The 57671-nt window shown below is 38.2% G+C and carries 55 protein-coding genes, 1 other RNA gene and 1 riboswitch (2 of these 57 only partly in view); of the genes, 25 read left to right on the top strand and 31 right to left on the bottom strand.

What is annotated here, in order from left to right:
* The 3 genes from QUD79_RS02725 to QUD79_RS02715 form a co-directional block, all read right to left on the bottom strand.
* Window positions 1-756: the 5' portion of a TonB-dependent receptor gene (locus tag QUD79_RS02725; protein WP_184424392.1), read on the bottom strand. It extends 1377 nt beyond the left edge of the window; 756 of the gene's 2133 nt are visible here — the first part of the coding sequence; it begins with the start codon at window positions 754-756; its stop codon lies off the left edge, out of view.
* Between the two features lie 686 nt (window positions 757-1442).
* The gene (locus tag QUD79_RS02720; protein WP_246454952.1) at window positions 1443-6284 is read right to left on the bottom strand and encodes a LamG-like jellyroll fold domain-containing protein; all 4842 of its coding nucleotides are present in this window, start codon (window positions 6282-6284) and stop codon (window positions 1443-1445) included.
* 605 nt (window positions 6285-6889) lie between these two features.
* Window positions 6890-7753: a PA4780 family RIO1-like protein kinase gene (locus tag QUD79_RS02715; protein WP_184424393.1), complete on the bottom strand. Its 864-nt coding sequence runs from the start codon at window positions 7751-7753 to the stop codon at window positions 6890-6892.
* 789 nt (window positions 7754-8542) lie between these two features.
* Here QUD79_RS02715 and QUD79_RS02710 point away from each other — a divergent pair.
* The gene (locus tag QUD79_RS02710) at window positions 8543-8944 is read left to right on the top strand and encodes a hypothetical protein (RefSeq protein WP_184424394.1); all 402 of its coding nucleotides are present in this window, start codon (window positions 8543-8545) and stop codon (window positions 8942-8944) included.
* Between the two features lie 350 nt (window positions 8945-9294).
* On the opposite strand, the gene tnpC is transcribed toward QUD79_RS02710, so the two are convergent.
* The 4 genes from tnpC to rnpB all read right to left on the bottom strand — a co-directional run bounded on the left by tnpC (window position 9295) and on the right by rnpB (window position 12068).
* Window positions 9295-10776: an IS66 family transposase gene (gene tnpC / locus QUD79_RS02705; RefSeq protein WP_184426944.1), complete on the bottom strand. Its 1482-nt coding sequence runs from the start codon at window positions 10774-10776 to the stop codon at window positions 9295-9297.
* A gap of 86 nt (window positions 10777-10862) precedes the next feature.
* The gene (gene tnpB, locus QUD79_RS02700) at window positions 10863-11213 is read right to left on the bottom strand and encodes an IS66 family insertion sequence element accessory protein TnpB (protein WP_286287996.1); all 351 of its coding nucleotides are present in this window, start codon (window positions 11211-11213) and stop codon (window positions 10863-10865) included.
* Entirely contained in the window at window positions 11210-11512 is a 303-nt protein-coding gene (gene tnpA / locus QUD79_RS02695) for an IS66 family insertion sequence element accessory protein TnpA (RefSeq protein WP_184423956.1), read from the bottom strand. The genes tnpB and tnpA overlap by 4 nt, the downstream gene beginning before the upstream one ends.
* Window positions 11513-11669: 157 nt before the next feature.
* Window positions 11670-12068, bottom strand: an RNA gene (gene rnpB, locus QUD79_RS02690) — RNase P RNA component class A.
* A 105-nt stretch (window positions 12069-12173) separates the two neighbouring features.
* Here rnpB and QUD79_RS02685 point away from each other — a divergent pair.
* Window positions 12174-12827: a glutathione S-transferase family protein gene (locus tag QUD79_RS02685; RefSeq protein ID WP_184424528.1), complete on the top strand. Its 654-nt coding sequence runs from the start codon at window positions 12174-12176 to the stop codon at window positions 12825-12827.
* A 4-nt stretch (window positions 12828-12831) separates the two neighbouring features.
* On the opposite strand, the gene rsmI is transcribed toward QUD79_RS02685, so the two are convergent.
* Window positions 12832-13683, bottom strand: coding sequence for a 16S rRNA (cytidine(1402)-2'-O)-methyltransferase (rsmI, locus tag QUD79_RS02680; protein ID WP_184424527.1), 852 nt, complete (start codon window positions 13681-13683; stop codon window positions 12832-12834).
* A gap of 91 nt (window positions 13684-13774) precedes the next feature.
* On the opposite strand from rsmI, the gene QUD79_RS02675 reads away from it, so the two are divergent.
* Genes QUD79_RS02675 through QUD79_RS02660 form a run of 4 tightly spaced genes read left to right on the top strand, consistent with a single transcriptional unit; the run spans window position 13775 to window position 17189 of the window.
* Window positions 13775-15634 carry a penicillin-binding protein activator gene (locus QUD79_RS02675; RefSeq protein ID WP_184424526.1) on the top strand — a complete coding sequence of 620 codons (1860 nt, stop codon included), beginning with the start codon at window positions 13775-13777 and terminating at the stop codon, window positions 15632-15634.
* Window positions 15597-16010: a YraN family protein gene (locus QUD79_RS02670; protein ID WP_184424525.1), complete on the top strand. Its 414-nt coding sequence runs from the start codon at window positions 15597-15599 to the stop codon at window positions 16008-16010. Before QUD79_RS02675 ends, QUD79_RS02670 begins: the two co-directional genes overlap by 38 nt.
* 11 nt (window positions 16011-16021) lie before the next feature.
* Window positions 16022-16612 carry a phosphoheptose isomerase gene (locus tag QUD79_RS02665; protein ID WP_184424524.1) on the top strand — a complete coding sequence of 197 codons (591 nt, stop codon included), beginning with the start codon at window positions 16022-16024 and terminating at the stop codon, window positions 16610-16612.
* 1 nt (window position 16613) lies between these two features.
* Window positions 16614-17189 (top strand): BON domain-containing protein, encoded by a 576-nt coding sequence (locus QUD79_RS02660; protein ID WP_184424523.1) that lies wholly within the window; start codon window positions 16614-16616, stop codon window positions 17187-17189.
* 366 nt (window positions 17190-17555) lie between these two features.
* Here the strand turns inward: QUD79_RS02660 and QUD79_RS02655 are convergent, their stop codons facing one another.
* From QUD79_RS02655 to QUD79_RS02615, 9 genes are all read right to left on the bottom strand, one after another.
* Window positions 17556-18017 (bottom strand): ClpXP protease specificity-enhancing factor, encoded by a 462-nt coding sequence (locus tag QUD79_RS02655; RefSeq protein ID WP_184424522.1) that lies wholly within the window; start codon window positions 18015-18017, stop codon window positions 17556-17558.
* Complete coding sequence (gene sspA / locus QUD79_RS02650) at window positions 18017-18658, bottom strand: stringent starvation protein SspA (protein ID WP_184424521.1); 642 nt, start codon at window positions 18656-18658, stop codon at window positions 18017-18019. The genes QUD79_RS02655 and sspA overlap by 1 nt, the downstream gene beginning before the upstream one ends.
* Window positions 18659-18762: 104 nt before the next feature.
* On the bottom strand, window positions 18763-19461 hold the full coding sequence (locus tag QUD79_RS02645) for a cytochrome c1 (RefSeq protein ID WP_184424520.1): 699 nt from the start codon (window positions 19459-19461) through the stop codon (window positions 18763-18765).
* Entirely contained in the window at window positions 19461-20723 is a 1263-nt protein-coding gene (locus tag QUD79_RS02640) for a cytochrome b (protein ID WP_184424519.1), read from the bottom strand. Before QUD79_RS02640 ends, QUD79_RS02645 begins: the two co-directional genes overlap by 1 nt.
* Window positions 20723-21313: a ubiquinol-cytochrome c reductase iron-sulfur subunit gene (petA, locus tag QUD79_RS02635; protein WP_184424518.1), complete on the bottom strand. Its 591-nt coding sequence runs from the start codon at window positions 21311-21313 to the stop codon at window positions 20723-20725. The genes QUD79_RS02640 and petA overlap by 1 nt, the downstream gene beginning before the upstream one ends.
* Before the next feature lie 792 nt (window positions 21314-22105).
* Window positions 22106-22498, bottom strand: a complete 393-nt coding sequence (rpsI, locus tag QUD79_RS02630; RefSeq protein ID WP_184424517.1) for a 30S ribosomal protein S9 — start codon at window positions 22496-22498, stop codon at window positions 22106-22108.
* Between the two features lie 3 nt (window positions 22499-22501).
* Entirely contained in the window at window positions 22502-22930 is a 429-nt protein-coding gene (gene rplM, locus QUD79_RS02625) for a 50S ribosomal protein L13 (protein ID WP_184424516.1), read from the bottom strand.
* A 285-nt stretch (window positions 22931-23215) separates the two neighbouring features.
* Window positions 23216-23902, bottom strand: a complete 687-nt coding sequence (locus QUD79_RS02620; protein WP_184424515.1) for a TSCPD domain-containing protein — start codon at window positions 23900-23902, stop codon at window positions 23216-23218.
* Between the two features lie 34 nt (window positions 23903-23936).
* Complete coding sequence (locus QUD79_RS02615; RefSeq protein ID WP_184424514.1) at window positions 23937-26102, bottom strand: adenosylcobalamin-dependent ribonucleoside-diphosphate reductase; 2166 nt, start codon at window positions 26100-26102, stop codon at window positions 23937-23939.
* Window positions 26103-26705: 603 nt separating this feature from the next.
* Between QUD79_RS02615 and QUD79_RS02610 the strand changes: the two genes are divergently transcribed.
* Window positions 26706-27440, top strand: a complete 735-nt coding sequence (locus QUD79_RS02610; protein ID WP_184424513.1) for a phosphate/phosphite/phosphonate ABC transporter substrate-binding protein — start codon at window positions 26706-26708, stop codon at window positions 27438-27440.
* A gap of 446 nt (window positions 27441-27886) precedes the next feature.
* Here QUD79_RS02610 and zapE read toward each other — a convergent pair whose 3' ends face one another.
* Entirely contained in the window at window positions 27887-29002 is a 1116-nt protein-coding gene (gene zapE, locus QUD79_RS02605; protein ID WP_184424512.1) for a cell division protein ZapE, read from the bottom strand.
* Between the two features lie 244 nt (window positions 29003-29246).
* On the opposite strand from zapE, the gene QUD79_RS02600 reads away from it, so the two are divergent.
* The 3 genes from QUD79_RS02600 to QUD79_RS02590 all read left to right on the top strand — a co-directional run bounded on the left by QUD79_RS02600 (window position 29247) and on the right by QUD79_RS02590 (window position 32479).
* Window positions 29247-29711 (top strand): ZapG family protein, encoded by a 465-nt coding sequence (locus QUD79_RS02600; protein WP_184424511.1) that lies wholly within the window; start codon window positions 29247-29249, stop codon window positions 29709-29711.
* Window positions 29712-29915: 204 nt separating this feature from the next.
* Window positions 29916-31271 carry a Do family serine endopeptidase gene (locus QUD79_RS02595; protein ID WP_184424510.1) on the top strand — a complete coding sequence of 452 codons (1356 nt, stop codon included), beginning with the start codon at window positions 29916-29918 and terminating at the stop codon, window positions 31269-31271.
* Window positions 31272-31408: 137 nt separating this feature from the next.
* On the top strand, window positions 31409-32479 hold the full coding sequence (locus QUD79_RS02590) for a trypsin-like peptidase domain-containing protein (RefSeq protein ID WP_246454963.1): 1071 nt from the start codon (window positions 31409-31411) through the stop codon (window positions 32477-32479).
* Window positions 32480-32539: 60 nt separating this feature from the next.
* Here the strand turns inward: QUD79_RS02590 and murA are convergent, their stop codons facing one another.
* From murA to mlaF, 7 genes are all read right to left on the bottom strand, one after another.
* Window positions 32540-33802 carry a UDP-N-acetylglucosamine 1-carboxyvinyltransferase gene (murA, locus tag QUD79_RS02585; RefSeq protein WP_184424509.1) on the bottom strand — a complete coding sequence of 421 codons (1263 nt, stop codon included), beginning with the start codon at window positions 33800-33802 and terminating at the stop codon, window positions 32540-32542.
* Window positions 33803-33831: 29 nt separating this feature from the next.
* On the bottom strand, window positions 33832-34089 hold the full coding sequence (locus QUD79_RS02580) for a BolA family protein (RefSeq protein ID WP_184424508.1): 258 nt from the start codon (window positions 34087-34089) through the stop codon (window positions 33832-33834).
* Window positions 34090-34177: 88 nt separating this feature from the next.
* On the bottom strand, window positions 34178-34471 hold the full coding sequence (locus QUD79_RS02575) for an STAS domain-containing protein (protein WP_184424507.1): 294 nt from the start codon (window positions 34469-34471) through the stop codon (window positions 34178-34180).
* A 14-nt stretch (window positions 34472-34485) separates the two neighbouring features.
* Entirely contained in the window at window positions 34486-35136 is a 651-nt protein-coding gene (locus QUD79_RS02570; RefSeq protein ID WP_184424506.1) for an MlaC/ttg2D family ABC transporter substrate-binding protein, read from the bottom strand.
* 20 nt (window positions 35137-35156) lie between these two features.
* Window positions 35157-35624: an outer membrane lipid asymmetry maintenance protein MlaD gene (gene mlaD / locus QUD79_RS02565; RefSeq protein ID WP_184424505.1), complete on the bottom strand. Its 468-nt coding sequence runs from the start codon at window positions 35622-35624 to the stop codon at window positions 35157-35159.
* A 31-nt stretch (window positions 35625-35655) separates the two neighbouring features.
* Complete coding sequence (mlaE, locus tag QUD79_RS02560; protein ID WP_221435186.1) at window positions 35656-36432, bottom strand: lipid asymmetry maintenance ABC transporter permease subunit MlaE; 777 nt, start codon at window positions 36430-36432, stop codon at window positions 35656-35658.
* Complete coding sequence (mlaF, locus tag QUD79_RS02555) at window positions 36432-37238, bottom strand: phospholipid ABC transporter ATP-binding protein MlaF (RefSeq protein ID WP_184424504.1); 807 nt, start codon at window positions 37236-37238, stop codon at window positions 36432-36434. The genes mlaE and mlaF overlap by 1 nt, the downstream gene beginning before the upstream one ends.
* Window positions 37239-37691: 453 nt before the next feature.
* Here mlaF and QUD79_RS02550 point away from each other — a divergent pair, with 453 nt between their 5' ends.
* The 12 genes from QUD79_RS02550 to mgtE all read left to right on the top strand — a co-directional run bounded on the left by QUD79_RS02550 (window position 37692) and on the right by mgtE (window position 47264).
* Entirely contained in the window at window positions 37692-38672 is a 981-nt protein-coding gene (locus tag QUD79_RS02550) for a calcium/sodium antiporter (RefSeq protein WP_184424503.1), read from the top strand.
* Between the two features lie 22 nt (window positions 38673-38694).
* Complete coding sequence (locus tag QUD79_RS02545) at window positions 38695-39660, top strand: KpsF/GutQ family sugar-phosphate isomerase (protein ID WP_184424502.1); 966 nt, start codon at window positions 38695-38697, stop codon at window positions 39658-39660.
* Window positions 39661-39664: 4 nt separating this feature from the next.
* Window positions 39665-40210 (top strand): 3-deoxy-manno-octulosonate-8-phosphatase KdsC, encoded by a 546-nt coding sequence (gene kdsC, locus QUD79_RS02540; protein WP_184424501.1) that lies wholly within the window; start codon window positions 39665-39667, stop codon window positions 40208-40210.
* Window positions 40207-40773: an LPS export ABC transporter periplasmic protein LptC gene (gene lptC / locus QUD79_RS02535; RefSeq protein WP_184424500.1), complete on the top strand. Its 567-nt coding sequence runs from the start codon at window positions 40207-40209 to the stop codon at window positions 40771-40773. Before kdsC ends, lptC begins: the two co-directional genes overlap by 4 nt.
* 16 nt (window positions 40774-40789) lie before the next feature.
* On the top strand, window positions 40790-41269 hold the full coding sequence (lptA, locus tag QUD79_RS02530; protein ID WP_184424499.1) for a lipopolysaccharide transport periplasmic protein LptA: 480 nt from the start codon (window positions 40790-40792) through the stop codon (window positions 41267-41269).
* Window positions 41270-41278: 9 nt separating this feature from the next.
* A complete protein-coding gene (gene lptB / locus QUD79_RS02525; RefSeq protein WP_184424533.1) occupies window positions 41279-42004 on the top strand; it encodes an LPS export ABC transporter ATP-binding protein in 726 nt (241 codons plus the stop codon).
* A 69-nt stretch (window positions 42005-42073) separates the two neighbouring features.
* Window positions 42074-43582, top strand: coding sequence for an RNA polymerase factor sigma-54 (locus QUD79_RS02520; RefSeq protein ID WP_184424498.1), 1509 nt, complete (start codon window positions 42074-42076; stop codon window positions 43580-43582).
* A gap of 28 nt (window positions 43583-43610) precedes the next feature.
* The gene (gene hpf / locus QUD79_RS02515) at window positions 43611-43898 is read left to right on the top strand and encodes a ribosome hibernation promoting factor (RefSeq protein ID WP_184424497.1); all 288 of its coding nucleotides are present in this window, start codon (window positions 43611-43613) and stop codon (window positions 43896-43898) included.
* 32 nt (window positions 43899-43930) lie between these two features.
* Window positions 43931-44383, top strand: coding sequence for a PTS IIA-like nitrogen regulatory protein PtsN (gene ptsN / locus QUD79_RS02510; protein WP_184424496.1), 453 nt, complete (start codon window positions 43931-43933; stop codon window positions 44381-44383).
* A 72-nt stretch (window positions 44384-44455) separates the two neighbouring features.
* Window positions 44456-45310 (top strand): RNase adapter RapZ, encoded by an 855-nt coding sequence (gene rapZ, locus QUD79_RS02505; protein ID WP_184424495.1) that lies wholly within the window; start codon window positions 44456-44458, stop codon window positions 45308-45310.
* Window positions 45311-45325: 15 nt separating this feature from the next.
* The gene (locus tag QUD79_RS02500) at window positions 45326-45601 is read left to right on the top strand and encodes an HPr family phosphocarrier protein (RefSeq protein ID WP_184424494.1); all 276 of its coding nucleotides are present in this window, start codon (window positions 45326-45328) and stop codon (window positions 45599-45601) included.
* A 304-nt stretch (window positions 45602-45905) separates the two neighbouring features.
* Complete coding sequence (gene mgtE / locus QUD79_RS02495) at window positions 45906-47264, top strand: magnesium transporter (RefSeq protein ID WP_184424493.1); 1359 nt, start codon at window positions 45906-45908, stop codon at window positions 47262-47264.
* Between the two features lie 16 nt (window positions 47265-47280).
* Here mgtE and pmbA read toward each other — a convergent pair whose 3' ends face one another.
* A complete protein-coding gene (gene pmbA / locus QUD79_RS02490; protein ID WP_184424492.1) occupies window positions 47281-48624 on the bottom strand; it encodes a metalloprotease PmbA in 1344 nt (447 codons plus the stop codon).
* Window positions 48625-48752: 128 nt separating this feature from the next.
* Here pmbA and yjgA point away from each other — a divergent pair, with 128 nt between their 5' ends.
* Complete coding sequence (gene yjgA / locus QUD79_RS02485) at window positions 48753-49262, top strand: ribosome biogenesis factor YjgA (RefSeq protein WP_184424491.1); 510 nt, start codon at window positions 48753-48755, stop codon at window positions 49260-49262.
* Between the two features lie 93 nt (window positions 49263-49355).
* Here yjgA and QUD79_RS02480 read toward each other — a convergent pair whose 3' ends face one another.
* From QUD79_RS02480 to QUD79_RS02460, 5 genes are all read right to left on the bottom strand, one after another.
* A complete protein-coding gene (locus QUD79_RS02480) occupies window positions 49356-50483 on the bottom strand; it encodes a succinylglutamate desuccinylase/aspartoacylase family protein (protein WP_184424490.1) in 1128 nt (375 codons plus the stop codon).
* Between the two features lie 36 nt (window positions 50484-50519).
* Window positions 50520-51746, bottom strand: coding sequence for a PLP-dependent decarboxylase (locus QUD79_RS02475; protein ID WP_184424489.1), 1227 nt, complete (start codon window positions 51744-51746; stop codon window positions 50520-50522).
* Window positions 51747-51755: 9 nt separating this feature from the next.
* Entirely contained in the window at window positions 51756-52505 is a 750-nt protein-coding gene (locus tag QUD79_RS02470) for a 2,3,4,5-tetrahydropyridine-2,6-dicarboxylate N-succinyltransferase (RefSeq protein WP_184424488.1), read from the bottom strand.
* A gap of 2 nt (window positions 52506-52507) precedes the next feature.
* Window positions 52508-53434 carry a 4-hydroxy-tetrahydrodipicolinate synthase gene (gene dapA / locus QUD79_RS02465; RefSeq protein WP_184424487.1) on the bottom strand — a complete coding sequence of 309 codons (927 nt, stop codon included), beginning with the start codon at window positions 53432-53434 and terminating at the stop codon, window positions 52508-52510.
* Window positions 53435-53512: 78 nt separating this feature from the next.
* A riboswitch (Lysine riboswitch) is annotated at window positions 53513-53720 on the bottom strand.
* A gap of 151 nt (window positions 53721-53871) precedes the next feature.
* Window positions 53872-55062, bottom strand: a complete 1191-nt coding sequence (locus QUD79_RS02460; RefSeq protein ID WP_184424486.1) for a DsbA family protein — start codon at window positions 55060-55062, stop codon at window positions 53872-53874.
* Window positions 55063-55416: 354 nt separating this feature from the next.
* Here QUD79_RS02460 and QUD79_RS02455 point away from each other — a divergent pair, with 354 nt between their 5' ends.
* On the top strand, window positions 55417-56484 hold the full coding sequence (locus QUD79_RS02455) for a methyltransferase (protein WP_184424485.1): 1068 nt from the start codon (window positions 55417-55419) through the stop codon (window positions 56482-56484).
* Window positions 56485-56674: 190 nt separating this feature from the next.
* Window positions 56675-57671, top strand: the 5' portion of a protein-coding gene (locus tag QUD79_RS02450; protein ID WP_246454962.1) for a sensor histidine kinase. 629 nt of this gene lie beyond the right edge of the window; only the first 997 of its 1626 coding nucleotides appear in the window; it begins with the start codon at window positions 56675-56677; the stop codon falls past the right edge of the window.

Below are 57671 nucleotides of genomic sequence, written 5' to 3'. Positions count from 1 at the left end.
AACTAATTGTAACGATTTATCATCATCAATTTGGTAGCCTAGTTTAGTAAAGTAATTTTGCATCGTTGCGTCAGATAAACCATATTTCAGACCAAGTACATCGCCCTCTGCATCACGTTGCACGCCATTTTCTTCATAACTAACCGTAGCCACATAGCTCAATTTATCTACTTGACCATTTATTGCTGCCTCTACACGCTGTCCTGCACTATCATCAAGCTTAACTGCACTAAAACGTGTTGATAAACCAAGTTTTCCTTCAAATGCTGAGTCACTATTTGGACGCTTAGTGATATAATTAATTATTCCACCCGCAGCGCCATTACCATAAATAGAGGTTGCACCTTTTATCACTTCAATACGCTCTAGAGAGTTAGGATCAATTGTTCTGATACCTAAAGCGCCGTTTCGTAATGGTGTTGATTGAGGTACGCCATCGATCATAACAAGTGGTGAACGCCCACGTAGAGTTTGCCCTGAATTACTTGATGTACCTGTACTTGGAGCTAAACCTGGGACTAATCTGGATAGGAGTGTTTGTAGCTCCGGAGAGACTTTTAAATGTTGTTCTATTTGCTTTCGATTAATTACTGTTACTGACGATGGCACTTCGTCAATCCGTTCGACGACCCGACTACCTGTTACTACAATTCTTTCAATATCATCAACTGTTGGTGTGTTATTATCCGCATAAGCGGTAACATGCACGCCTTGAACAATTAACAAAGCAAGCATATTTAGCTTGATTCTACTCATTTGCACTCCAAAAAATTATAAAGGGATAAAAAGAAACCGAATCTTAATGAAAATGATTACTATTTACAATAATGAATTGAAATAATTTTTAAGAGTAGTTAACCTGAGCTCAGGATAATAGATGTGTGCAAATAAAGAAAAAGTAATATTTTACAATACTTTAAATTATTTCTTCACAAGTTCTATGTGAATTTTTACTACCAATGCTATGTGTTTTGTGCGAATCAAGGATGATTTATGTACCTAATAGTCGGCTATTAGTAGCAAATTAACGGTTTTTTAGTTCTTGACAAAAACCAAGCGTCTACGTCCATGCAGACAACGCAGATACGCGCAAAAATCCTAGCTTTGTTGTACTTAGCTTACCCCGAATTCAGGTTAGGTAATAAGCTAAGCAATCGAAACTTTATGAGTTAAGTGGTTAACCTTATCCGCCAGATAAAATAGCCAAAACAAAGCATTAATGATCATAACTAATCGTTATGAACATTATATAAAAACTCCCTTGTTAATTTTTTAGCCTGTATAAATGAGCAACTAGATAGTAAGGTTGATCTAAAAAACTACCTAATACATTATGAGTCTGGCAGTTCATAATTACGTTAGCAATTAGCTAAGTACATTGGCACTTAATGTAATGAATACACTACCCTGATTAAAAGTAGAAATAACGCTGCACTCAATTATTAATTACTCACTTCACGCCAGTAAATCACTCGGTCGTTACCTCTGAATAATCCAAACGTTGCAACTGCACTAGGGTTTTGGTTATGCAAACCACTGTTATTCCAGTCGTACTTGAGCCAATCAAAAGTGTCGTACTCAACGCCAATTTGCCCTTGGTTACCCGCACCTGTTGCGTCTAATTCTATTTTTTTAGTTTTACCATTAACAAAACTGCCTGTCCCCCCTAACGCACTAGTAAGCGTTGGATTTAAACTAATATTACTCAGTAAAACTTTACTTGCATCATAGTTAACACAGTTATTATTGTCGGTAACAATAAAGTTTGCCCCATCAAAATGCTCTATTTGCATAGGTTGTGGAATGGTTGACGTTTCAGGGCCATAGCTGTTTTCCAGTAGTAACCGTCCAAAGCGAATTTCAACGCCAGTTGGCGATGCATCAACAATATCGATAGAACTTACGCCTTCAGGATCAGCAAAAGCTGCTGTTGAGATTTTCAAATTTGAAGTAAATGGTGCCACTTTGGCATTTGCTGAACGATTATAGAAAAAGTTGTCGCTGTCAGATAATTGGTAATGCAATACACCTTTTGGAAGTGCTACCACATTAGGTAATACCGTTAAATCGTTTTGGCTTAAAGTTCCTGTCGTTATATTTGCAGTTACAGGCAATTTATTTGTATCAACCCCAATTGCAAATTCATCAAAAGTAGGCTCTGTAATGTTTATATCTGTGCTACTAAGCTTCATATAATCATTAGCGCTCCCCTGACTATCTTCAAAGTAGTTTTGCGTAATAACCCCTTGTTTGTTGTAAGCTGTAATTTCAAATACAGGATTAGCAAGGTAAGAAATGGCTCCAATGCTCTGCGTAGCTTCATCTGTTTGTCCGCTATAGGCAAAGGTTGTTCCTGTATTACATGTTGCTAAAAACGAGCCATTTTCAACAACTGTTGATTCAAAGTGATCAGGAATAAAGCGACCAATATTAATTGCTGTAGAGGGAATAACTATCCCCTCATTACCATAGTTTCTGTCTTGCACCTCAAGATTAACTAATCCAACTTCTGAATACTGTGCAGCGCCATAAGTTGATACACCTGCGCTAAAGTTACTTAAGGTTACATCGGTAAAAATAGGCGTAGTACTTGTCGCTAAGGTTGGTCCTGCTGCATAACTCAACTCGCCGTTAACACTACTCGCTAGTGTGGGACCTGTTCGTTCGAGTTTAAATTGTATTTGTCCTGGTGAATAATTTGGGGTTATTACTGAAGGGTTAGCGGCATTATATGCCGACACGGTTAAGATAAAATCGTCACCCGCTTTGTGGGTTGGCGTTGCCGTTGCCGTTGATCCATTTAATGCCACAGTACCTGATTTTGCCGTAACAATCAGCTCAGCAGGGCTTACCCAAAAAGAATTGTTACTACTACCGACTAGTGACACGCCCGCAACATCATAAGCCGCATGTAAACGAATGCGTCCTGCATCGTGATAGACAGGTGCTGGGATAGTGGCAATACTATCAGCGCCAAAATTTAAGGTAGTACTGGTACTACTTGGATATTTAGCAATAGTATTACCATTAACACTAAAACTTAGGCCACCAGCACCGCCAGGATTCACATTTTCCTGTGATAAATCAATCGCTTGATTACCAGTAAATAAGCCTGTGCAAACACCGTTAGTATTTTCAACTGCTTGAATTTTTAACGTATCATTAAATACCGCGCCTGATGTTTGATTGGGTATTACGCTGCTATTTCCAGCACCATAAAGAAATTTAAACCCTGCATCACTAAACACGATATCACAACTTGTACCACTACCGTCGTCGCACACTACAGGGTCTGAAGCTGCTATCGTTGCATTAGCAATAGAAAGTGTCAGGGTTTCAACATTGGTATGATTAAAGCTAATTGCTGTGCTACCAATAAAGGTTGGCGCACTAATCAACGCACCGTCAGCAAGCAATTCAAGACTAACAACTTCAGTGCTTAAGTTTGAGCAACTGCTATCTGTACATGCTTTAACTGTTAGTGTTTCTGATTCACATGTGAGTCCTTGGCCATCATGGCTAATTTCATAATGATGAATAATAGGTACATTACATGGATGACGTTCAGCCATTATATCCATAATCTGTGTTGTATTTAATGCGCCTTGGTAGACCCTAACCTCGTCGAGCAAGCCATAAAAATTATACCCAGAAGAGTTAGCAACACCGCCTACTCTCATCTGTGAATTAACAAAGGCTCGTGCATTATTAGGCGTACCAAAACGTTGAGTTAATACTTGCTCAACACCATCAATATACATTCGATTATCAGTAACGCTACCATTGGTAAATTCAACAGCAATATGGTGCCAGCCATTAGCAAGGCCAGCACTTGTAGTGCCATAAATGTCTGTATTAAAGGTATTGAAACCGATACTACCGTTTCTTATCCAAATATCGTGAAAGTTCCAACCCAATGGCATAACATTGTCGGTACCATCCCAGTTCATCCAAAATGTGACTGTAGTTTTAACACCCGCAGTTGAGGTGTCTAAAGGTAAGCCCGTAACTTCAATTGAGCCATTGGTTTGACTAGCATAACTGCATGTACCAGGGTTACCTGTTAACGCTGGTGAGGTATTTATTGGGGTAGAATTATTATTGACTTGCCCATGGTAGCCATTGCCAGTTTCATCAATAACTTCTCCTGCGGTACCGTCCCAATTAGATTCTTCAAAACGAAACTCTAACAGTGGAGTGGGTGGTACAGGGCAGATGCGGCTACTACCATCATAATTGTTACCCGCATTTTGGTGATTATAAATAGTGGTAATTTGAGAGCTAGGAAGCGCAGAGTTAAATATAATAAGCTCGTCAAGGAGGCCATCCCAGGCCTGACTTGCATCGAAACCACCACCTAAAGTATCTTGTTCCTGCCCAACAATTAAAGCTCCAGGCGCGATTGATAATGCACCACTGCTGCTAGTATTTCCACATTGAACAAGTGCACCATCAACATAGTAACATTGAAGCGCCCCCTCACGCGTCCAAACTAAATGATGCCAGTCGTTATCTGCAATAGCACCATTATTTAAGTCAACTTTTGAGCCCTTAACATGTGGACTAAAGTTATTGTTTCCTGAAAAGAACATGATCATTTCATTATATTGTCCAACATTTGCACCAGACAATATGGTTGCTGTGTTAATGCCATTAGTTTTGGCCCACACAGATATAGAAAAGTCGTTTAGCCCGTCTGCAGCCGTACTTGCAAGACTTAAGTAGTCGCTAGTTCCAGTAGCTGTAAAGTCGCCTGCAGAACATATTTTACCACTAGAAGAAGTACTCATACCAACTGACACACCGTGGTGTAGATTTCCTGAGCTATCAAACACTACGCTTGTATTCAAATCCCAAAACAACTCGTCAAATCGATATTCAGCTACTGGTGGCGATGGGCATGGGTGCCTCTCTGCCATAATAGTATTTACTTGAGCAGTCGTTAGCGCAGCTTGATATACACGGACCTCGTCAATTTGTCCGTGAAATCCATAACGACCATCTCTTGACCATCCCCCAATGCGTAACTCACTATTCACATAAGCATTAGTATTGTTAGGTGAACCACGGCGCTGAGCAAGTACTTGCTCAACGCCATCAATATACATTTTATTACTGGTAACACTCCCATTGGTAAATTCAACAGCAACATGGTGCCAGCCGTTAGCTAACCCAGCACTAGAAATACCATAAATATCTCCAGCTCCGGTGTTAAATCCCATAAACCCATCAAATATCCATATATCATGCAGGTACCACCCAACCGGCATAACATTGTCGGTACCATCCCAGTTCATCCAAAATGTCACTGTCGTTTTAACGCCATTAGTTGAAGTGTCTAAAGGTAAGCCTGTAGCTGCTATTGAACCACTTGTTTGGCTAGCATAGCCACAAGAACCAGGGTTACCACTTAACGCAGGGGAAGAAAGTGCAGGGATTGAATTTCGATTGACTTGTGCATGATAGCCATTGCCGGTTTCATCAATAATTTCATCGGCGTTACCATTCCATACTAACTCTTCGAAGCGATACTCCAATAAAGGTAAGGGGCTTGAACAGTTTCCAAACTTTACTTTGTCACTAATTGCACCGTCGCGTAATATTTCATAACCTGCTGGCGCGTAATTTGTGCGTATATCATTTGCAATAGAAATTTCTAAATAGTCGCCGCCACCACGCTCAAAGAAAATTGCGGAAATATCAAAAACAGAATCCTGAGTTAAAGTAAAAGAGCCCCCTGTATTAGAGTTCCCTGTAGGAGTTTCAAATCTTAACTCATTACTGCTACCAGCAGTTGAACCACCAAACTTATTAAAGGCTACAGCATCCCCTGAAACTGTATCCATGACAAAGCTAAAGCCATCATCACTTTCAACAAAAATGGTATAATCCCCTGCAGCTAGTGTTATGGTACCTGACGTATGCACTAAAAAGTCAGAGCCAGTTACGCCATTGTTAACGCCTGGATAAGGTAAAGTGCCTGAAAAATCGTGCGCAGCACCACCAAAGTCAATGCGGTCGACGGTGCTATTACCACTTGCTGCAACATTATATGTTACACCATCAATGAATCCTGTCGCAGGTGAGCCTGCAGCCAACCAAGCGGCGTGAATATTGAGTGCTTCTGTGGTGTTATTTATTTGAGTATTACTGCCAATGTTATCGATTTTTATACCGACAGCATCGAGCGTACCTGAGCAAGAGTTAGGCGCTGATAGCACAACACCAGAAAATAGAAGCGCCAGAAAAGTAACAAAAATTTTCAATGTTAAAAGCTTTCTCATAAAACCACTAGACTTAACATAATATACTTCATGATAGATCCTAAAATTATAAAAATATACTCCAAATAGACAGCTTAACAACAGAGTATTACTGAAATGCTAGCTACTGTAGCGCTCTAGGCTAACTATATATTGAGATTAAGTTAAAATTATTAACAGTAGTACTTTAATATTACTAGGGCGTGTTGATCTTTGCTGTACATTTTTTCAGCGATTTATTTGGTGTTTATACAAGGCTGAACTTATGTAGTGGGGTTGTTCCCCTAAATAAGTGAAAACGCCGTAGAAAAACCAAAGAGGCGCTGTCCTACGGATACGTTTAAACATGACTTATTTTTCATTCTAGCTCTAGCTCATTTATGTAGAATGACTACACTTTACTCGCTACGTCTCAATTAAATTATGTTTAATTCGTACAAAATTTGTACTCAAAAGATCAACACGCCCTAAGTATAGATTAGTTTAGTTTTCTAAATATGGAGGAAAATATGAACAAGAAAAGTTTATTGTACTGATTAAAAAAATGTTTAGATCAACACTGCTAGGTAATGCAGTAGTTGATACTTTTAGCCAGTATCAACAATTACTAGTGAGTGGAATTGGTATTATTCAGACTGATCAGAATCTGCCCATTGCATTCTTTCTATACGCGCTTGTTCCTCTTCAAAGGCCGCTTTAATTTCTTCTATAACATTATCAACATCAGCAGCATTAGTGTTTTCTTTAAACTTACCTGTTAATTGTGTTTCAGGGGTTAATTCACCTTTTTCATATAATGCCCACATTTCATCGGCATAACGGGTGTTTAAAAGCTCTGGCGCATACTGGCTGTAATAAGTTGTCATATTCATAACATCGCGCACTAACATAGCTTTAGCATTATTGTTTGCTGAAGCATCAACAGCTTGCGGTAAATCTATAATGACAGGGCCATATTCATCCACCAGCACATTAAACTCAGACAAGTCGCCATGGACAATACCAGCGCAAAGCATGCGCATGATATAAACCATCATAACGTCGTGATCTTCAATTGCTTGCTCAGCTGACATAGAAATATCATTCAAGCGAGGAGAGACATCACCGTTTTCATCGGTGATCAATTCCATCAATAGCACACCATCAAAACAACCAAATGGTTCAGGCACTCTTACCCCTGCAACAGCAAGCTTATACAGTGCGTCAACCTCTGCATTTTGCCAAGCATCCTCTTGTTGAGAGCGCCCAAATTTAGAGCCTTTCTCCATAGCACGAGCACGGCGACTATTTCTACTTTTACGACCTTCTTGATACTGTGCCGCTTTTTTAAAGCTGCGTTTATTCGCTTCTTTATATACTTTGGCGCAACGAATGGTGTCACCCGTTCGAACCGTATATACAGTGGCTTCTTTCCCGCTCATTAACTGAGAAAGCACTTCATCAACAAGCCCGTCATCAACTAAAGGTTGAATACGCTTAGGTACCTTCATTGCGTGTTCAACTGTAATTTAAAAAAACAATTATTTAACTTTACAACCAATTTTACTTCCTAGCCTCTCGCTTAAAAAAACTCTAAGGGTTAACAATGAGTTTATGGATTTACTTACTCTAAAACCAAGCCAGTATAAACGATCAGAAACGGTTTTACTTTCTATAATATCTAAACAATCTACCTAGTCTCAAAATGAAGCATTTAAAAATTATAATATCGACCCAGTAACGAGACAGTGTCACAATAAAAACAACACAGCACCCGCTCAATTGAGCCAACCATAAAAATCACAAATAAATTTAAAATCCGCAATTTAATACCAACAAGTAACACACTAGGGCGTGCTGAACTTTAAAGTACAAGTTTTGTACGAATTAAACATAATTTAATTGAGACGTAGCGAGTAAAGTGTAGTCATTCTACATAAATGAGCTAGAGCTAGAATGAAAAATAAGTCATGTTTAAACGTATCCGTAGGACAGCGCCTCTTTGTTTTTGTCTACGGCGTTTTCACTTATTTAGGGGAACAACCCCATTACATAAGTTCAGCCTTGTATAAACACCAAATAAATCGCTGCAAAAATGTACAGCAAAGATCAACACCCCCTAGTAAAAAAAGTATTTCCTAAAACTACAAGCATAGTTGTATTATAACAATACAAATAGAACTCATACTCATTGCAAAAAACACCAAAATTCCAACTTTATAAATTAAGTGTTCCAAGTAAACACAGTAAAATTTTTCACACAGTCTATGAGATAGGAATCCCAATAAGAGGAAATTAGCATGGATAAAGTATTATTAAATTGGCTATGGAATAATAAAAAAACAATAGGGTTAATTGCTATCACTATTTCTATTATCACATGGACATTAGAGTTAACCGATTTAGTGTATGTTTGTCCCTACTGCCGAGCACAAAGAACAATAATTGGTATGCTAGGCATATCACTTTTACTGCCTAACACGCGCAACTGGATAAATTTATACTTTGCTAGCATTATCGCATTCTTTGGCTTTTTCGTTGCTGCTTATCAGCACTTTGAAGGGTGGAAAAAAATTATGTTCGGGAAGTTTGTATGGGGTGAGCACTGGTACATTAATTCTTGGTTACTTTCTGGTTTTGCTCTTTTTATTATATCTGGCTTACTCTTACTTATTTGGACGTCACCCAGACCATCTAAATAAAAAACTAATTAGTGCAAATGGTACATCATCATAGCAATTTCATTAATTAAGTGATCTATTTCATAGACAGTTATAACAATTAAATACAATCCATTTATTTTCATAACGTAAGCGTCGGTTAAACCACACCTAAATTTTTTATTCAGCATTATTTGCAATATTTCATCCTTATTCTAGACTTAAAAAGTTGGTAACAACAGCAAGCTGGATGCTTGTTTAGGGAAGCTTTACGGATGAGGTGATGTAGCGAGGATTGCTATGAGGGATGAAGTAAACAGGGAGTGTTGATCACGGATGATTACCTCTGTTTTACCTTTCGTTTTTATTTCTGCATTATCATTTTCTACTGACTAACGCTTGATGTTCCACGGCAATATTGCGTCAATATCAGGGTGTGGTTTACATAACTCTTCAAGACATTGCTTGACATAATCAAATGGAACTAAGCCATTAGCTTTAGCGGTTTCGATAATACTATACAGTGCAGCACTCGCATCGGCACCGTTAGCGGTTTGGCTAAACAACCAATTTTTACGTCCGATAACGAAGGACTTTATTGCCCGCTCTGCACGATTATTGTCGATGCTCAAGCGACCGTCTTCGAGGTAACCCACCAATTTTGGCCACTGATTACTCAGATACGTGATAGCTTCACCTAATTTGTTTTTGGGCAACACATTTTGTTGAGTAAACCAACCGTGTAATTTATCTAGTATCGGTTTGGCTTGAGTTTGGCGAGCCTCGTAAGTCTCTTCTGGAGTTGTATTTTTAAAACGCGATTCAATACCGTACAATTTTTGAATATAACTTAGCGCCACATCAGCTTTACCACTTTTTCCTTTGGGTTGTGCTTGTTTGGCTTCAATGAATTTACGCCGCGCATGTGCCCAACAACCCACTAAGGTTGCTTGGGTTTGATGATAGGCTTGATAACCATCAACTTGAAGGTAGCCCGAATAGCCGTCGAGATAATCAACCACGCAGCGACCTGCACGGCTATCATGATAATCGTATAAGATAATATTTGGGATTGAACTAGTGGGCATGGGGGAATCCGTGCCCGTGCAATACAACCACATGTAACTTTTTATTTTGTCAGACTTGATGACATTGACCGTAGTCTCATCGGCATGTATCACTGCTTGTTTTCGTAATTCTTCCTTAAGCCGTTTGATGAGCGGGGGAAATAACGCTGCTGATTTGAGCATCCAATCACTCATTGTTTGGCGACTGAGCGCGATACCGTATTGTTTGAATAATGATTCTTGGCGATAAAGAGGCAAACCATATTGATATTTACTGGTAATGAGTTGACTCAGTAAACTTGCAGTAGCAATGCCTTTAGGGATAGGACTTACTGGCATCAACGCTTGTTTAATCGGGTTGCTAGTGCCTGTTTTTTCGCATTCACGACACGCGTATTTAGGGCGAACATGTTCAATAACTTTGACTTGTGCCGGGATGAAGTCTAGTTTTTCAGTGATGTCTTCACCGATTTTATGTAATTGAGCATGACAACAAACGCACACTTTCTCAGCGTCGCTAATATCATGCACCACCACTTCCCGTGGTAAGTCTTTCGGTAAGGGTTTACGCTTTGGTTTATTACGGCGATAGCTGATGTCTTGTTGCTCAGTTTCAGCAAGCACAGCGATTTCTTCCGCCTCGTTGAACAATTCCCCTTGACCTGCAAAGCCTTCACCACTTTTACCGAATTGTTTTTGCTGCGCTAGGCGAAACTGCTCTTCAAGGAACAGTAAACGTGCGTCTTTTTCTGCTAATAACCGCTCTAACTGAGCAATACGTTGGTGAAGTTTAGTCTTGGTATTCATGCAGTTATTTTACCAGAGTAAATGGTTAAGTTGTTGTTATTACCTAGACTATTTCGTGATCGATAACTGCTGCTTATGATCGCAGGTTATAAGGACAAATTATCGAGGCTCATCGCTTGATGGCCCACCACATCAAAGCCAGATAACAGCCAATGTAATTGCTGCTCGGTGAGCTCCATGGTCGATTCAGTTAACCTTGTTGGCCACTTAAATTTATCTCGCTCAAGGCGTTTATACCACAGCGCAAAACCCGTCTGATCCCAATACAAAATTTTTAATTTATCGCGACCTTTATTACAAAACACAAACAAAGCCCCAGAGAGCACGGGTAATTGCAGCTCACTATCGAGCAAAGCCGATAAACCATTAATGGATTTGCGAAAGTCGACAAACTGGCGGTGTAAATAGACATCAGGCACATCAACAAACATCTTCATGCGTGTAACGCTTTAATAAGTTCAGCTAACCATGTTGGTTCGCAATGATGAGGTAGCGTTAACCTTGTGTCGCCAAAGACTATGTGTATTGTTGCATCGGCAGGTTGAGTTGTTACCTTTGTTGCTACCTTAGCTTTTACAAAACCCGATGTTTGATTGAGGTGTTCAATTTTATGTCGGTATTTATAAAAATTTGACGTAGGTATCAGGTGTTGCCTACAAAAAGCAAGAATAGATAAGCCACTTTGGGCTTGTTGTTCAATAAGTTTCGTCCAATCATCTAACGTTCTTCGGGTCATGATATATCCTCAATAGTAAATTATTGAGGAGTTGATTTAGTTTGGCGATTATTGATAAGGTGTGGTTTAACCGACGCTTACAGCTCTTGAGATTAGTATTAGTATTAGTATTTTACAACTAAAAAAAACCTCGCATCAATGCGAGGTTTTTTTAGGATGTGTGCGCTGACCGATAAGCCGGGTTCTGTCGTGGACAATCATTCGTCTAGGCCTTAAATCGCTTTAAGGCTCAAGCAACCTACCCGGTTTCCACGCGAGCCACGCGTATACTATTTAAAGTATTGAAACCCTATTTGGTCTTGCTCCGGGTGGAGTTTACCCTGCAACCAACTGTTACCAGTGGTCCGGTGCGCTCTTACCACACCCTTTCAGCCTTACCTGTTCCGCAAGCGGTCATCGGCGGTCTTCTCTCTGCTGCACTTGTCGTAGGCTTTCGCCTCCCAGGCGTTACCTGGCACCCTGCTCAATGGAGCCCGGACTTTCCTCCCCTCTACCCGTATACCTGATGTCGAAACATTAAATACAACGATAAAGCAGCGATTGTCTAGTCAACTCGCGGCGATAATACCCTAAAATTCGATTAAGATCTAAAGATAAATATCAACCAAGTGGTTAATTGAGATATATTGGCATTATATTTCAGCGGATATTAGCGATTAAGATGACAATTGAACTTTGGCACTGCCACAATACCCGCTCTTTAAGAGCTTTATGGGCACTAGAAGAAATGCAGCTAGATTACAAACTACACTATTTGCCCTTTCCACCAAGAGTATTAGCAAAAGACTATTTAGCAATTAACCCGCTTGGTACAGTACCATTTATGCAAGTCGGTGATACTCAATTAACCGAATCGAGTGCGATTTTACTCTATTTAGCAACGCATTATTCACAGCATGCTATAGCTGTTGCTAGTAGCCATAAAGAGTATGGTCATTATTTAAATTGGTTATTTCAAAGCGATGCAACCCTAACATTTCCACAAACATTATTATTAAGGTATTCTCAATTTGAGCCAGCAGAACGGCAAAACCCACAAGTTGTTCAAGATTATAAAATTTGGTTTCTTTCACGCCTAAAAAGCGCTAATCAGCAGTTACTCCAACAAGCCTACTTAGTCGATAATCGATTTACTATTGCAGATATCGCAGTTGGCTATGCGCTTTACTTAGGGGAACTGCTTGGGTTAGCTAGTGCGTACCAACCTCAAACATTAGCATATTTAAAAAGGCTAAAAGATCGTCCTGCTTTTCAACGTTGTGTAAACGCAGGTGAAGAAGTCGCTAACTATAAAATTGAGCCTTTAACTGTCTGATAAATTAACCTTTTAAATTTAGCGCTATTTCGTAAAGTGCATTTTTTTTAATACCGTAAATATCAGCGGTAATAGCACAAGCGACTTTAGGTTTCATATGTGACAGCAATAAGGTTAACGTATCTATCGCTTTAGGTGAGATCTCATTGGGATCAGCTTTATAACCTTCAATAATAAGTACCATCTCGCCTTTTAACTGATTAGGATCTTGTTCAAGCCACGTTAAAAAATCGCCTGCGGTATCACTATGAATAGTTTCAAAGGTTTTTGTTAACTCTCTGGCAATCACTATTTTTCGATCAGGGCCTAACACTGTAACAATATCTTTTACGGTATCTATTGCTCGACGTGGTGCATCATAAAACACCATAGTGCGAGGTTCGTTGTTTAATTCAGCTAACACTTTTTGTCTTGCGCCTTGTTTGGAAGGTAGAAAACCCTCAAAAGTAAACTTGTCGGTTGCTAACCCAGAGGCAGATAATGCCGTTATCGCAGCACAAGCCCCAGGAATGGGTACAACGTTAAGGTTATTATTTTTTAAGTGACTAACAATGTGATATCCAGGGTCGCTAATTAATGGAGTGCCGGCATCCGACACTAACGCAATACTTTTACCTTCAAGTAACATTTCAGCTATTTGCGTTTGACGATAGCTTTCATTATGGTCATGTAAAGATAAGGTTTTATTTTTGATCGAATGAGCAGATAATAATCGCTGAGTATGCCTTGTATCTTCACAAGCAATTAGGTCAACATGCGCTAATATAGTTAATGCTCGTTGGCTAATATCAGCAAGATTGCCGATTGGGGTTGCCACTATGTATAATGTGCTTGGTTCGACAAATGTATTAGCCATATGAATTACTTATATTGAGACTCAAAGAAATGACGTTTATTATATACCACTACTGCTTATATACCACTATTGCAACGCGCAGGATTTAACATTGAGCCTTTTAAATAAACAATTTAGTTCTCCTAGCCTACTAGCTCTACTTTTTATAACTTTCTTTCTCGTCAGTTGCTCATCAAAGCACTCCCAAAAAAAGCCACTAACTACACAAAATGAGTTAACTGAGCAGCAAACACAACTATCTGGTGCTAGTGCCGAACAATTAATTGAAAGAGCCAAACAACTACCTGCTGAGCAAGCTAGCCATGAGTTGTTACTTGCAAGCGAGCAGTTGCTATTAGAACAGCAATACCACCAAGCAATTTGGTTAGCGCACCAGCTAGCAGCCGTTAATGAAAACCCCGCTGATAAAGTGCAACTGCTCTTAGTTAAGGTTCAAGGGTTAACTGCGTTAATGCAGACTGAAACAGCAATAAATGTATTGACCTCTATTGAGAAGCTACAGCTAAAACATTCGCTTGAACCCACATTTCGCTACTATGAAGTTAAAGAATCACTACTTAGGCAGCGTAATGAGGTTATTGGTAGTGTAGATGCCCATTTACGTGCATTTGCTGCTAATAGTAATGTTACAGTCGACGATATCAGTACCCTTTGGCAACGTTTGTCTAAACTTTCAAGTTGGCAAGTAGAACAATTAGCATTGCGTAATCCACCCTACTTTAAGGGTTGGCAGCAACTGCTAAATTTCGCTTTCAACTTTGGCTATAACCATGAGACTTTTCAGCGTTATTTAACGCAATGGCAACGAAGTTATCCTACACACCCAGCGAATGAAATAATCGAACAACTACAAACTTTATTACCAAAAAACTTAAGCAGAACTATAGAAAATATTGCAATAATTCTACCTTTATCCGGTAAACAAGAGCTCGCTGGGCAAGCAGCTCAGCAAGGTGTGCTAGCAGCATTTGATAATGACAATAACAAAACATTACATTTTATTGATGCCCAGAAGCTTGATATGTCTCTTTTATCAGCGCAGCTACATGAACTCAACATTGACTATGTTATCGGTCCATTGTTAAGAGAAAATGTTGATGCTTATTTGACATTAGAAGAACTATTCATTCCTACATTATTATTAAATATACCCAGTAATCCCGTACTGAAAGCGCATCAAGTGGCTTTTTCAATGCGTCCGGAAGATGAAGCTATACAAGCGGCAACAACGCTAAGCAACAAAGACTTTAAACATCCATTGGTATTAAGTCATAAAGACAATGTTAGTCAGCGCATCGCTCAAACTTTTTTATCTACTTGGCAAAAAATTGCCAACTCAACACCTGATATTATTTATTTTGATAATAATAATAAAATGCAAGACACCTTAAAATCGAGCTTAGAGGTTGATCTGAGCCAGTATCGTATAAATAGGATAAAGTCACGTATTAAGCAAAAAATAGATGCTGAAGCTAGGAACCGTCGTGATATTGATATGATTTATGTTGTTGGCTCTGTTGCAGAGACTCGATTATTAAAACCTTATATTGATGTAAATATTAGCCCATTTGCCAAACGGATCCCTATATATGCAAGTTCACGCAGCCATAGTTCCCAATCAGATGCGAGTGATTCAAGAGATTTGAACGGCTTAACTTTTACTGAAATGCCTTGGCTTATAACCAGCAAGCAACAAAATTCTTCGTTACACTCGCTTATCGAAAAACTTTGGCCTAATCGCGGTGATGGTTTAAAACGTATATTTGCTATGGGCTATGATAGTTTAAGCCTAATTACAAAAATTGATGCCATGCAGCAATCATCATACGTTCGCCATTATGGGCAAACTGGGGTTCTACAACTAACCGAAAATAATATTCTCAGCCGAAGTTTACTTTGGGGGAAATATCAACATGATAAGGCAGAAGAAATTGCGATGGACCGCGAGTAAAAGTAGCCAAAAGTCAAACTCCCTAGGGCAATTAGCTGAGCAACATGCTAGAGAATACTTACAATCTCAAGGATTAACTTTTCTTGAACAAAACTACCACAGCCGGTGGGGTGAAATTGATTTGGTAATGAAAGACTGTGAGGTGCTCACTTTTATAGAAGTAAAATATAGGAAAAATAAAATATTTGGTGGCGCAATTTCTGCAGTATCACGCCCAAAACAACAAAAAATTATGAAAACCGCTGCAATATACCTGCAACAGCATGGATTAAATGAATATAATACCGATTATCGTTTCGATGTGGTTGCTATTGAGGGCAATACTGACACAATTACACAACCACAAATTAACTGGCTTAAAAATGCCTTTAACTGAGAATGACACCTATGTTAGATCGAATTAAAAGTAACTTTACAGAAAGTATCCAAACCAAAATCGCGGCCAGTGAAGTTTTAGCTGCGCCGCTAGAGCAAGCTGGAATGATCATGGTTCAAAGTTTACTTAATGGTCATAAAATACTTGCTTGTGGTAATGGCGGTTCAGCAGCCGACGCCCAACACTTTTCCGCTGAATTGCTTAATCGATATGAAACCGAGCGTCCTAGCTTACCAGCAATAGCCTTAACAACTGATAGCTCAACCATTACCTCAATTGCTAATGATTATCACTGGGATGAAGTTTTCTCTAAACAAGTACGTGCCCTTGGTAACCAAGGCGATGTTTTACTTGCCATCTCAACAAGCGGTAACTCTAGCAATGTAATAAAAGCTATAGAGGCTGCAGTAGCTCGCGATATGCCAATAATTGCCTTAACAGGAAAAGATGGTGGGGATATTGCCGGCTTACTTGGCGAGAATGATGTAGAAATTCGCGTTCCTTCAGGTCGCACTGCGCGTATTCAAGAAGTTCACTTAGTTGCGATACATTGTTTATGCGACATTATCGATACTACCCTTTTCCCACAAGAAGAAAGTTAATATGAGACTATCTAAAGGTATATTTACGTTAGGCACATTACTACTATTACAAGGCTGTATGACAGCTGCGGTTGTAGGTGTTGTTGGCGGGGCCGCCATTGTCAGCGATAATAGGACGGTAGGCACGCAACTCAATGACCAACAGCTTGAACTAGAAGCCCATAGTGCACTTAGAAAAATTGAAGGTATGTCTAAAAACACCAACCTACAAGTTATCAGTGTTAATGGCAGTGTACTTATCGTCGGGCAAGCGCCTAATGCTTACTTAAAAGATTTAGCCGTTAAAACTATCGAAAAAATAGATAGTGTTAAACAAATACATAATCAAATACGAATAAGTAATTTAACTTCAATTACCACTCGCACCAATGATGTATGGTTAACTTCTAAAGTAAAAACAGCTATTTTTAAAAGCAACTCACTCGATGCTGCAAACGTAAAAGTAATTACCGAAAATGGTGAAGTGTTTTTGATGGGAGTGGTTAAAAAAGAAGATGGCGATAAAGCAGTTGAAATTGCAAGGCATGTAGGTGGCGTTAATCGTGTGTTTAAGATGTTTGAATACCTTAGCAATTAAACTCGGGAACGCTAACCCCTCAATTTGTTAGAATAAAAAATCCACCTACTGGTGGATTTTTTGATTTAACTGATCAATTAATTACTCCTGCATTGCCCATATAAGCTGCATCCTTATAGCGATAATTATGAAATAAATAACGCAGGAGTTTGATTATTTTAACCAGTAAAAATGATCACATAGTTAGTGAGATTGGTATAAGTTTTGTGTGAATCAAGGCTGATTTTTGTACCTAATAGCCAGCTATTAGTAGCAAATTAACGTTTTTTAGTTCCAGACAAAAGCCAAGTACCTACGTCCATGTAGGCAACGCAGATAAGCATAAAAATCGTAGCTTTGGTGTACTTGGCTTATACCGTATTCAGCTTACTTAATAACTTTAAGACTTGGGCGTGGCTTATCACTTTTAGTGTCTGACACATTATTTTTGCTATCACTTTTAACACCTTCAACACTTTTCAATTCATTAGTTGAAGACTTAAAAGGCGCACCCTCTTCCCTTTCTGGATGCTCAATAGGTAGTTGGGTGCCAGCACCATTTTCTTTTGCATAAATAGCTGCTACAGCCCCATATGGGATAACTAAATGTTCAAGCTTACCAGCAAACCTAGCGCTAAACTCAATTTGCTCACCTTGCATAGATATAGCGCCAACCGCTGACGATGATACATTCAGGATGATCTGATCATCACTGACAAAAGCCATAGGTACCATAACACCAAATACAGTAGCATCCACCACAATATAGGGTGTTAAATCGTTGTCTGAAATCCAATCATAAAAAGCCCTAACAATATAGGGCTTAGTTGAAGTCATGTTATCTGACATTAGCCTTCGTGACCAAATCGTAATTCACGCTCAGCCTCAGTTAGTGAAGCTTGAAACGACTCACGTTCAAATAATTTAAGCATGTAGGTTTTTAGTTCCTTAGAACCTTGGCCATCTAGCTCTATACCCATAGTAGGTAAACGCCACAATAATGGTGCTAAGTAGCAGTCAACTAAGCTAAATTCTTCACTCATAAAGTATGGTGCTTCATTTAAAATAGGAGCAACACTTAATAAACTTTCTTTCAGCTCTAAGCGTGCCTTAGCAGCCTTATCAGCAGGTCCGTCTAAAATAACTTTTGCTAAACTATACCAGTCATTTTCAATACGATGCATCATTAAACGGCTACGTCCACGTGATACAGGATAAACCGGCATTAATGGTGGATGAGGAAAACGCTCATCTAAATATTCAATAATAATTGACGCTTCATATAAAGCTAATTCACGGTCAATTAAAGTAGGAACTGTACCGTAAGGATTAAGATCTAACAGATCTTCTGGCAAATTAGCCAAATCCACTAAATGTATGTCTACACCAACGCCTTTTTCCGCCAACACAATACGTGTTTGGTGGCTATACATATTATCTGCGTGTGAATATAACGTCATCACAGAGCGTTTGTTTGCAGCAACGGCCATTTCCGCCTCCAATAATTCAAATAATGTAAAACTAATAAAGGGGGCGAAATGCCCCCAAAGAAAGACTGTTGTTTCCACTTAGAGATTAAGTGGATTATTCACATTTAGTGAACATCTCTCCAGTATTCAACTTTTAATAAGTATGCAAAGATTAATAAAATAACTAAAAACCCAATCACCCAGTAACCTAAAGCTTCACGCTCGAGTTTGTTGGGCTCAGACACATACTCTAAAAAGTTGGTCAAATCACGAACAAAACTGTCATATTGCTCAGGTGACATTTTACCACCTGTCGCTGGTAACAAGTTACCGTTTTCATCCAGTGTTCTTACGCCTTGTAAGTTTTGTAAGACATGTGGCATACCAACGTCTTTAAAAACAGTGTTGTTTACGCCAAACGGTCGATTTGGATCAACATAAAACGAACGCAAGTAAGTATAAACGTACTCAGGACTTCTAAAGCGTGTTTCCAAAGTTAAATCAGGTGGCGCAGTACCAAACCATTTAGCAGCTTCTTTTGCTGGCATTGAGTTAGTAATATGATCGCCTGGTTTTTCGCCCGTAGGCATCCAGTTAGCAACACCTTCTTTTTCATCAATACCTAGATCAGCAAAAGTACGGTTGTAGCGTTGATACTTCAATTGATGACAGGCTAAACAATAATTAATATATGATTTAAAGCCACGCTTTAATGACTCTTTATCAGCAAGATCATTGTTTGGGCTGTCTAGCGGTATACTCGGACCTGCTGCAAATACCAAAGTAGGTAAAATAGCTAATACTGCAATAATAAACTTTTTCATTATCCTGATACCCTCTCTGGTACTGGCTTAGTTTTTTCGTTTTTACTGTAAAACCATAGCGCAATAAAGAAACCAAAATAGCCTAAGCTCGCAATACGACCAACCATATTTAAAAAGTCAGTTGCTGGAAGCGTACCTAAAATACCAAGTACTATAAAGCTGATTGCAAACTGCGTTAAGTTTAAGAAATGCGCTTTACTACGAAAACGAAGCGACTTAACAATACCGCGATCAAACCAAGGTAAGGCAAACAACATACCAATAGCTGCAAACATGCCTATCATACCAAATAATTTATCAGGGATAACACGTAAGATAGTAAAGAATGGTCCGAAGTACCACACTGGCACAATATGCTCAGGTGTTTTTAAGCCATTAGCAGGCTCAAAGTTTGGCGCTTCAATAAAGTAACCACCACCTTCAGGAGCAAAGAACATTACCCAACAGAAAATAATTAAAAAGATAACAACCGCGACCAAGTCTTTTACTGTGTAGTATGGGTGGAACGGTATAGCGTCAACAATATCGTATTTTTCTGTATATTGTTTATGAAATTTAAACTTGCTTTGTTCTTCTAGCGGAACACTGCCTTTAGACTTTTTAATTTCAGTACCTTCAGGGTTATTTGAACCAACTTCGTGCAAGGCAAGTATATGTAAAAACACTAAGACCACTAATACTAATGGCAATGCAATTACGTGTAGTGCGAAAAATCTATTTAGCGTAGCGCCAGAGATAACATAGTCACCTTTTATCCAGATAGTGAGTTCTTCACCGATAATTGGGATAGCACCAAAGAGCGATATAATTACCTGCGCGCCCCAATATGACATATTACCCCAAGGTAATAAGTAACCCATAAATGCTTCAGCCATCAACACGAGGAAGATGAACATTCCGAAGATCCATAATAATTCACGGGGTTTTTGGTAAGAGCCATACATTAAGCCACGGAACATGTGCATGTAAATGACGATAAAGAATGCAGAAGCACCGGTGGAGTGCATATAGCGTAGCAACCAACCATAATCCACATCTCGCATGATGTATTCAATTGACGCAAACGCACCTTCGCCAGAAGGCTCATAGTTCATTGTTAGCCAGATACCTGTAACAATTTGGTTAACTAAGATTACAGACGCTAAAATCCCAAAAACATACCAAAAGTTAAAGTTTTTAGGAGCAGGATATTGGGCTGCATGCTTATTCATGGCGTCCATGAGTGGTAAGCGTTTTTCGATCCAAGCCATAAAACTATTCATTATGCATCTCCTTGACCGACACCAATTAGAAGAATGCCTTCAGTTGGGTATGAATGCTCAGGTACTACAAGGTTTAAAGGTGCTGGCACCCCTTGAAATACGCGACCTGCCATATCAAACTTAGAGCCATGACATGGGCAGAAAAATCCGTCTTTTACCCCTTCAACCATTTCTGAAAAATCGTCTTTATGGTAAGTAGGAGCACAACCTAAGTGAGTACATACACCTAATGCCACCATAAACTCTGGCTTTATTGAACGATGACCGTTGGTTGCATAGTCGGGTTGTTGAGGTTCAGCTGATTGCGGGTCGCGCAGCTGATCATCATGATTGGCTAATGCTTTCAACGTTTCTTCAGTACGACGTACTACATACACAGGCTTACCGCGCCATTCAGCACGAATTAATTGACCAGGCTGTACTTTGCTTACATTGATTTCAACTGGAGCACCCGCAGCTTTCGCGCGAGCACTTGGGTTCCAGGATCCAATGAAAGGCACAGCTACACCGACAACACCTACACCACCAACTACAGAAGTAGCTGCAGTTAAAAAGCGTCGACGGCCGTTATTCACGGGCGCATTGCTCATCCAACATCTCCAATTATTATTCTATTTCAAGAAATAACTTTGTTAATTAGCATAAATAAAACCAAACCCTGTTTTATTTAAACAAACTAACCATAAAAAAATTTTTACGATCATAATGAAAACCCCTGTTTTTTACAAGGGAAATCATCTCAATTTCACTAATTAATTACTTAACTTCGGGCTAAATTTATCGCCTTAGATCAAGCGTATACTTATACAGCACTATAGAGCTTGTTTAAGATCAAGCAAATAATTCAACCTTAAGGCGTGTTGACCTTTGCCGTACATTTTTGCAGCGATTTATTTGGTGTTTATACAAGGCTGAGCTTATGTAATACCAGTTTCATTAAATAAGTGATCTATTTTATACGCAGTGAAAACAGGCAAATACAAGGCATTTATTTTATAACTAGTTGTTCTAATTATAAAATAAATAACGCAGTAGTTGATTGTTTTAACCAGTAGAAATGATCACATAATTAGTGAGATTGGTATAATGGGGTTGTTCCCCAAAAATACTATGTAAACACTACGTTCTTTGAAGCCCTATAGTCAACTATTGGTTTGTAAAAATGCCTTGCTCAGCACATCAATCTAATCATCGGATTGCATTAATATGCTTTGTTCTAATTTCCCTGACTATGCTCTGAATTGATCACTTAATTAATAAAACTGGTATTACTGAGATGTGTATATTCTAGGTTTCATCTGCATTAGATAAAGGCGGTTCGGGGTAAATAAATAATAAAAAAGCCGGCATATATGCCGGCTTTTTGAACGATAAATAAAATATTAACGTTTTGAAAATTGTGGCTTTTTACGAGCCTTGTGTAAACCAACTTTCTTACGTTCAACTTTACGAGCATCACGAGTTACGAAACCTGCTTTACGTAAATCAGCACGTAAAGTTTCGTCGAATTCCATTAATGCACGAGTAATACCGTGACGAATTGCGCCAGCTTGACCAGAAATACCACCACCACTTACAGTGATGTTAAAGTCAAACTTTTCTAACATTTCAACTAATTCTAATGGTTGACGAACAACCATAATAGCCGTTGGACGACTAAAGTATTCAGAAATGTCACTCTTATTAATTGTTATTGCACCGTTACCAGCTTTCATGAACACACGAGCAGTTGAGCTCTTGCGACGACCAGTACCGTAATATTGATTATCAGCCATTGCTTACAGCTCCAAAAGTTGTGGTTGTTGTGCAGCATGCTTGTGCTCAGCACCAGCATACACTTTAAGCTTACGGTACATTTCACGACCTAAAGGACCTTTAGGTAACATACCTTTAACAGCAAATTCAATCACACGCTCTGGCGCTTTTTCAATTAGCTTTTCAAAGCTAATTTGCTTAAGACCACCAGGGAATTCAGTATGCGAGTAGTAAATTTTACCTTTCGCTTTGTTACCAGTAACTTTTACTTTCTCAGCGTTGATAACAACAATGTAATCGCCTGTATCACAATGAGGAGTATATTCTGGCTTATGCTTACCGCGTAAACGGCTTGCTATTTCAGTAGCGATACGACCAAGAGTTTTATTCTCAGCGTCCACTAGAAACCATTCACGTTGTACGCTTTCTGGTTTTGCTACAAAAGTTTTCATTTAAAAAACCCAATATTAAAATGTTACTAAAAACAACCTCAACATGAGACTGTCAGTTAAAAGACTACGCCATTACCCCTTCGAGTATCGAGTCCATCGTCTAGTATCTTGGGGATATTAGACATTTGTAACGTCAGGGAGCGCGCATTATACAGAGATAATTAATAAAGATCACGACTATTTTTTAATCGTAGTAATATTTTTGTCAATTATGCATGTATTTTGCGCTGCCAATCTTTAGCTAGGCTTAATTCTTTCTGCCCCCTTTGGATCTAAGTTCAATGTTTAACCACACTTTGAGTCACCACAGTTTAAGCAAGTAGCACAACCATCAAGTAATACTACTGACTTTTGATGACACTTATTACATTGACTTGCCGCTGTCGGAAAGCTTGAAGGCTCGCTTTGAACATCAGCTTGAGATTTCTCTTTTTTTTCAGCAAGATATGCTTTTTGGTTTTTATCTATAGCGCTATCAGGCATCATTTCTAAAGCCTTTAAATGTGTTTCAATAACATGTCCAATATCAGCTACCACTGATGGCATGTAAATACCTGTACCTCTTTGGTAATACCCCCCTTTTGGATCAAATACCGCTTTTAACTCTTCAACTAAAAAAGTGCAATCACCGCCTTTACGAAATACCGCCGAAATAACACGAGTTAATGCAACAACCCAAGAATAAAATTCCATATTCTTAGAATTAACAAATATTTCAAATGGTCGACGAGACTCTTGTTCCGAGCCTTGGTTTAACAAAATATCGTTGATTGTAATATATAGCGCATGATCAGAAACAGGTGGTTTTATTTTATAGGTAGAGCCAATTAACATCTCTGGTCGTTTAATGGTTTCGTTAAGCTTTATTGCTTCATCTGGCACAATGACATGGGCATTTGCTTGATTTATAGTTTCTACTTCATCAGTTGGCTTTACTCTAACTGACGTTATTGGTTGGGTGATCTCTTTCATGAAATTTCCTATACACGTTATACTGAGTGACAAATTATAATTTACTGTAATAACCTTCTTTTAAGGCGTCATGTAAATTTGCAGCTGTGTGAATTTCGCCATCGTAGCTAATTTCTTCGTTACCTTTTGCAGTGATCACTGTGCCGTTAGCCAACGTAAATTCATAACTTACGTTTTCTAAGTCTTGCTCTTTAACTAATACCCCTTGATGCACTTCAGGGTTAAATCTAAATGTAGTACAACCTTTCAGTCCTTTATCGTAGGCATACATATAAATATTTTTAAATTTTTCATAACTAAAATCGGTAGGAATATTAATGGTTTTAGAAATAGACGAATCAATCCAATATTGTGCTGCTGCTTGAATATCAACATGTGCATTGGGACTTATTGCATCACTTGCGACAAAATACTCAGGCAATTGTTTTGTAACATCATCGGTGAATGGCAATGCATCAGGGTTGACCCGTTGTCGATAAGCTAAAAGCTCAAAGCTCGATACCGCAACGGATTCTTTTGATTTTTTACCTTCACGAATAATATTACGGTGATATTCATGAGCAAAGCTCGGTTCAATACCATTAGAAACGTTATTACCTAAACTTAGCGCTAACGTCCCAGTTGGGGCAATTGAGCTATGATGGGTAAAGCGGGCTCCAACTTTTGATAGTTCCTCAACAAGTTCGGGCTTTTCTTGCGCAATACGTTGCATATAGCGACTATATTTAGCGTGTAACACTGCACCTTTAATTTTATCTCCCACCTTAATGCCATGCTCTTTCATTTCTGGACGTTTTGATAGCATGCTTTCAGTGACAGTAAACTGTTGTGCTAATATTGGTGCGGGTCCTTTTTCCTTAGCAAGATTAAGTGCTTCTTCCCAACCTGTGATCGCAAGCACCTTTGATACTTCTTCGGTAAATGCTACAGCTTGTGGACTATTGTAAGCAAATTTGAGCATAGTAAGCGCCGAACCAAGTCCTAAATATCCCATACCGTGTCGACGTTTATTTAGAATCTCTTGCTGTTGTTCTTCTAACGGTAAGCCATTTATTTCCACTACGTTATCTAACATACGCGTGAATACTTTGATCACTTCTTTGAATTTACTCCAATTGAACTGTGCTTGTGCAGAGAAAGGATTATCTACAAATTTAACTAAATTTATTGAACCTAACAAACACGCACCATACGGTGGTAAAATTTGCTCTCCACACGGGTTGCTTGCGCGTAATTGTTCGCAAAACCAATTATTGTTCATATCATTAGCATGATCTATTAATAAAAAACCTGGCTCTGCATAATCAAATGTATTGGTCATTATCATATCCCAAAGTCTTGCTGCAGGAAGAGTTTGATAGATTTTACATGCGACTAAACCTTGCTCATTAACTATATAGTCGTGCTGTTTAATAAACTCTTCGCTGTAACAATTTTCTTTAAAGTGGATAAGTGCTTTATTATCGAGATCAATATTATCTGCGCTTAACTCTTTCTGCGAAATTGGAAACACTAAATGCCAATCTTGGTTATTTTTTACTGCATTTATAAAGTTATCACTAATAAGTAACGAGAGATTAAATTGACGGAGTCGGCCATCTTCTCTTTTAGCTAAAATAAATTCTTTTACATCAGGATGGCAAATATCAAATACGCCCATTTGGGCACCGCGTCTTCCACCAGCTGAGCTGACGGTAAAACACATTTTGTCAAAGATATCCATAAAAGATAATGGACCAGAAGTTGTCGCGCCTGCACCAGCTACGTATGCTCCGCTAGGTCGTAAGGTTGAAAATTCGTAACCTATTCCACAACCAGCTTTCAAGGTGAGTCCTGCTTGATGCACTTGTGACAAAATTCCAGTCATAGAATCGTTGATAGCACCTGAAACAGTACAATTTATTGTTGAGGTTGCGGGCTTAAATTCAGCCGCTCCTGCATTAGAAATTATTCTACCTGCTGGGTATGCACCACATTCCATTGCCCAAACAAATTGCTCTAACCAGTGCTTTTTGTTTTTCGGCTCTAGCGCTGCTAATGTTTTAGCCACTCGATAGAAGGTATCAGTGATCGTTTGTTCTTGAGGATTGCCGTGCTTATCTTTTAAGCGATATTTTTTATCCCAGATATCCCAAGAAGCAGGCTGTAATTCAACTGCCGATGTTAAAGCGGTGTTAAGCCCTATAGTTTGCGTAGTCATTGTCATTCCTTTTTAGTTCTAGTGAGAAACGTTAACGTTGACTAATGCTACTTAATATTTTTTTTAATAAAACTCGAAACACAAGATATTGTGATCTAGATCACGCTAAAACACCACATATTGATATTAATTACATTTTGTACTACTAGATATAGTGATTTACTAATCATTAAATATCAAAATATCTCAACATTGCTGTAGTCGCAAATGTATTCTTTGATTGTTAAATTTTCTATCATTTATTTAACAACACAACGGCTTTGTTCTTTAAAATTTCCTGCTTTCCAAATCGATTTCATCACTGTGGTTCACTTTGTATGCTATGACAGGGAAGTTAATACCATTGTCCATAAAGATGTGACCACATTCTTACACGCACGATTATAAAATGGCAGGAAGCATGTACATATTCATATAAAAAACAATCGTTTAGCATCAGTACAGGGGTAGTAACATGGCTTGTATTTACATAATTAACCCTAACGCAATAGCTAGAGTTTTTGCATTTAGTCGTTAACACAATATAGGTAACCAAGTAATATAGGAGACCAAGTATTTGCAGGCTTTATTTTAGTTTGATACCAACATCACACGGGGAAACACATGTTAAAGTTATTAGTTTTTGTTTTGGCATTAATGCCTACGTTATCAGTTTCAAATACCATCACGGTTTTGATAAACCACGATGATGGTGGTAAAAAAAGCCAGCGCCACTTAAAAAGATTTCTAAATGTGTTAAAGCAGAAAGGCTGTGATGCTATTCCGTACCAAAACACTGCCCAGCCTGCGCAGCTTTTATTCGATCCAACCCCTCGCTCAATCGCTTTAAAAGATCATCCAGACTATCAGTTGATTGCTATTGCAAAAACGCTAGATAATGACACTTATATTAAAGGTGCAATTGTTGTTAAAGCCAGTATAGGCATTAAAGATCTTAACTCTCTAAAAGGGTATTGGTTTGCATTTATCAACAAGCACTCTTGGCCTGGGTATATGCTACCAAGTAAGTTACTTAACGATGTAAATATTAATGAGGAGAACAGCCATTTTTATTTTGTTGGCAATTATATTGGTTCAGCAGCAGCTTTGGGACATCAAGATGTACAAGTTGCCATCATTGCCCACCCATTAGCTACACGTTGGGCTGATCTTAATGACTATTCAATTGTTGCGGTTACAGAAGCGGTAGAAACAGGGGGCTGGTGGATACATAAAAACATCTCATCCTCGATTAGGCAGCAATGTACAAGGGCATTAACTCAACTAAACAGGTCTGAACATAAAGTTGTGCCTGCTTGGATTGACGGGTTTAAAAAAGTAAATGATAAAGGCCAATAGTAAGAACACTTCTTTGCAAAAATATTTTTTTCTTAGAGTATTAACTTAAGCTCCCTATTTATCGTTTAATGCTAGGGCATGTTGAACTTTGCTGTACATTTTTGCAGGGATTTATTTGGTGTTTATACAAGACTGAACTTATGTAATGGGGTTGTTCCCCATAAATAAGTGAAAACGCCGTAGAAAAACCAAAGAGGCGCTGTCCTACGGATACGTTTAAACATGATTTACTTTTCGTTGCTTACACGGAAGTAGGTACTTAGCGTGAGCAGGACGCGGAAGCTGTCTAGCTCATTTATGTAAAATACTACACTGTATTCGCTACGCCTCAATTAAATCATGTTTAATTCGTACAAAATTTGTACTCGAAAGATCAACACGCCCTAAATTATTTTACAAAAAAGTGTCAATTTTAGTTTAAATATACAAAGCTGACGGCACATAAACTAAGGTAAGTGCTCACTTGCAAGGTAATCGCTCGACTGCATCTCTTGCAAACGACTTAAACAACGTTTAAATTCAAACTCTAAGCCGCCATGTGTGTATAACTGCTCCATCGCGACTTCAGCCGAAATAATGAGTTTTACATTTCGCTCATAAAACTCATCAACTAAAGCAATAAAACGTCGCGCTGCGTCATCGCAATCAACATTCATTTGTTTAACGTTAGCCAATAGAACTGTGTGATATATTCTACTTAACTCCATATAGTCACTTTGGCTACGAGCAGACACACACAAAGTAGCAAAGTCAAAATGCACAATGCCGTCAGATTCCTGCACTGTGACTAACTCACGATTGTTAATCTTAATTTTTTTTAATTTAACACCCTGCTCAAATGAAAGCTGAGTAAAGTACTTTTCAAGGTTATCGTCTGCAACTTGATCCAGGGGAAAGTGATAAATTTCAGCTTGCTCCAACGTACGTAAACGATAATCAACGCCGCTGTCGACGTTAATCACGTCACAGTTTTCATTAATTAACTTTATTGCGGGTAAAAAACGAGCACGCTGCAGGCCATTGCGATAAAGTTCGTCAGGAATAATATTTGAAGTTGCTACTAACGTTACTTTATGTGCAAACAATTCTTCAAATAACGTACCTAAGATCATTGCGTCGGTAATATCTGAGACAAAGAATTCATCAAAACAAATAATGCAGGTTTCATCTGCAAAGCGTTTAGCTATGATCTTCAAGGGATCAGACTTGCCTGTTAACGTTTTTAGCTCTTGATGAACTCGATGCATAAATCGGTGAAAGTGTACTCGCATTTTATTATCAAACGGTAAACAATCATAAAAAGTATCGACCAAATAAGTTTTTCCTCGTCCAACACCTCCCCAAAAATATAAACCTTTTACTAATGTTTGCTCTTTTTTAGCGACAACACGTTTCCACCGGTTTAGCACTTTTTTAAAACCTGTTACCGGTAATGGTTTATTAAGCAGGTCTTCATATAATCGTTGTAAATTTTTAACTGCATGCTCTTGAGCCGCATCATATTGAAAGTCATCTCGAGTTAAATCTTGTTTATATTTCTCAAGTGGGGAAAGATTTATCATTTATCGACCGTTTATATATAGTTGGGGTGTATTAATATTTGAAATAAGCTAACCCTTACTTAACTAAGACCAATTGCACTAAAGAGTTGAGCAATTGTATAATCCACTTGGTATAGTATAAATAAATGCGTTAGATTAACTGGTATAATACCAATTCTATTCAGTTTATTCCAAGCGCTGAATAACATTAACAAACGTAAAGTTGGTATAACTGTTTTCATTGGACACAACGAAGGTACACACTATGGAAGTTTTAACAATTATTGTTCTTTTACTTGTAGGCGGCGTTTTAGGCTTTATTGCAAGTAAATTTATATCTCCCTCTTCAATCCAAGCTAAGAAACTGGCAACTCAAGTAAGCGAGAGTGAAACCGCATTAGCCCAGTATAAACTAGACGTTGCCGAGCATTTAGATCAGTCTGCAAGCCTACTCGCTCAAATGAATGACACCTGTCAAAAAGCAATGCTACAAATGGAACAAAGTACCAAGCTACTCCAACAAGTCACTCCAAATGACCTTGATGCTATGCCTTTCTTCTCTAAAGAAACTCAGGAACAATTAGCACAAACGGTAAGTTTACGACACGAGAAAAAAGAAAAAGCTGAGCGCAAAGATTCTGTAGAGCCGCCATTAGATTACTCAGGTGAAGCCACCGGCTTATTTGCTGATAAGAAACAAACTGTTACAAATGCAGAGGTTGGAAATTAGGAACTTGTTCTCTATATATTAGTCTTTATAGGTACACAGGGTTTGTATGCTTACTCGATGATTGATCAGTAATATATTATTTGTACATAAAGGCATGAGTCAATTTTTATCAACGATAGCTATGTACAATAATTTCCTTGCCCTGTTGAGCTTATTTAACAACTTTAAATAGTATAAATGCCTTAGTTAGGAGTAATTTATCGTATGAAGAAAATATCAATTATCTGTAGTTCTATATTACTAACAACAACGTTAGCTATCTCTTCTTTACCTGCACAAGCTAATCTACCATTGCAATTAAATGGTCAACAAATGCCTAGTTTAGCTCCAATGCTGGAGAATGTTACGCCTGCTGTGGTACTTATATCAGTTAAAGGTACTCATGTAGAAAAACAGAACATCCCCGATGCATTTAAATTCTTTTTTGGTAATCCTAGACAGAATCAAGCCCGAGAACGTCCTTTTCGAGGTCTAGGCTCAGGCGTTATTATTGATGCTGACAAAGGCTATATCGTAACAAATAACCATGTAATTAGAGAGGCAGACGAAATTCAAGTAACCCTCAAAGATGGTCGTCAGTTAGACGCTAAAAAAATTGGTGCCGATGAAAGTAGTGATATTGCATTAATACAAGTTGAAACTAAAAACTTGGTTGAAATAAATGTATCCGACTCTGATAAGTTACGTGTAGGTGACTTCGCTGTCGCTATTGGTAGCCCTTTTGGTTTAGGACAAACTGTTACCTCTGGTATTGTTAGCGCTTTAGGGCGTAGCGGCTTAAATAATGAAAACTATGAAGACTTTATTCAAACAGATGCTGCTATCAATAGTGGTAACTCGGGTGGTGCATTGGTAAATTTACGCGGTGAGTTAATCGGTATCAATACTGCAATTATCGGTCCTAATGGTGGTAATGTCGGTATTGGCTTTGCCATTCCTAGCAATATGGTAAAAAACCTTGTTAGCCAAATTTTAGAGTTCGGTGAAGTTCGCAGAGGTGTTTTAGGCGTTTCTGGCTACAGTGTTAATGGTGAAATTGCTAAAGCAATGGAATTAGATGCCAACCAGGGTGGCTTTGTGGAGCGAGTCGAACCAGATTCTGCTGCAGAAGAAGCCGGTATTGAAGCGGGAGATGTTATAACCCAAGTAAATGGTAAACATGTTAAAAGCTTCAGTGAGTTAAGAGGAAAAATTGGTTCAATAGGAGCCGGAAAAGATGTTGAGCTAACTGTGGTTAAAGCTAATGGTAAGTCTAAAACTTACACCGTAACTTTAAAGAAAACACAAAGTGCAAACATCGAACCTGCAAGTATTCATAGTATGCTTGAAGGCGCTAAGCTCAATAACCAATCAAAAGGTCTTGGCGTGATCGTAGGTGACGTTGAAGAAGGCTCTCCTGCTGAAGTTATTGGCTTACGCAAAGGTGATATTATTGCTGGCGTCAACAAAGCCCGTATTAAGAATATTGCAGAACTTCGTGATTATTTATCAGAAATCAAAGGTATTTCTTTATTAAAAATTATTCGTGGCAACACAATATTTTATATCAGAATTCGCTAATATTTATCAAACTCTACAAAAGGCTCTTCATTGAGCCTTTTTTGTGAGCGTTGTTCAGAAAAGTTGTGGTAAGCTAATACAAAATATTCTTTCGTTTTTACTACACTTAAAACAAATTACTTAAAGAAACTATAACCTTGAAACTGTTAAGCGCATTAAAATACATCTTAAATTCAGCAAGCTACGGTGTAATAGTCGCAGTTGTTTTATTATTATTAATACCAGAATTACGCGATGGAAATGGTTCTTGGTGGAATATTCTAGCCTCATCTAAACAAAGTGAGCAGCCTCATTCTTATGCTAGGGCAGTACAGCAAGCAAGTGCCGCAGTAGTTAATATATATTCTGAAAAAATACAGCCCTCATTTAATTATAATCGAAGCCATCGCACTACAGAATTAGGCTCTGGCGTAATAATGAATGCAAATGGCTACCTATTAACAAATTATCATGTTGTTCAAGATGCTGACTTAATTGGTGTAGTTCTTCAAAATGGTGACCGGTATCCCGCAGAGTTAATAGGTTATGATGTTTATACTGATTTAGCCGTTTTAAAAGTTGCGGCGACGAACTTACCTACGATCCCTCAAGATGAAAACCTAACCTCTTATGTTGGTGATGTTGTGCTCGCTATTGGTAACCCTTTTAATCTTGGGCAAACAGTAACTCAAGGCATAATTAGTGGTACAGGACGCAGCGGTTTGAGCAGTACAAGTTATCAAGAATTTCTACAAATGGATGCGGCAATTAATGAAGGTAATTCAGGTGGTGCCTTAGTTAACAGCAATGGGGTGTTAGTTGGTATTAATTCACGAAAATATATTAATTCACGTGAATATTCCTTTGATCCTGAATTAAGTATTCAAGGCATATTTTTCGCAGTACCTTATAAGTTAGCGCATAAAATAATGCGTAAAATCATTGAGGATGGACGTGTAATTCGTGGTTGGTTAGGCGTATCTACCAACTCACGTTTTGCTAGGTCTACAGGCTTCTTAATTGGCGAGATCCAGCCTAATAGCCCTGCTCATAAAGCAGGATTGCAAGTTAATGATCTAATATATCAAATCGATGGCGTTGAAATACACTCGATCAGCCAAGCTCTAGATATTGTTGCAGAAACCAAGCCTAATACTACTTTAATTTTTAAGGTTGCTCGCGGTGAGTTACCTCTTGATATCCCTGTAGTCATTGAAGAAAAACGATAAAAAAAGCCAGTAATAATACTGGCTTTTTATTCAAACTTTCTCTTTAGCTAACTCGCCAGATCAGTTGGTTTTTATTCTAACAATGTTAGCACCAAGTTTTTGCAGTTTATCTTCAATATTTTGATAGCCACGGTCAATATGATAAATTCGGTCAACTTGTGTTTCGGTAGTAGCAACTAATCCGGCAATAACTAAACTGGCTGAAGCACGTAAATCAGTGGCCATTACCTGTGCGCCCGTTAGCTTTTCAACCCCTTTTGTCATCGCAGTATTACCTTCTAATGAAATATCTGCACCCATACGCTGTAATTCAGGCACATGCATAAAGCGATTTTCAAAAATGGTTTCGGTTGTGGTAGCAACACCTTCTGCAATAGCGTTTAACGTTACAAACTGCGCTTGCATATCAGTTGGAAATGCCGGGTGCGGTGCTGTTTTAATATTTACCGCTTTAGGGCGTTTATCCATTGATAATTCAATCCAGTCAGCGCCTGTAGTAACATTTGCCCCGGCTTCTTGTAGTTTACTTAATACTGCATCTAAAGCACTAGGATCAGTATTAGTACATTTTACTTTTCCTCGTGTAACTGCAGCAGCAACTAAGAACGTTCCTGTTTCAATACGATCAGGCATCACGCTGTATTGTCCGCCATGAAGGCTTGGAACCCCTTCAATAACAAGGGTATCACTTCCAGCGCCTGAGACTTTCGCACCCATAGCATTTAAGCAATTGGCTAAATCTACAATCTCGGGTTCTCTTGCGGCATTTTCAATGTAAGTTGTGCCTTCGGCAAGCGCCGCTGCCATCATTAGGTTTTCAGTGCCTGTTACACTGACTACATCCATAAAAATATTAGCGCCTTTTAAACGACCGTTGTTGTCTGCAACAATATAGCCATTTTCAACTTCTATATCTGCACCCATTAACTTTAAGCCATGAATGTGAAGATTTACAGGGCGAGCGCCAATAGCACAACCACCAGGTAGGGAAACTTCTGCATGACCAAATCGAGCTAATAACGGTCCAAGGACTAAAATAGAAGCACGCATTGTTTTAACTAATTCATAAGACGCTTTATATTGATTAACGTTACTTGCATCTATTTTAACTGTGTTATGGTCTTGCCACTCAACAATCGCGCCTAATTGTGTTAGTAACTTAACTGTTGTCTCTATGTCTTTCAGACGAGGAACATTACTAATAACAATGGGAGTTTCTGATAATAAGGTTGCCATAAGAATTGGCAACGCTGAATTTTTTGCGCCTGATATTGCAACTTCACCGTTAAGTGCTATGCCGCCTGTAATTTTAAATGCGTCCAAATGTACCTCTTTGAAATTATTGTTGTGGATTATAGGGGTAAATTGAACATTTTTTCACGCTGCCAATCTGACGTGGTAAATGTTTTAATAGTTACTGCGTGTATTATTCCGTCATTAATGACTTGTGCAAGCGGAGAGTAGATGGCTTGTTGTCTTTTAACGCGACTTAATTCACCTAAAAAATCAGCGACTGCTATTACAGTACACTGAGAACCATCAAATTTTACATGTAGTTCGTCTAACGCAACCGCGTCATTTATCAACTTTTCAATTGCTGAAATTTCCACTTAAGTCTCCTATAAATTTATTCTAAGATTATATACCTAAACAACCTCAAATTGCGAGTTTGAAGGCTTGATAACAAGTGTTGTATTGTTAATGGCTAGGTAAAAAAGAATCTACCGCAGATAGTTTTACTAAGTTTTGTAACTCTGTCGACAAATGAGTAAAGCAAACCTTACTTGATTGGCTTGATGCAAGCTCAACTAAAGTTAGCAACCATGCAAGACCTGCGGTATCTACTTTTACAATACCCGCTAAATCGATAGTGACATTTTTTTGTTCAAAAAAACGAACTGACTGCTTTTCTAGCGCTTGGGTAATAGTAGCTTGGGTTAATTCGCCTGCTAACGCAATACCATCATCATTCATTGTAATTTTTACGGTCATAATAGCGTATAGCCTTATTTAAAAACGATATCTTTAGCGCTTTTTTCTTTTAACATTTGGCTAACATGAGGTAAGCCTTTTTGACGTATCAAGCTGCTAAACTCTGCTTGTTTACTATCAAGTAAACTTATACCTTCAGCAACCATGTCATAAGCCTTCCATTCGTTGGTTTTTTTATTTTTTCTCACTCTAAACGAAATATTAATAGGCTCTCTTCCAGGCTCTATTACCGAGGTATTTACAGCGACCACATTACTATTGCTAAAATCTCTCGCATGGCCAAATTCTACTTTTTGATTGTTATATAATGTGAAAACTTGTGCATAAGAAGTGACCAAATATTCGCGAAATACTTTAGTAAACTCAGCACGCTCTGCTTTTGTAGTTCTTCTAAAGTTTTGCCCACCAATCACTTTGAATGCAGCGTAGCGATAATCAATATAAGGCAACAATTCTTCACGAACAATCGTTTTTAAAATATTTGCATCTTTACGAATATTATCTTGCTCGTTAGCAAATCGCTTAAATGTAATATCTGCCACCACTTCAATTAACTTGTAAGGGTCTTTACTATCGATAACACGCTCAGCTGCTGCGCTAGTTGATAACGAAAAGGTTACGAGAAAAGCAAATACTATTGTTACAGCTTTATTCAATATTTTCATTTTATACTCCTTCAAACGGTTTAATCACTACCTTGACTAAATAGGAATTGACCGATCAACTCTTCTAACACTAAAGCAGGTTTTGTATCTTCAATAAAATCGCCATTCACTAATGTACCAACTGATTCATCCATAAACCCTGGTAAGAGACCAATATATTGCTCACCTAATAAGCCGGCGGTAAGAATAGATACCGACGTAGCTTCAGAAAAATGATTGTATTGTGCGTTTATATCTAAGGTAACAACTGGCGTGTAATCTTCAGGGTCTAACGAAATATTACTCACCCGTCCTACAACAACTCCACCAACTTTAATTGGCGAACGTACTTTTAAACCACCAATATTGTCAAACTTAGCGTACAGTTGATATGTTTCACTATTACCTGAAATACCGCTATTAGCTACTCTCAGCGCTAACATTAGTAATGCTGCAATACCTAACGCTGCAAAAAAGCCTACCATTAATTCTATTTTCTTCGACACCATGTCTTCCACCAAACTCTTAATAAAATAATAATTACTTTGTAAACATTAACGCTGTTAATACAAAGTCTAATGCTAAAACTAATAAAGACGACTGCACCACGGTTGAGGTGGTTGCTCTGCTTATACCTTCAGAGGTAGGCTCACAACTATAGCCTTTATAAACTGCGATCCAGGTAACTACAAATGCAAAAGCAATACTTTTGATAATACCGTTTACGATATCTTTTTCGAACGACACTTGTGACTGCATCACTGACCAAAAAGTACCGCTATCTACACCTAGCCATTCAACGCCCACCAGATGTGCACCAAGAATACCTACAGCTGAAAAAATTGCAGCTAATAAGGGCAAAGTAATCATGCCTGCCCAAAATCGAGGCGCAATCACTCGGCGTAATGGATCTATTGCCATCATTTCTAAACTTGAAAGCTGCTCTGTAGCTTTCATCAAGCCAATTTCTGCCGTTAAAGCTGAACCTGCACGACCTGCAAAAAGCAAAGCAGATACCACAGGGCCAAGTTCGCGCAATAACGATAACGCAACCATAGGACCTAAACTTGCTTCAGCGCCATAGCCTACTAATATAGTATAGCCTTGCAATGCCAACACCATACCAATAAATAAACCAGACACTACGATAATTACAAGCGAAAGCACCCCAATAGCATAGAGTTGCTTAATTAATAAGGGGTAACCTTTTCTAAAATTTGGCACATGCATCAACGACGATAACAGCATTAATATTGCACGACCAAGACCTGAAATCGTAGTAATAACTTGACGGCCAAGTTGTTGGATCATATCCATTATTTGACTCCCTTACCAATTAGCTCTTCTTGATAAGACGCAGCTTTATAATGAAATGGTACAGGGCCATCGGCTTCACCTTTAATAAATTGTTGCACTAGCGGAGATGCTTGCTTAGCTATGTCATCTGGTGTGCCGTGACCAATTATTTTTTGTTCGGCAATAATATAAATATAATCGGCAATACTCATCACCTCTGGGACATCATGTGAAACAACCACTGAAGTCAAACCTAGTGCTTCGTTTAATGAACTAATTAACCGAACAATCACACCCATTGAGATAGGATCTTGGCCGGCAAAAGGCTCATCATACAAAATCAATTCAGGGTCTAACGCAATAGCTCGCGCAAGTGCGGCACGACGTGCCATACCACCGGATAGTTCACTTGGCTTTAAATTACGAGCACCTCGTAAACCTACAGCTTCAAGTTTCATTAGCACCATTTTGTCGATAATATTTTCTGATAATTGAGTATGCTCTCTAATGGGAAACGCTATGTTTTCATATACACTCATATCACTAAATAGCGCGCCACTTTGAAATAACATACTCATACGTTTACGTATTTGATAAAGCTCTGAGCGAGAAAGTGTAGGAATATTTTGGCCATCGAAAAGAATTTTTCCTGATTCAGGACGAATTTGCCCGCCAATTAAACGTAATAGTGTTGTTTTCCCTATGCCACTAGGGCCCATTATACCAGTCACTTTTCCTTTTGGGATCGACAAACTAATGTCATTGTATATGACCCGCTCTTGACGCTTAAAAGTAAGGTTTTTAATTTCAACTAATGGTTGTGACATATTATTAAGCAACATCAATGTTAATGTTTAAAATTCTGAGGCCATTTTACCTGAGCGAGCACATTACTGCATTAGATAATTAATAATTTTCTGACGCAGCGAGTAAAATGGTCCGATTAATCGTAAGCAAATGTTATTTAGCTTTAATCTTAGCCTTAGTTTTCGTTTTCAATGAAAAGAGTTACGAGGAACAACCCCATTACCTAATTCAGCCTTGTATAAACACCAAATAAATCGCTGTAAAAATGCACAGTAAGGTTCAACACCCCTAATATCTGCCGCAAAAATATACAGAAATGTTCAACATGCCTTAATTAACAAATAAAATTTTAATGTATATCCCCTTTATTCTCTTGAAGATTGACATATAATGACATTTCTTTGCCTACTAAAATTATTCATCTTATTTTGCTAACAACCAGCGACAATTTTGCTGTAATTTAGGAGTTGTTAATGCTTGTACAAATATTAATCTTATTATTGTCCCTTGTCGTTTTAGTTTGGAGCGCAGACAAGTTTGTTTTTGGCGCGTCTGCGCTTGCAAGAAATTGTGGCATATCGCCTATGATTATTGGTTTAACAATTGTAGCAATGGGCTCTTCTGCTCCTGAAATGATGATTTCTACAACGGCCTCGCTACAAGGCAATGTAAATACAGCAATTGGTAATGCAATAGGCTCAAACATTACAAATATTGCACTAGTATTAGGTATAACTGCATTACTACAACCATTGTCTGTTTCATCTTCAACAGTAAAGCGAGAAATTCCATTAATATTAGCTATCACAGCATTAGCTTACTTTATGCTAGCTGATAATTACTTTAGTTTTATCGAAGGCTTAATTTTAATGATTGGTTTTGTCGTTTATATTATGGCCTTATTAATAATAACCCTACGTAACTCCAAACAAAAAAAGCTTGATGACGCTTTATTAACTAGCGCTGAGCAAGATGTACCGGTAACTACCACACCTAATGCCATATTTTGGCTGATTATTGGCATGGTATTATTACCGCTTAGTGCTAAATATTTAGTTGATTCATCAGTGTTTATTGCCACTGCCTTTGGGGTAAGTGATTTAGTGATTGGATTAACTGTTATTGCTATTGGTACCAGTTTGCCTGAATTAGCAGCAAGCATTGTAAGTATTATTAAAAAAGAAGATGACTTAGCTATTGGTAATATTATTGGCTCTAACATTTTTAATATATTAGCGGTACTCTCATTAGCTGGCTTAATTGCCCCTGGTGACATAGATCATGATGTTTCCTTAAGAGATGCACCTTATATGCTTGGCGTTACCCTGTTATTATTCTTTCTTTGTTTTAGTAGACGTTTCGGTAACTTTAGAATTACACGCGTAAAAGGTTTTGTATTAATAATGACCTTTATTGCTTATCAAGTACTATTATTTAGTCAGTTAAAAGGGTAGTCAGTTAAGGCTAAACTAATTTATGAAAAACTTTAAACAACAAGCTCTCAATGTTATTCAAATAGAGCAAGAAGCAATAAATGAATTAACAAAGTTTATTGATGACAGTTTTACTAAAGCCTGCCAGTTAATGTTTGACTGTACAGGTCGCGTCATCGTTATTGGTATGGGAAAATCTGGCCATGTAGGTGGTAAAATCGCGGCTACTTTAGCAAGTACGGGCACTCCTGCGTTTTTTGTTCACCCGGGCGAAGCAAGCCATGGTGATTTAGGTATGATCACCAAAGATGATGTAGTTATGACTATTTCTAACTCTGGCGAAACCGGTGAAGTTTTAGCCATAATCCCAGTATTAAAACGTATAGGTGCTAAACTTATAGCCATGACTGGTAATAGTGACTCTACCCTAGCTAAGCTTTCCGATACCCATGTTTGTATAAAAGTCTCTCGTGAAGCCTGTCCTTTGGGTTTAGCTCCCACTTCCAGCACAACCGCAGCTTTAGTAATGGGTGATGCTATCGCAGTAAGTCTGTTGCACGCACGTGGTTTTACGGCTGATGACTTTGCACTCTCTCATCCAGGCGGTAGTTTAGGCAAGCGCCTTTTACTGCGTTTATCAGATATAATGCACACTGGCGATCGATTACCTGTTGTGCATCAAGATGCTAAAATTACCGACGCATTAATGGAGATGTCTTTAAAAGGGCTTGGTATGACTGCTGTTGTTAATGATAAAAATGAATTAATCGGCTTATTTACTGATGGTGATTTGCGCCGGATACTTGATGAAAAGGTAGATATTCACCACGACCAAATTCATTCCGTTATGACGAAAAAACCCAAAGTAGCTAGCGAAGAAATGTTAGCTGCTCAAGCGTTAAAAATAATGGAAGATAAGAAAATTAATGGACTAATTATTGTCAATGCAAGTAACCAACCTATTGGTGCAATGAATATGCACGATTTACTAAAATCAGGAGTACTTTAATACAATGAAAACACTCTATGGTGAAGTGAATCAAGCAATTATAGAAAAAGCAATAAATATCAAATTATTTGTGTGTGATATTGACGGTGTGTTTTCTGATGGACGCATTTATTTAGGTAATGATGGCGAAGAGCTTAAAGCATTTCATACAAAAGATGGTTATGGCATTAAAGCATTAGGTGCAAATGGCGTTGACGTGGCCGTTATCACTGGCCGACAATCAAACATTGTTCAGACCCGTATGACAGCACTTAATGTAAAACATATAGTGCAAGGTGAAGAAAATAAGTTGCCCGCGTTAAAAAAGATGTTAAGTGCCCTATCATTAAAACCTAATCAAGTGGCTTATATTGGCGACGATATGCCTGACTATGAATGTATGGCCTATGTTGGCTTAAGCATTGCTGTTAATGATGCACACCCCACTATTTTGAACCTTGCCGACTATACCACCACAATAAGAGGCGGCTTTGGTGCGGTAAGGGAATGTTGCGATTTAATAATGTTGAGCCAAAACACTTTACACTTTGCTACAGGCGCTAGTGTATGACACGGTTAACCGGCTTCGCCATCTGTTTTTTTATTCTAGCATTAGCTGCGTATGGCGTTGTTGACTGGCTTCAGTCAAAAACAAAAACAGAACAAGTGATCACTAATGAAATGACACCAGACTTTATTGCTGAGACCTTAAATAGTGACATATATAATGCTCAAGGTGAGCTAACATATATTATCGATGCGCAGCGTATGGAGCATTACGCAAACTTATCTGTAACCCACTTTGAATTTCCACAGTACACCCTTTTTACAAAAAATAGTGAAACACCTTGGAAACTAAAAGCTAATGAAGGGACTCTATATAGTAATAATCGCGTACGGCTACAAAATCGCGTAACATTAACGGCAACAGATCAATCAAGCTTAATACAAGAAATTCATGGTCGGTATTTAGAGTTAGATCTTAATACTAATATTATTAGTTCTGAGCAAACTATTATGATTGAAGGGAAAGACTTCACCATATATGGTTCAGGACTAATTGTAGACTTAAATACAAAACAAATGACGTTGACTGAACATGTACAAACCATTTTTAAAAGTATTAAAAACTAGCCTTATTATAGTAGGCATGAGCTCAGCATTAGTTTCGACAAGTTATGCTGACAAATTAGACTTAAAAAAAGAAATTAATATCGATGCTTCTCGACAGGCTGCTGATTTAAAAAATAAAATATTTAGCTATATCGATAATGTTGTGATCACTCAAGGCACGTTACGGATCAAAGCTGATTTAGTACAGGTGATCACTGACACCGAAACCGACGAAAAAACATATATAGCCAAAGGCAATCCTGCAACCTTTTCTCAAAAGCTTGATGACGGTACGCCCATATACTTACAAGCTAATGAAATTAAATATCAGCCTAGCCAAAATATCGTAGTAATTTCTGGTAACGCAGAATTGCGCCAAGAAGGAAGCAAAGTCAGTGGCAGTATAATTACTTACAATTTTGTCACGGAACAAGTCAGTGCCGATAGCGATGCGGATAGTGATGAAAATAATCGAGTAAAAACTGTATTACAACCCAAAGCGTTGGATAAAAATTAACTTATGGAAATATCAACTCTTTGTGCCACAAGCTTAGCGAAAGCTTATAAAGGCCGTAAAGTAGTAAAAAATGTAAGCTTGCAGGTTCAAGAAGGGCAAATTGTCGGTTTACTTGGACCAAATGGCGCAGGTAAAACAACATCGTTTTACATGATTGTAGGGTTAGTGCCTAATGATAGTGGCAGTATAATACTCAACGATGAAGATATCACCTTACTCCCTATGCACGAACGCGCACGAAAAGGTATTGGTTATTTACCTCAAGAGGCCTCAATCTTTCGAAAACTCACTGTACACGACAATATAATGGCCATTTTACAAACACGAAAAGAACTTTCTGAGATTGAACGTCAAGAAAAGCTTGAACATTTATTAGAAGAGTTCAATATTAACCACATAAAAGACAATTTAGGTATGAGTCTTTCAGGTGGCGAGCGGCGTCGTGTAGAAATTGCCCGTGCCTTGGCTGCTGATCCTAAGTTTATTTTACTTGATGAGCCTTTTGCAGGCGTTGACCCTATTTCAGTAGGAGACATTAAAAAAATTATTCTACACTTAAAACAACGAGGCATTGGTATATTAATTACAGACCATAATGTACGTGAAACTTTAGATGTATGTGAACACGCTTATATTGTAAGTCATGGCGAATTGATCGCAGAAGGGGATTCAAATCAAATACTGGCCAACCAAACAGTAAGAGATGTATACCTTGGTGAGCAATTCACGCTATAGTATATTCAAACTATAGTATTAGTTAATGCGATAAACGTTATTAATAATTAAAGGAACATAAGTATTTCGATGCGCCCTAGTCTGCAGCTCCGAATTGGACAACAACTTACAATGACTCCACAGTTGCAACAAGCAATAAGATTGTTGCAACTGTCGACCTTGGATCTTCAACAAGAAATACAAGAAGCGTTAGACAGTAATCCATTATTAGAAGTTGATGAATCTTCAAATTCAGATCAGGAAAGTAGTACAGATAATTTCGATGATGCTTTTTCTGCCTCTACAACTGAAACAAGTACGACTGATAATAATGATGGCAGTGAAGACTCTACACCAACGATAGACGAAATATCCACTACTGAGGCAATGGACAAAAACGAGATCCCTGAAGAATTAAATATAGACACAACATGGGATGAAAGTTTTAGTGCCGGTGTATCAAATACAGGCGTAGGTGTTGCGAGCGAAGATTACACATATCAGGGCGAAACTGTCGATTCAATTCAAGACCACCTGCGTTGGCAAATGGACTTAACTCCCTTCTCTGATACAGACCGCGCGATTGCCACAGCGATCATAGATGCTATTGATGACGCTGGCTATTTAACTGTTTCAGCTGAAGAAATATTAGAAAGTGTAGGCGCTGACGATCTAGAGCTAGATGAAGTAGAAGCCGTTATTAAACGGATTAATATGTTCGACCCTATAGGTGTAGGTGCACGTAGCATTTCTGATTGTTTAATTATTCAGCTTAATCAATTTGACAAATCAACACCCTGGCTAGAAGAAAGCAAATTAGTATTACGCGAGCATATCGATTTACTTGGTAGTCGTGATTATCGACAATTAATGCGTAAAACTCGCTTAAAAGAAGATCAGCTCCGTGAGGTTATCCGCTTAATTCAAACATTAGATCCTCGCCCCGGTGACAGTGTCATTAAAGGTGAAGACCAATACGTTATTCCTGATGTTTCCGTTGAGAAAAAAAATGGTCGTTGGGTTGTTGAGCTCAATCCTGATACTGCGCCTAAATTGTCAGTAAACCAGCAATATGCCTCAATGGCACGCTCTATGAAGTCCTCAACTGATAGCCAATTTATTAGATCAAACTTGCAAGAAGCCAAATGGTTTATTAAAAGTTTAGAGAGCCGCAACGACACGTTATTAAAAGTGTCTAACTGTATCGTGCAGCGCCAGCAAGGCTTTTTTGAACATGGACCTGAAGCGATGCGCCCCATGGTGCTAAACGATGTTGCAGAAGCTGTAGATATGCATGAATCTACAATTTCTCGCGTAACAACACAAAAATATATGCACACTCCTCGAGGCATATTTGAACTTAAGTTTTTCTTCTCTAGCCATGTAAGTACCGAAAACGGTGGCGAGTGCTCATCAACTGCAATTAGAGCATTGATTAAAAAACTTGTGGCTGCAGAAATACCAGCTAAACCGCTAAGTGACAGCAAAATGGCTGAACTACTCGCAGAGCAGGGTATTAATGTTGCACGAAGAACAATTGCAAAATACCGAGAGTCTTTATCTATTCCCCCTTCTAATCAACGTAAAAGTTTACTTTAAGTAAACGCAACAATAAGGATTGAATGTTATGCAAATTAATCTTACAGGTCATCATGTTGAAATTACCGAGGCATTACGTGAAAGCGTAAATACAAAATTCGCAAAATTAGAAAGACATTTTGATCAAATTCATAATGTTTACGTGGTGTTAACAGTAGAAAAGAATAGTCAAATAGCGGAGGCAACCGTTAACCTTAGCGGAACAGAAGTACATGCTAAAGCCGATAACGCGGATATGTATACTTCAATAGATCGACTCGTCGATAAACTAGATCGCCAAATATTAAAATATAAAGGCAAAATAACTCAACATTAACGCTATAAAATATAGCTAAGTAAACCGGTATCATGAAGTTACTTGAACTACTTAGCTTGAACTGCACTTTATGTGCAGTTCAAGCCACAAGTAAAAAGCGAATACTAGAAGTTATCTGTGATGCAGCTTCTAACGAACTTAACGACTCATCAACTTATGAATTATTAACAAGTTTGATGGCACGAGAAAAAATGGGTTCAACAGGGATAGGTAATGGTATAGCCATTCCTCACGGCCGATTAACTAATTCAAACAAAACTGTCGCAATAGTTGCCACTAGTGAACAACCGATAGAGTTCGACGCGATAGATAATAGACCTGTTGATATTTTTATTGCATTATTTGTTCCTGAGCAACAATGCGAAGAACATTTAGTGACATTACAAAATATCGCAGAGCTGTTTACCGACAAACAGCTTTGCAAACAAATTCGAAAGAGTACTACTGCGCAAGAAATGTTTGATTTAATTAAACAAGCCAGTTAATTTTTTAACACTATAGCCATTGATAGATAAACACTATTATTGGCTACACATTTTGCCAAATAAGGCTGAAAAATGAAATTAACCATTGTGAGTGGTCGCTCAGGTTCAGGTAAAAGTGTCGCACTACGCGTACTTGAAGATTTAGGCTATTACTGTGTTGACAATATCCCCGTAAATTTACTACCGGCGTTAACACATACCGTAATAAATGATTATGAAACAGTCGCAGTCAGCTTAGATGTTCGAAACTTACCTAACGACCCAGCTGACGTTTCTGAAATACTTGATTACCTGCCCACAACTGTTGAACTAAATATTCTTTATTTAGATGCTGATGACTCTGATTTAATTAAACGCTTTAGCGAAACTCGCCGATTACACCCATTAATTAGACAAAACATTGCCTTAGATCAGGCACTAATTTTAGAGAAAAAGTTACTAGAGCCTATATCTAGTCGCGCTCATTTATACATAAATACCAGCCAGTTAACCCCTCACCAACTCGCAGATTTGGTAAGAGAGCGAATTTTAGGTAAAAAAACTGGCACTATGGTTGTTGTGTTTGAGTCATTCGGATTTAAGCACGGCGTACCTCAAGATGCAGACTATGTATTTGACGCTCGCTTTTTACCAAACCCTTTTTGGGAAAAGGAGCTTAAAACTTATACCGGGTTAGATCAGCCAGTCAAAGATTTCCTTTCATCTCAACCAATAGTGACTAAATTCGTCTGGCAAATAAACAGCTTTTTTATGACATGGCTACCCCACCTAGAGCGAAATAATCGTAGTTATGTCACCATTGCAATAGGCTGTACCGGTGGTAAGCACCGCTCCGTATTTATTGCTGAATTATTAGCAAACAATTTACGTAAAGAAAGAGCCGATGTTCAATCACGCCATCGCGATATCGATAAATCAACAACGTAAGAAATACAAATATTCATGGCCAAATATAACAAAAAGTTAATGATATCTAATAAGCTTGGCTTACATGCGAGAGCTGCCACTAAGTTAGCGCAATTAAGCCACAAGTTTGATGCTGAAGTAACCGTTACCTTAGCAGGAAAAGATGCTGACGCGAGCAGTATTATGGGATTAATGCTGCTTGCTGGCGCACAGGGTAAAGAAGTGACTATTACTACTGAAGGTGAAGATGCAGAAAAAGCATTAGCCGATGTATGCAAACTTTTTAATGATAAATTTGATGAGGATGAATAGCTTTATTTCAACTAGAAACTAAGGGCTTAAGGTAACACCCCCCTAGTAAAACCATAGCACTTACCAATACCACTCACACTCAGATAAAGCGAAATAATAGCTTCACAGACCTTAATAAAGCTGTAAATAACACTAAACAATTGATATTATTTAATTAAAGTCAAATATTACTTATACCATTTAAAATAAAGAAGCGGACACTTAGAGTAGCTAAGAGATCACTTTCATTTATAGGTTGGTATAACATACTGAGTCGATAATTACTTAACTTTTCATTTCGTTTTTAACGGCCCAAGGTAACGATATGCCGGAAGCTTTAGAGCAAGAATACAGTCATACTAAACTGCAGCAAGTTAACAAAGCACTTGAAAGCGGGATGTTTGTCTATGTCCGCAAATTACTGCAAAATATGCCTGCCTATGATCTTGCGCTAATTTTAGAATCTTCTCCAAGTAAAAGCCGTACAGTACTTTGGCAATTAATCGATCCTGATCACCATGGTGATGTCCTAGAAGAACTTAACGAAGAAGTTCGAAAAGGTATTCTTAAAAATATCCATCCTGAAAAATTAGCTGCTGTCGCAGAAGGAATGGATACAGATGATTTAGTTGAAGTACTAAGAACCCTACCTGATACTGTATACAATGAAGTAATTAAGTCCATGGACTCACAAGATCGTGGACGGGTTGAAGCCGCACTTTCTTATGCAGAAAATAGTGCTGGCGGTATTATGAATACCGACACTATAACCATCAGACCAGATGTAACAGTCGATGTGGTTTTACGTTATTTACGACTTAAAGGTGACTTACCAGAAGCAACAGATTCTTTTTATGTAGTTGACCGACAAGATCACTTTATTGGTTCTGTTTCACTTTCATCAATAGTTACGGCTCAGCCTGATGTTATTATTTCAACATTAATCGTAGAAGAAATACAAGCGGTACATGTTGACACCCCTGAAAGTGAAGTAGCGCAACTATTTGAACGTTACGATTGGTTTTCAGCCCCCGTTATTGATACAAATAAACACTTGCTTGGCCGTATTACCATCGATGACGTTATCGATGTCATTCGAGAAGAAGCCGAACATTCAATGATGAGTATGGCGGGTCTTGATGATGAAGCCGATACTTTTGCACCTGTCTTTAAAAGTACTAAACAGCGCTCAATTTGGTTAGGAGTTAATCTAATTACCGCATTATTTGCTGTTGCTGTTTCATCAATGTTCGAAGATATACTTGCCCAATTAGCCATTCTTGCTATTTTAAATACGTTAGTCCCCAGTATGGGGGGTGTTGCTGGCAATCAAACCTTAACACTTGTTATCAGAGGTATAGCGCTAGGACACATAGGTGAAAGCAACTCTCGTGCTTTACTTTATAAAGAGCTTGCCGTCGGCTTTTTAAACGGCATTATTTGGGCAGTATTGATTGCAGCTGTTGTTGCTATTTGGAAGCAAGATTTTATGTTAGGTGCGGTTATCGCTTTTGCAATGCTAATGAATATGACTGCTGCAGGGGTTGCAGGGGTTGCTATACCTTTACTACTTAAACGGATGAAAATTGATCCTGCCTTAGCAGGAAGTGTTATTTTAACAACCGTTACCGACGTAGTTGGTATTTTTGCCTTTTTAGGTACAGCAACACTGCTTTTAGGTTAACGAGTCAACAAAGTTGCTAATTCCCTGCAACTTGCATTTCAGCTAACAAAATAGAGCCCGTACGAATACTGCCATGCATATCAGTATCACTGCCAACGGCGACTAACTCAGTAAACATGTCTTTTAAATTACCTGCAATAGTAATTTCTGATACTGGGTATTGAATTACACCATTTTCAACCCAAAAACCTGCAGCACCACGAGAATAGTCACCATTGACCACATTAACTCCCTGCCCCATTAATTCAGTTACTAAAAGGCCTGTGCCTAATTGTTTTAACATTGCATTAAAGTCACCACCGTTTGCTGACACCAACCAGTTATGAATACCACCGGCATGGCCAGTTGTAGTAAGCCCTAACTTACGAGCAGAATAACTTGTTAATAAGTATGTTGCTAAGTTACCTTGCTCAATAATGTTGCGGTCGATAGTGGCAACACCCTCACTGTCAAATGAGCTACTCGCTAATGCAGACTTTATATGAGGGCGTTCATTAATTGTTAAAAAATCAGGAAAGATAGGTTTACCTAAAGCATCGAGTAAAAAAGACGATTTACGATATAAATTACCTCCGCTAATTGCGGCAATAAAATGTCCCCAAAACGTATTTGCGATATCAGCTCTAAACATAACAGGCACTTTACCCGTAGGTAATTTACGTGCGTTTAGTCGTGATAATGCTTCTTGAGCAGCTTTAGAACCTACATTTTTGGCTGAATCCATTAAGTCAAAGTGGCGATCAATGGTGTAAGCATAATCACGTTGCATATCATCATTTTCACTAGCAATAGCCACGCAACTTAAACTATGCCTAGAGCTAGGATAGCCTACTAACTGCCCATGGCTATTGCCATAGACTTTAAACCCTTCATAGCTTGCTAATGTTGCCCCATCAGAGTTAGTTATCCGCGGATCTACGTCTAAAGAAGCCATTTCACACTCTTTAGCAATCGCTATTGCATCATCAGTTGATAGCGCCTTTGGGTGATATAAATCAAGAGATTCTGGGTTCATCGCTAATAATTCTTTATCCGCCAAGCCTGAACATTCATCAACAGAAGTAAATTTGGCAATATTAACTGCAGCCTCAACAGTTTGCTTGAGTGCTTTATCAGATAAATCAGCAGTTGATGCACTTCCTTTTCTTCCTTGTTGATATACCGTTATTCCTAATGCACCATCATTAGTAAACTCAACAGTTTCAACTTCGCCAAGGCGAGTACTAACACTTAAACCTTGCTGTTTGCTCATTGATACTTCTGCACCATCAGCACCTAACGACTTAGCTAAAGCTAATACCTCAGCTACACGTGATTCAACTTTTTCCATTTGTTTGATGATGCTATTTGACTCTGCCATAGGGGTGAATTTCTCTATAATTTTAATAAATACGACGAATATTTTACGAAGATGAGTTTTACGCTAGAGCGTATGAAGCTATTTGTTGTATAATAGCTACTATCAATCGCTAAATTTGTTCCATTATTATGCCCGAGTCTGCTGATGAATTCGATGAAGAATTAAAAAGTAAATCAGAAATTAAACGTGAAATGCACAAGCTTCAAGATTTTGCAGCGCGCTTAGTTAAATTATCTAAACACCAACGCAGTAAAATACCCTTTACTGACGAGCTAAAAGAAGACCTTATTTTAGCTGATAAAATCAATAATAAGCATGAAGCCCTTCGACGTCATATTCGTCATATGGCCAAAGTACTTTCTGAAACCGATCTTGAGCCTATTAACCAGGCACTTGATGTGATGGCAAATAAACATCAGCAAGAAAGTGCCAAACATATAAAAATTGAAAGCTTACGAGATGAATTAATCGACCAGGGTAGTGAAAAAATTGAAGCTACACTTAGCGAATACCAAGGTTTAGAACGTCAAAAACTGCGCCAACTGGTACGAATGGCATCTAAAGAAAAAGCGAATGAGAAAATTGGTAAACATTACCGCGATCTATTTAACTATTTAAAAGAAAGTATTAATTTATAATATATTCAGCTAAAGCGGTATTAACCCAAATGTTTACTTGGGGTTAATACCTGCTCAATTCACAAGTACCCACCTGTTACTGTTACTTTTAAATTAGAGCTCAAAGAAATGAGTAAACACTTTGTATAACTCAGTTCCCTGATTCACACTAGCTGAAGCAAAATGGAGAATTGGTAACACTTCGTTTTCTAATGAAACATAGTGCAATGGATCACCATCACCGTAATTATCCATCCGTAATATTCTTGCTAGTGGCTTTCCAGCAGCTAATGGTTTGCCAAATTCTGCTAAATAATCAACCATTCCGCCCATAGGAGAATAGTAAGCTTTATAGTCTTTTAGGTAACAAGCAAAGCGTGTCATTATTTGTGGTTGATACTGAGCTGCGTCTATTACGCCTTTATGCTGTAAGTAACACAAAATGCTTTTTGCGTCTTCAAGTGCGGCATCAAGATCAATTTGTTCTTGTGAGCCTAGCTCCACCGTAAAACTTTCTTTATTTAGCGCTTTTGAACTGATCGAGTATTTTATACCTAATTCAGCAAACGCCTCTTGTAATTGCCACCAAGGACAAAAAGTTGCTTCATCTAAAGCGCCATCAAATGTGTTAGGGATCAGTATATTGTGTGGAATATTAAAATATTGAGCACTTGCTTTTGCATATTCAGGACAATATAAATGTTTACTTGATATTGGCCCAGTATGTAAATCAAGCACATAGTCTGCTTGATGTGCTAAGCGCTGCAATTGATAAGCAATACGCTGCCCTGTTGTTAAGCCAAAAGCATTGTGTTCTAGTTTTTGTTCAATTTTATCGATCATTAATTGCTTAAAATTTGCTGCAATGATTGCATCGTCCTTGCCTATACTTTCACGAACAAACGGCTTAATAATACTCGGATCAAAATGATACATCCTATTCCAATTAACTCCCGTTATAGGGTCAAATCGTCCTAATGTATATTCACCATTCTTATGGTTACAAGCAACAGGGTTAGCATAAGGCACTAAAGTAACATCACCTTTTACTGAGATATTTTTTAATAATTCCAACAATTGAAACACTACGGCATTACCTTGCACTTCAGCACCATGCATATTCGCTTGTATATACACACTTGGTGCCGAACTATCACCTTTTAGCCGATATACTGGTACTGTTAATAATGCTCCGCTAGCCATTTCACCAACATTGATTACTTCTTTTGAAAAACGATTCATTTACTTACTCTATTTATATTTTTCACACTGTTGTACTTAAGCTAAATACCAACTCGCTGGCTGGGCTGCTCTCACTTCACTCATTTTGCCGTTTTCAATAACATACTCTGCAGCTGTTTGGTGGCAAAGAAAAAACGGCATACTTTCGGTAAACCCGTATGCGCCGGCGTAAGCAAATACCAACTGATCTGCCACCTCAATATCTTCAGGCAAAGGCAAGTGACCTAACTTATCAAGACTAGTACATAAAGGACCGTATAAATCAAAGTAAGTGCTTGGTGCGCTTGAGTCTCGAAGCAAGCGAACGGGAAAGGGTTGCTCGGTAATTGCAGGCCGCAATAAATGATTAATTCCCGCAGCGAGTACTAACTGTTGCTGCTGATAGTTAACCTTGCGATCAACTACAGGCACAACATAGTAGCCACAATGAGCTACCGCGTAACGCCCTAACTCGAGCCATAACTCTTCTACATTCGCTTGGGCTTTTATGTGAGCAAGATCAGCTATTATTTGAGGCCATGACAACGTCTCCCCTTGCTCAAAGTAGTCGACACCTAAGCCACCACCTAAATCTAATATGTTAAGTGGCATACCAATTGAGCAAGCTAATTCAACTAAAGCTGAAACCATTTGCTGCCATAATGCATACATTTTTTGATTGCTAAGCATATTGCCCCATTGAAAAATATGTAAACCACAAAGATTTAGTTGAGGGTACTGTTTAACATGTATTTCTTGCCACTCGCCGGTTGATAAGCCAAAAGGAGTTACACTATTTCCGCCAAGTGGGTTTTTTTCACCTTCTTGCCACTGTAACTGCACACGTAACAATACTTTTGGGCGTTTATTGAGCTTTTTTGCTGCTTGATTAAGCCATTTCAACTGATTTATGCTTTCTACTATAAACACACTAACCCCCTGAGTTAAAAACTCAGTCAGTTGTGTTAATGACTTTGCGGGGCCAGTATTTAAAATACGCTCTGGCACAACGCCTTGCGCTAAAACTTGTTGTAATTCACCAGCGCTTGCCACATCAAAATTAAAGGCTGCACTATCGAGTGTTTGTATAATGCGTGATAAAGGATTTGCTTTAACCGCGTACCAAAGCTTAATAACATCTTGATCTTGTAGGTCAAGTAGATGCTGTTTAAGCTCATCTAATTGATACACAAAATAAGCTAGCTCATGCTCGTTTAATTGTGGATGCTCAAGTAATGTATTGCGTAGTGTTGGCGTCAGCCAGTTTTTGCTATTTTCAAACATAAGTTAGCCTTAGCGTAATAAAGATTCTAAAGCTAATGATGCATTACTTTTTTCATCACGGTACTTCACTATTAAGGCACACGCCATATTTAGCCCTTGAGCTACAGCCCATTCACCAGAAACAGGCCGAGTTCCGGGGACAACAACAGCATAAGCTGGAATATCGGCACCTTTTTCTAACATGACTTGGTTAACACAGTCATAAACAGGGACCGATGCTGATAAACATACCCCTGGTGCTAAGACTGCACCTTTCTTCACAACTATCCCCTCTACAATCACAACACCAGCACTTAAAAACGCATTGTCTTCAACAATAACGGGATTTGCGCCAATTGGCTCTAGCACGCCACCAATTTGTACTGCGGCAGAAACATGTACGTTTTTACCAATTTGCGCACACGATCCAATGAGCGCATGACTATCAACCATAGTGCCACTATCGACAAATGCGCCTACATTAATATAAGCGGGTGGCATAATGATCACGCCACTTGCAACATGAGCACCACGGCGAACAGCTGAGCCCCCTGGTACTAAACGTACATTATCGCTACAAGTAAATTCACGCGTAGGCAAATTATTTTTATCAACAAAGCCTTGGTATATTCCGCCACACTCTTTATTCACACCTGCTTTAAATGCCGCTAAAATTGCTTTTTTCACTTCACTATTTGCTTGCCAATCACCCTGTTCATCCTGTGTTGCCGCTCGAACAGATCCTGCTTCTAATTGATCCAATGTTACTTGCCAATTCATTACTATTTAACTCCAATAACTTGTTGTGACTGAGTTCTCAGCCATTGATTTATCAGCTGATCAACGTCCACTAAACCATTATTTGCTGCAAGTTCATGCTCTGTTAACGGAGCCCTTAATGTTGGTGTGGAGATCATTGCGTTTTGTGCCATAAGTACTTTGACAGGGATGGGGTTACTAACTTGAAATAAAGCATCAACGGCATTTTGCCATAGCGGAAATAAGCCTTGATACTGTCCTGATAACGTTAAGTTTACATACCGTTGGGTAGCTTCAGGCCAAACATTGCTAGCAACAGAAACTAACCCAGCAACTGCAGCACCAGCTAAATAAGGCATCATTGCATCTTCACCACTGAATAATCGAATTTTAGGACAATGTTGTTTGTAACTAAGAAATGTTGATAAATTGCCACTTGCTTCTTTTAAAGCCCAGCAGTTTTTATGATGTTGTAATTGTTTAGCTGTAGTTGTAGGGATTGCAATACCACTGCGCGAGGGCACATTATAAAGCATGCAAGGGTAGTTAGACTTATCTAACAATGCAGAAAACCATCGTGTTTGCCCAACAGGGCCTGGCCTTGCGTAAATAGGAGTACCAAGTAAATAAGCATTAATTGCAAGCTCATTGCAGCGGCTTATCCATGCGAGTTGTTCAGTTAGATTATAACCGCCCACAGCTACCATAATTGGTACATCAAGCGAAAGCTGAGCGACAAACTCAACAATGGTAAACTGCTCTTTAGCCGTTAGTGCTATGCCTTCGCCCGTACTACCTAACAGTAAAAGTCCATTTCCGGCGGTATTTTGTCGCTGAGCATTTAGTTTAAGGCTGTGAAAATCAACATTACCTTTGTTATCAAAAGGAGTAATTAATGCTGTCCACAGAGTGGTTGTATCAATAGAATGTATTTGTGTTGTTTGATTCATTTCTCTCGAACTCATTTCGTTCGGAGAACTTATAGGCATTTGTTGGGCTCAACGCTATTGAATGGTTGAGTTTCGACAAAGGCCAGAAGCTCTCCACCCAATAGGTGACAGTTGTTAGGATTCAACCTAAACAACCGGCAAATACAGTATCAAAATTGTATTTACCTCGGCGTTACACTAATCTAAGGTCTTTAATAATCTTAGCTAGCTTTATCCCCTCACTATTAATCGTTAGAGTTTGATCTCTTCATAATAGCTACCTGATTAACGCTCCTCTTCTGACACTTTTTTTAATTTGTTAACACTTAACCGAAATATAAATTAAGCATTAACAAAGTAAATAAAGGACACACGCATTAAACCACCTCTTAGCTGAGAGAGTCAATAGCCATCTAAAAGTCTGATTAGACTAATTATTACTAAGTGATAACTTAACTCTAATTTTCAGTAAAATGTGCTATTACTGCTTTTTCTATTTCGGCTAATCGGTCTTGCCCCCAGTAAGCAACATCACCATAGCGAAAACAAGGCACTCCCCAAAACCCCAATTTGTCTAATGCCATTTGATTTTCATCAGACCATTGTTGCCAATCATTAGCTAACCCATATTCAAGGGCAGCCTGATAGTCTAATTCAATGGCTTTACACAAATTAATTAAGTTATTGGTGATTGCTACATCAATATTGTTAATATAAATAGCATCAAAAACGGCTTGAATAAAAGCTAACGATTTACCCTGTGCTTGGGCATAAGCAAATAGCTGAAAACATTTGATAACGCCCTGTCCAATAGGGTCGACAAAGCTACAATAAGGAATGCCACCGTCTACCGCTTCCCGATGTGCATCGGTATAAATATACTTTTTTTTACGTTTCGGAACCGGGACATTGCGCATAACAAGCGGTAATATTGGTTTAAGCACTAAAGGGACTTGGTAATATTCACAGAGTTTTTTTATCTTATAAAAACCAATAAACGAATACGGACTGCGTAACGATAAAAACATTTCGATCGGTGGTGAATTCGTTTTACGTTGTTGATTTTCACCTTGCTTAAATATGAGCATATTAGCGTTATATCGCCTGTTCGATGCGATATTTTTTGAAAAACCAAGAGCTGCAAGCTTTGTTTCTATGTGTGAAAGACGATCAACCCCAACAAACCACTCTCCTAAAAAACAAAGCGATGCAGGTGAGTAATGACCTTTAGCATATAAACGCTGTTGATTTTTTATTTGAAAATTAATAACCGGTGTTGAAACATTATAATAACGCTCAAAATTATTTTTCCACGTCTGATGAAAAACGTTGACAGCACTCTTTATATCTTTACATTCCATCTGCCATAGCTGTTGTCCAGTAAATAAAGCATTTGCACTCGGAATTACATTAATAGTAGTAAAACCATACTGCTGCGCAATCACATTCGCATCATTAATCGCCCACTGTCGCCATATTTTAGGCTCAACAGAAACGCTTACGCGTGACTCATACACAAGAAACAAACAAAACTTTATCGTAAATCGTTGCTCTAACTCTGCTAATGCTTGTATTAACATATAACTATGGGGATCGTTTAGCGCTAAGTAGACTTCAATTACAGGTTGGTAACCAAACCTTTTCGGCAAGGTATAATTTTTAAATAGCAGACTCTTACGCCTGAAATTACTGCGTAGCCACCTAGCCTGTAATGAAACACGTTTTTTTGAAGCGATATCCTTCCCCTAAATACAAAGCAAACTTGGTCACATGCTGCTAATAACGTACAATAGCGTTTTATACCAATCTCACTGACTATGTGATCATTTCTGCTGGCTAAAACAGCCAACTACTGCGTTATTTATTTTATAATTAGAACAACTAGTTATGAAAACAAACGCCTTGTATTTGGCTATTTTCACTGCGTATAAAATAGATCACTTAATTTAATGAAACTGGTATTACTTATAATATCAGCTGCAGCCTAAGTTTCGGATTCTATCATGTCATTAACCAATATCAGTCAATTACTCATGCGTAATCAAGATTTATTAATTACGTCACAACCTTTATTGGTCAATATGCCAGATGACAGTTTTATTAATGAGTTGCTACAACTTAACCCCGCGTGCCAGCTCACAAGTTTTGATACGAATTATGCTCATCATCTTGCTCATGAAAAAAAACTGAACAATAAACACTGCGCTATTTTTGCTAGTCATTATTCTGGCGATATAAAACACGACTTAATTATCATTTATTTTCCTAAAAGCAAAAAAGAATTATTATTCACGTTAGCAATGCTAAAACCTATCATTACAGTAACAACAAAGATCTTAATTGTGGGTGAAAACAATGGCGGTATTAAATCTTTAGCAAATATTGGTAGTAATATTTTTAACTACTGTGACAAGGTAGATTCAGCAAGACATTGCGTATTATTTGACGTTAATCTAACCTTGGACGACAAAACGTTCAACTTAAATGAATGGTTTGAATACTATACCGTCGAAACAAACCAATGTGCCGTTAAAGTTGCCGCCTTACCTGGTGTATTTAGCCAAGCTAAATTGGATATTGGTACTCGTGTATTACTCGACAACCTCCCTCAATATCAAAGTGGCGCCTTACTCGACTTTGGTTGTGGTGCGGGGGTAATTGCTGCTGTTATCGGTAAAACATTTCCAGAAATTACGCTTTCATTAGCTGACGTTAGTGCCCTAGCAATCGCTTCAGCTAACAAAACATTACAACTTAACCAGCTAACAGGAGCTGTTTTTGCAACCGACAGTTTAAGTAACATTAATAAGCCCTATCAGCATGTAATTTCAAACCCACCTTTTCATCAAGGAATAAAGACTCATTATCAAGCTACTGAAACTTTTCTTAACGGTATTAACCAATATATTTCTCAAAATGGCAGCCTTACCATCGTTGCAAATAGTTTCTTACAATACTTACCTATTATAGAAAAGACTTTTCCTCACGTAACAAAACTACAACAAAAAGATGGTTTTACTATTTATAATGCAGTTAAAGGGAAAAGAGTTATCTCTCAAAAACCAAGTTAAGTTAGACTTTGTTGATCTTTAAGGTGAAGTTTTGCTACGAATTAAACGCAGCGCGCCCGAATATTATTTAAATCATTTGTTGCAATATTTCCGAATATCTACAATTATCTATCAAAGGTATTAACAAAATGATGACATTAAATTAAATATGCTACCTATTAAAAAGATAAAATCGATACGCCACTCGTTGATGGTTTTAATTATAGGTGTTGGTTTTTCCTTTTCAGCTATTTCGATATTTTATTTATGCCAAATATTTATCAATGATAGTGAAAAGCAATCAACTGCAAACATGCATCATTGGGCAGAATATATTGCTAATGTCAGCTCTAACTATATTGATAACCCTAGTGACAATTCGCCAAGTAAAAAAGCGGAGTTGTATAACGCCCTAACTTACTTGGGAGCCACGAATTTAATCAAATTTATTGATATTTACCGTTATGATGAATCAACCCAGAACGACAACTTTTATTTAAGTTACCATTACCAAAAACAATTAGATTTAAAAAAAGTTTTACCTATTATGGAGTTGCCAAGTATCGAGAAAGAGATTCTCAGCACACCTCATATCAATGATACTAATATTGAATATTATATGCCAATACAAAAGGCTGATAAGATCATTGGTTATTTATACATTCAAATGAACCGTTACCCAAGTTTAGAATACACTAATCAACTGCTATTGATCTTAGCTATTATTTTTACTGCATTATTAATTGCTCTCAGAATAGTGACTTCTCGCCTTGGTGCTATGGTAGTAACACCACTTGAAGAATTAACCTTAAGCATTCAAAACATAGCCAAAACCAAAGATTTTTCATTAAGAATTCCTAGCATGAGCTATCAAGAAGTCGACACATTAGCAAAAAGTATTAATACGTTACTGTCTCGCACGGAAAAACATCATAAAAAAATACAATTAGCTGAGCAGAAAAGTCTTGAACGAAACCAAGAGCTAGAAACAAAAATAATTAACAGAACCGTTGCACTTAAAGAGTCAAACCAAGAATTACTCTCCACCCTTGAAAAGCTCCATCAGTTTCAAGATCAGTTAGTTGAAAGTGGTAAAATGGCGTCACTTGGTGATATGGTTGCCGGTGTAGCACACGAAGTAAATACACCAATAGGGCTAGGTGTTACGGCTTCAACATTACTATCTGATCGCTTACTTGAAATGAAAG

The organism is Thalassotalea piscium, from assembly GCF_030295935.1.
GTDB lineage: Bacteria > Pseudomonadota > Gammaproteobacteria > Enterobacterales > Alteromonadaceae > Thalassotalea_B > Thalassotalea_B piscium.
Note: the sequence above shows the minus strand (reverse complement) of the source record. Positions and strands in the feature narration are given on the sequence as shown.

What these genes read in the sequence shown, in the direction of transcription:
- petA (WP_184424518.1), bottom strand. Translation starts at nt 21,313, where the DNA reads ATGAGCAATGCGCCCGTGAATAACGGCCGTCGACGCTTTTTAACTGCA.
- tnpA (WP_184423956.1), bottom strand. Translation starts at nt 11,512, where the DNA reads ATGACCCGAAGAACGTTAGATGATTGGACGAAACTTATTGAACAACAA.
- QUD79_RS02660 (WP_184424523.1), top strand. Translation starts at nt 16,614, where the DNA reads ATGAGACTATCTAAAGGTATATTTACGTTAGGCACATTACTACTATTA.
- kdsC (WP_184424501.1), top strand. Translation starts at nt 39,665, where the DNA reads ATGAAAACACTCTATGGTGAAGTGAATCAAGCAATTATAGAAAAAGCA.
- QUD79_RS02620 (WP_184424515.1), bottom strand. Translation starts at nt 23,902, where the DNA reads ATGAAAGAGATCACCCAACCAATAACGTCAGTTAGAGTAAAGCCAACT.
- QUD79_RS02475 (WP_184424489.1), bottom strand. Translation starts at nt 51,746, where the DNA reads ATGTTTGAAAATAGCAAAAACTGGCTGACGCCAACACTACGCAATACA.
- zapE (WP_184424512.1), bottom strand. Translation starts at nt 29,002, where the DNA reads ATGATAAATCTTTCCCCACTTGAGAAATATAAACAAGATTTAACTCGA.
- sspA (WP_184424521.1), bottom strand. Translation starts at nt 18,658, where the DNA reads ATGGCCGTTGCTGCAAACAAACGCTCTGTGATGACGTTATATTCACAC.
- mlaF (WP_184424504.1), bottom strand. Translation starts at nt 37,238, where the DNA reads ATGTCACAACCATTAGTTGAAATTAAAAACCTTACTTTTAAGCGTCAA.
- lptC (WP_184424500.1), top strand. Translation starts at nt 40,207, where the DNA reads ATGACACGGTTAACCGGCTTCGCCATCTGTTTTTTTATTCTAGCATTA.
- ptsN (WP_184424496.1), top strand. Translation starts at nt 43,931, where the DNA reads ATGAAGTTACTTGAACTACTTAGCTTGAACTGCACTTTATGTGCAGTT.
- QUD79_RS02570 (WP_184424506.1), bottom strand. Translation starts at nt 35,136, where the DNA reads ATGAAAATATTGAATAAAGCTGTAACAATAGTATTTGCTTTTCTCGTA.
- QUD79_RS02455 (WP_184424485.1), top strand. Translation starts at nt 55,417, where the DNA reads ATGTCATTAACCAATATCAGTCAATTACTCATGCGTAATCAAGATTTA.
- rplM (WP_184424516.1), bottom strand. Translation starts at nt 22,930, where the DNA reads ATGAAAACTTTTGTAGCAAAACCAGAAAGCGTACAACGTGAATGGTTT.
- lptA (WP_184424499.1), top strand. Translation starts at nt 40,790, where the DNA reads ATGAGCTCAGCATTAGTTTCGACAAGTTATGCTGACAAATTAGACTTA.
- QUD79_RS02645 (WP_184424520.1), bottom strand. Translation starts at nt 19,461, where the DNA reads ATGAAAAAGTTTATTATTGCAGTATTAGCTATTTTACCTACTTTGGTA.
- mlaE (WP_221435186.1), bottom strand. Translation starts at nt 36,432, where the DNA reads ATGGATATGATCCAACAACTTGGCCGTCAAGTTATTACTACGATTTCA.
- QUD79_RS02575 (WP_184424507.1), bottom strand. Translation starts at nt 34,471, where the DNA reads ATGACCGTAAAAATTACAATGAATGATGATGGTATTGCGTTAGCAGGC.
- QUD79_RS02500 (WP_184424494.1), top strand. Translation starts at nt 45,326, where the DNA reads ATGGCCAAATATAACAAAAAGTTAATGATATCTAATAAGCTTGGCTTA.
- hpf (WP_184424497.1), top strand. Translation starts at nt 43,611, where the DNA reads ATGCAAATTAATCTTACAGGTCATCATGTTGAAATTACCGAGGCATTA.
- mgtE (WP_184424493.1), top strand. Translation starts at nt 45,906, where the DNA reads ATGCCGGAAGCTTTAGAGCAAGAATACAGTCATACTAAACTGCAGCAA.
- QUD79_RS02550 (WP_184424503.1), top strand. Translation starts at nt 37,692, where the DNA reads ATGCTTGTACAAATATTAATCTTATTATTGTCCCTTGTCGTTTTAGTT.
- tnpC (WP_184426944.1), bottom strand. Translation starts at nt 10,776, where the DNA reads ATGAATACCAAGACTAAACTTCACCAACGTATTGCTCAGTTAGAGCGG.
- rsmI (WP_184424527.1), bottom strand. Translation starts at nt 13,683, where the DNA reads ATGGCTAATACATTTGTCGAACCAAGCACATTATACATAGTGGCAACC.
- pmbA (WP_184424492.1), bottom strand. Translation starts at nt 48,624, where the DNA reads ATGGCAGAGTCAAATAGCATCATCAAACAAATGGAAAAAGTTGAATCA.
- mlaD (WP_184424505.1), bottom strand. Translation starts at nt 35,624, where the DNA reads ATGGTGTCGAAGAAAATAGAATTAATGGTAGGCTTTTTTGCAGCGTTA.
- QUD79_RS02685 (WP_184424528.1), top strand. Translation starts at nt 12,174, where the DNA reads ATGACAATTGAACTTTGGCACTGCCACAATACCCGCTCTTTAAGAGCT.
- QUD79_RS02470 (WP_184424488.1), bottom strand. Translation starts at nt 52,505, where the DNA reads ATGAATTGGCAAGTAACATTGGATCAATTAGAAGCAGGATCTGTTCGA.
- yjgA (WP_184424491.1), top strand. Translation starts at nt 48,753, where the DNA reads ATGCCCGAGTCTGCTGATGAATTCGATGAAGAATTAAAAAGTAAATCA.
- QUD79_RS02615 (WP_184424514.1), bottom strand. Translation starts at nt 26,102, where the DNA reads ATGACTACGCAAACTATAGGGCTTAACACCGCTTTAACATCGGCAGTT.
- QUD79_RS02520 (WP_184424498.1), top strand. Translation starts at nt 42,074, where the DNA reads ATGCGCCCTAGTCTGCAGCTCCGAATTGGACAACAACTTACAATGACT.
- QUD79_RS02640 (WP_184424519.1), bottom strand. Translation starts at nt 20,723, where the DNA reads ATGAATAGTTTTATGGCTTGGATCGAAAAACGCTTACCACTCATGGAC.
- tnpB (WP_286287996.1), bottom strand. Translation starts at nt 11,213, where the DNA reads ATGAAGATGTTTGTTGATGTGCCTGATGTCTATTTACACCGCCAGTTT.
- rpsI (WP_184424517.1), bottom strand. Translation starts at nt 22,498, where the DNA reads ATGGCTGATAATCAATATTACGGTACTGGTCGTCGCAAGAGCTCAACT.
- QUD79_RS02715 (WP_184424393.1), bottom strand. Translation starts at nt 7,753, where the DNA reads ATGAAGGTACCTAAGCGTATTCAACCTTTAGTTGATGACGGGCTTGTT.
- QUD79_RS02610 (WP_184424513.1), top strand. Translation starts at nt 26,706, where the DNA reads ATGTTAAAGTTATTAGTTTTTGTTTTGGCATTAATGCCTACGTTATCA.
- QUD79_RS02670 (WP_184424525.1), top strand. Translation starts at nt 15,597, where the DNA reads ATGATAAGGCAGAAGAAATTGCGATGGACCGCGAGTAAAAGTAGCCAA.
- QUD79_RS02655 (WP_184424522.1), bottom strand. Translation starts at nt 18,017, where the DNA reads ATGTCAGATAACATGACTTCAACTAAGCCCTATATTGTTAGGGCTTTT.
- rapZ (WP_184424495.1), top strand. Translation starts at nt 44,456, where the DNA reads ATGAAATTAACCATTGTGAGTGGTCGCTCAGGTTCAGGTAAAAGTGTC.
- QUD79_RS02595 (WP_184424510.1), top strand. Translation starts at nt 29,916, where the DNA reads ATGAAGAAAATATCAATTATCTGTAGTTCTATATTACTAACAACAACG.
- QUD79_RS02665 (WP_184424524.1), top strand. Translation starts at nt 16,022, where the DNA reads ATGTTAGATCGAATTAAAAGTAACTTTACAGAAAGTATCCAAACCAAA.
- dapA (WP_184424487.1), bottom strand. Translation starts at nt 53,434, where the DNA reads ATGAATCAAACAACACAAATACATTCTATTGATACAACCACTCTGTGG.
- QUD79_RS02545 (WP_184424502.1), top strand. Translation starts at nt 38,695, where the DNA reads ATGAAAAACTTTAAACAACAAGCTCTCAATGTTATTCAAATAGAGCAA.
- QUD79_RS02710 (WP_184424394.1), top strand. Translation starts at nt 8,543, where the DNA reads ATGGATAAAGTATTATTAAATTGGCTATGGAATAATAAAAAAACAATA.
- QUD79_RS02480 (WP_184424490.1), bottom strand. Translation starts at nt 50,483, where the DNA reads ATGAATCGTTTTTCAAAAGAAGTAATCAATGTTGGTGAAATGGCTAGC.
- QUD79_RS02720 (WP_246454952.1), bottom strand. Translation starts at nt 6,284, where the DNA reads ATGAGAAAGCTTTTAACATTGAAAATTTTTGTTACTTTTCTGGCGCTT.
- QUD79_RS02600 (WP_184424511.1), top strand. Translation starts at nt 29,247, where the DNA reads ATGGAAGTTTTAACAATTATTGTTCTTTTACTTGTAGGCGGCGTTTTA.